Genomic DNA, 57,671 nt, shown 5'->3' with positions numbered 1-57,671 from the left:
AGATAGCCGATTTTCTCAATCAATATTTTGCAGAAAAAAAAATAAAAGACCGAGCAATACTAACTGGAAATACAGCAGGAATCATTCCGAGAAATAAAACAGGTGATATCATTTGTGAGGTAGACGGTAATCCCAATCTCAGAATCGCTATTGAATGTAAATTTGATAAGAGTGTCCGGTTAGGAGATATTGAAACCAAAGACTTGTTTACAAGAAAAACTGATACCGCCTGGAGCCAATTGCTCGAAGCACAAGCTAACAGGGATGCAAAAGTGGGTCTCATCGTATTTGATATTTCCTTGGTAGATAATTCTGTTCTTAGGGAATTTGAAAACGTAGGATATATTCCCAGTATCGGATTGGTTGCCATTATCAACTCTCAAAAAGGCGATTACTCCAACTTATCAATTGCCTATATGCTGGCGAGAGATATTGCGTTAAATGCCAAGCAGGTGGAACTGGATAAGGATTTGTTGGTGATATTGGTCAATCGGCTTATAAAAGATATCAACGAAATCACAACGATAAAAAGCCTGGTTCATAATAATATTGAGAATAATAAAGCCATTCTCAAACAGCTAGAAAAAAGTATTTTGCTAATGGAATTTAATCAACAATATCTCAGAAAATTTCTGGAGGACGGCACATTAACGAAAGAGGATTTACTCAATTATTATCAGGGCGAAGATGTAAAAGATAAATATCGTTTCATCGAAAATGAAATAAATGCGTTAAAATGACAGACTTTTCTCATATATTAAACACACTGAACACTTCACCAAGTGTTGAACTGTTGCGCTTGCGAAACAGGGAAATTGTCGTTGAGTTTCTTGTCAACACCTTTTTAAATAAGCAAGGTGCGATTTCTTCTGAAAATATACTTACACAATTAACGGATTTTTTGGAAGGACACGGAGTGGAGAATGACGAGGACAGCGAAATCAGTACGTTTGATACTTACGAAATAAAAGCAAAAAAGTATATCCTGAATTGGACGAACAAAGGTTTTTTAACTAATTATCCCGATGAACAAGGTGAGGTTTTCTATGAACTTTCCGCTCATTCAAGCAAAACTATAGATTGGTTAGCAAGTTTAAAAAAAGAAGAATTTGTCGGTACAGAATCAAAATTCAATAATATTCTAAATCAGTTAAAAGAACTGGTGGAGTTTACCAACGAGGATGCCGAAAAACGTATTCAATTATTGGAAGAAAAGAAACTGGAAATTGAACAACAAATTCAACGCATAAAAATCGGTGAAGATGTAAAGGTATTTGAAGAATTTGAAATCATTCCACGTTTCAACCAGCTCAATCAGTCAGCGAAAGAACTGTTATCCGATTTCAAGGAAGTAGAAGATAATTTTAAAGAAATAACAAAAGTTATTTACCAAAAACACGCAGAAGGTAGTTTAACGAAAAGCGATATTCTGTCTTTTACTTTCGATGCTCTTGATGAACTGAAAGACAGCCAGCAAGGCAAGAGCTTCTATGCTTTTTGGTCGTTCATTCTAAATCCTGACTTGCAAAACAAATGGGAAAGTTTGACTAAAGAATTGTATCAAACTTTGGAAGAAAAGTCTATTCCTGTCAATGATTCATTTCTCAAAGGAATGAAAAACCATTTGTACAATTCGGGAAGAAAGGTTTATAAAGCCAATGATAAAATGGCTGAAAAACTAAGTCGTATCATTCGGGAAACTGAAAGCACAAAGTCGGAAGCTACGAAAAAGTTGATTCAGGAAATCAAAAACCAATTGGTAGAAATCAGCAAAACAAAAAAGAAACCTGAGATTTCATTTGAACTGGAGACCGAAATTGAAATCAATATCCCCTTTGAACGTAAATTAACCGCCGAACAAACTGAAGAAATTACTTATACCAACAAACCAAAAATAGCAGACGAAGACATTACGACCTCCAATCATTTAGGAAAATTGTTTTCGCAATCCAACATTGACAAAGAGTTGCTAAAGAAAAGAATTAAAGACATTTTGAAAGAAAAAACACAAACTACACTTTTAGACGTGGTTGAAAGTTATGGCGGACTCGAAAAAGGTTTGCCCGAATTGTTCGGATATATTGGAATTGTAAAAGAGTTTAAACACGCTATCAATCCCGAAAAAACACAGAATATTATCTTCGATGTGGAAAGAAGGAAACACATAAAAATACCTGAAATAATTTTGACAAAATGAATAGTTTAGAACAGCATATTACTCCATATAGCAAAGCAATTGTTAGATTGCTTAAATCCACAGTTGAAAGTACTTCAAACGTCTGGGAAGACATTATTTATTATCAAAATGAAATTCAGGATTATATCAGCCAAATTGGTTTAGAACTTATTGTAAAGAAAGACGAAGGATTTGCTTTTGTAAAACAATTGGAAGACAGCGAAGGCAAAACGCTTGGCTTGGTAACAAGACGACAAATTGGTTTTGAAACATCCATAGTTTTGGTCGTTTTAAGACAAAGTTTAGAAGATTTTGATAGCAATCCAACACAATTTGCAAGCGAGAAATTCATTACTGATACAGAAATCAAAGATGAATTAGAACTTTTTCTGCAAGAGGGTTATAATAAATTGAAATTTCAAAAAGATTTAGATAAATATATTCGGAGTGTTGTAGAATTAGGTTTTTTAAAGGAAATCAGCAAAAAAGAGAACGAAACAAAATACCAAATACACCGCATTATCAAAGAAAAAATAACACTGGATATATTACAGGATTTTCAAACAAAACTGAAAGAATATGTTGAGTCTGTTTAGTACAAGTTCCGACAAAACAGGTTTCAGACTTCAATATATGGAAGTTTATAACTGGGGAACGTTTAACGAAAAGGTTTTCAGAATCAATCCGCAGGGAAATAATTCATTGTTGACCGGAGCAAACGCTTCGGGAAAAAGCACCTACATAGATGCCTTGTTGACGTTAATTGTTCCTGCAAAAAAAGACCGTTTTTACAATCAATCATCTGGTGTTGATAAGAAAGGCGACCGAACCGAAGAAACGTATGTATTAGGGCATTACGGAAATATTCAGGAAGAAGGAAAAACATCCTCTTCTACACAAAAACTGCGTGATACCAATACCTACTCGGTTATTCTTGCTCATTTTGAAAATACCGACCAAAAGAGAATTACATTGTTTCAAGTTCGTTGGTTTTCTAATAATGAATTGAGAAGGCAATTTGGAATTGCTCACATTCCACTTACAGTAGAAAAAGATTTTCGTGATTTTGATGCCAAAGGTTTGTGGAAAAGAAGATTGGATAAAGTTTACAATGCGAACGCAACTAAAAATAAAATTGAATTTAAAGAAACAATAACCGATTATGCTAATAGAGTGGTTGATTTATTCGGTATGCGTTCCGTTAAAGCATTGAGCTTGTTTAATCAAGTTGTGGGTGTGAAAGTTTTGGAAGATTTGGATGAATTTATCAGAACAAATATGCTGGAGGAACAAGATGCAGAAGCTGAATTTATCCAGCTTAAAGAAAGTTTTTTGACTTTAATGGATGCCAAAACCAATATTGAAAAAGCCAAAGAGCAAATCAAACAACTTACACCAATTAACGATATTGCAAACAAATTAAATGAAATTCAAAATGATTTACGTCAGTTAGAATTATCAAGAGAAATGGCTGTGTATTGGTTTGCTAATAGAGGCGTTGAATTAGGTGAAAAGGAATTGGAAAAATGTAAAAAAACGTTACAACTTTTAGAGGATAAATTAGCGGAGTTGCGAGCGAAAGAAACTGAATTAAAAGACCAAGAAACGGATTTGACAGTTCAGATAAAGTCGGATGAAGTGGGAAATCAAATTGAGAAACTTAAAGCAGAAATAGGTCGATTAGAAAAAAGTAAAAATTTAAGAAGCGACAAACTTGACGATTACAACAAAATTGCTCAAAACATAAATATAAACATCAATCCAAGTGAAGAAACTTTTATTGAAAACAGAGAAAAAGCAAAACAACTAAAGCAAAGTACACAACAGAATATTGATGAAGAAAATGAAAATCTTCGTGCCTTTAAAAACGAAGAAGATAAATTAAAACAGGACACGGAAGAGTTAGTAAACATTATTCAAACACTTCAAAAAAATAAAAATAATATTGCTGGTCGTGAGGCCGAAATAAGAGATGAAATTATTACACACATTGGAGCAAATAGAGAAGAAATTCCTTTTATTGGCGAATTGATTAAAGTAAAAGAAGACGAATTGCATTGGGAGTCTTCCATCGAAAAAGTGCTGCATAATTTTGCTTTGCGTTTTATTGTTCCACCAAAATACTATTCACAGGTAAATCAATATGTAAACAGCCACAATCTGAAAGGTAGAATCCGTTATGATAAATACGAAGAACAAGATTATCTCAAAAATTTTCAAAGTAAAAATATCGGAGAAAAATCCTTAGTTCATAAGATTGACATAAAACCCAAAACAGTTTATGCCGATTGGATTGAAAACTATTTGGAAGCACAATTTAATTTTACCTGTGTAGATAACATTTCGGAATTTGAACGTCATTCAGAAATGGCAATTACCCAAAACGGATTGATAAAATTCAAAAGAGGAAAACACGAAAAAGATGACCGTCCGCATATTTCCAAAAAAGAAAACTATGTGTTAGGTTGGGATAATAAAGAAAAGATTGCTGTTTTAAAAAAAGAATTAAATACTCTGCAAAATCAACAGTCCGAAAATAAAAAGGCAATTTCAAACAAAAATATTGAGATTAAAAACTTAGGATCTTTCAGAGATGAATGCCATAATCTGTTTTCAAAATTTGATAAATACGATGATATTAACTGGCAATTTTATGCCAATGAAATTCAGGAAAAAACAGAACAAAAAGAAGGATTAGAAAAAACAAACGACCGGGTAAAACAGTTGCAAGAGCAATTGAAGAAGGTGCAAACCAACTTAAAACAGCTTGTTGAAGTTGATATTTTCAATAAGGGACAAGAAATTTTCACCAAAAAAAATGAGATTAAAAACATAGAACAATCTGTAAAGAGCAACAAAGATATTATCGAACCATTTGGAGATATTGATGTAATTATATTTGAAGTTCAAAATTCGAATTTACTCAATATTGAATACGAAAACTTTGAAACAAGTCGCAGAAAATTTCAAGACGAAAATTTAAAACAAACTCAAGAACTTCAAGAGCAGAAAGGAAAAAAAGAAAGTGAAGTAAGAATTAAAATCAATGCTTTCAAACAACCGAATGAAACCATCATCAGCAGATTCAAAGATTGGCGTTCAGATGTTAATTCATTGCCAGATTCTACAAACCTGGATTTAATCAGTGAATATCAAACCTATTTAGAAAGATTAGAAAAAGACAATCTCCCAAAATTTGAGAAAAGATTCAACGACTATTTACAGGAAACCATTACTAACAAAGTGGGCGATTTCAGAATGTTTTTTCAAAACTGGTCGGATTTTATAAAAGATAATATTCAGCATCTGAATACATCCTTGAAAGAGATTGATTTCAAAAGCAATCCTAAGACCTACATTCAAATTGTTGCACCTAATAAGATCAGTGATGAAGTAAAAGAATTCAGAAGACTTTTGGATAATGCCGTTCCGAATGTGCATCAGATGAACGCTACGATTGATGGAAGAAAGCATCACTTTAACGAGAATATTCAACCTTTTATTGAAAAATTAGACAAAGAAGAATGGCGTAAAAAAGTAATGGATGTTCGTTCTTGGTTCATCTACAAAGCCGAAGAGTTTTTCAAAGAAACCCACCATAAATTCAAAACCTATGAAGCTATGGGACAACTTTCCGGTGGAGAAAAGGCACAACTTACTTACACGATTTTAGGTTCTGCCATTGCATATCAATTTGGCTTGACAAAAGAAGGGTTGCAAAGTAATTCGTTCCGCTTTATTGCTATTGATGAAGCGTTCAAGGCTCAGGACGAAGATAAAGCCAGATACCTGATTACACTTTGCAAACAGCTTCATTTGCAGTTGTTGGTAGTTACACCAAGCGACAATATTCACATTGTAGAAAATGACATTTCATTCGTTCATTTTGTAGAACGCAAAGAAGAGCGACATTCTTGGTTGTACGATATGCCGATTGAACAATTCAAAGAGGAAAAATCCAATTATTTGAACCAATGATTACAGCACAAGAAATAAGAAACAAAACCGATAAAAAGTATATTTCTTTTCTTCAATCATTAGTAGAACAGAGACCTTTTGAAAAATTGGTTATTCGTGGTGATAAATCATATGCCAAATCATCATTACCTGAATTTGAAAAGGAAATCCAACAAATCGTCAGTCAATCCAAAGAGAAAAAGGGGTTTGGTTACACATTGGAATTTCAATTAGTAAAAACAAAATTTTTAGCCTCACAAAACTTACCCATTTCAATTTATTTCGATACAGAAAAAGATTTTTTGAAATTTTTGGGCAAAGAGAAGGAAGTGGAATTATTCAAATCAGATGTTGAAAAAATTACTAATGCATTTCCTGAATTAAAAGAATGGACAATCAAAAATCCGTTGCGAGTAATTGCAAATCAAACAGAATGGGATAATATTTTGAAAGTATGCCAATATTTCAAACAAAATCCCAAGCCGAATTTGTACATAAGAGAATTGCCGATAAAAATACATACGAAATTTATTGAAAGGAATAAGGGTGTAATCCGGGAACTACTTGACATTCTGCTCACAGAACATATCAATAGTGATAGCAAAGAGTTTGAAAAAAGATTTCATCTTAAGTTTAGTGAACCACTTATCCGGTTTAAAATATTAGACAAAGAAATAAGCCAAAGATTCTTTTCAGGACTTGATGATATTGCTATTCCAGTCAGCCAATTTGAAGTTTTGAATTTGCCGATTAAAAGAGTTTTGGTAGTTGAAAACAAAACAACACTTTATACCACTTTGACTTTGCCCAAAATGGACGGGACAATTGCCATATTTGGTAGTGGATTTAGTGTTCATAATCTAAAAAATGTGCAATGGCTTTCTAATCTTGAATTGCTTTATTGGGGTGATATAGATGTTCAAGGGTTTGAAATTCTGTCCCAATTCCGATCTTACTTTCCGCAGACTCAAAGTATACTGATGGATAAAAAAACTTTTGAGAAATTCTTTGAAAATGATAGCGGTACTCCAACAAATGTGTCAACAAAGCTCAATTTGACAAATGGGGAAAAACAACTTTATGATATATTAAAGGTAAACAACTGGCGATTGGAGCAAGAAAAAATACCACTTTTCTGGATCAATGAAAATTTATTTATAAGATGATTTTGTTATTGAATACTACACTAAAATGTCAAAAGCGGTATTAAGTGTTCGACTATAATCTCTTTTATTGAAATAAAAAAGTTTTGGTTATTGTAATCAATAAAATTTGAAAAGCATTGGAAACAAGTGAACTTAGAGTTGCGAACATAAGGATAGTAATAAATACAAAATATATTAAATATCAACTATTTACATCCTTCAATAAAAATCAAAATCTTAATAAGGGGTTCGACAGGACTCCCTCCTAGCCCGCGAAAAGTCCTTACATTTATGTAAGGACTTTTCTATTATAGCAGTTTCCTGATCTGCTCGCTCTAACGCGAAAAATATTACCACTAAAAAATACTTAGTGTCCCTCCCCATCTCTCTGCCGTAATACATAAAACCATTGTAATAGATTTGATAAAAAATCAAAATGATTAAGGAACAAAGCTTTTCAAATTATAATCTTTCCTTAGTTATGAAAACATTCTCTTTCATTCTACTATAAAACACCTAAAAAAGAAACAAACACGAAGATTTTCTTATATATTTTTTTAACGGTTAGGGTTTAAATAGTAGAAAAACAATTGATTGTATAAAAAAATATTGTATAATTGGTTGCTTTTTCAATCATACATCTACAATAAACATGAAGCGCATTATATTAATTGAAGATCATCCAATAGTAGTGTTCAATTTAAAACTTGGGTTGCATGGCCAAGAAGAAGTTGAAATTGTTGAAACATACAATTCCGGAAAACTTTTGCTTTCATCACAAATTCTACAAGATATAAATCTAGCCCTATTAGATATTAATCTACCGGATATAAATGGATTCGATATATGTAGATTTTTGAAAACAAACCATCCTCACATTAAAATAATTGGAATATCTTCATTTGAAGATTATGAACATATTTCCCTACTGTTAGAAAATGGGGCTGACGGATATATTGTAAAAGGAGCTAAAAATTCAGAGATGTTAGAAGCTATCGATTCCGTGTTGAATGGAAATCAATATTTTTGTCAAATAGCAAAACAAGCAATCAAAGATGCACATAATGAAAATGAAAAATTTGTTCAACTGACAAAGAGAGAGCAAAAAATAATCGATCTTTTCAAAACTAATTCTGATTTGACATTCCTAAGCGAAGAAATTGGCGAAGACGCACAAACTACATCTATTTTCTTGAAACTTTTAAAAGAAAAAATTGAGTTTTATAATCTTGAAATAACATTACCAGACTTTAACAATAACTGTTAAAGCCCAGTAACACCATTTTCAATGATAGATACAATATATTAAGCAAAGTAGCAACAATACAGACTAAAGATTTTTAACACATCTTATGCTAAATCCATAAGTCTTAGGGTATGTTGTTACTATTTCATTACCAGCAGAATCTCCATTACCACCTCTTTCATCAATTTCAACACTCGTACCATTATTATTATTAGATCCCTGTGTACTTGACCAATACAATCCATCATTAACATTAGCTACAGTACAGTTTGAGCCAGTTATCCAACCTGCTTCGTGAAAATATACTTTTTCACCATTATTAGCATTAAAATACACATAACCACGACAATCATTTCTACATGTAGAGCCGACAGTCAAAGGGTCATTTTCATATCCGTAAGAGGTTTTACCTAGGCTTTCCAAATCGCTTAAGCTCGGAGTTCTCCATGTATTTTCAGGATATACCTTAGCGCAAGGATCTCCATTTATCAATGCTAAACTAGGATTTGTATTATTAATACCTTTAGGATACAACTTTCCAAATTCAAAATAATGATTACAAGAGTGTTGAACTCTGCTCATGTAAGGTTGATCAAACTTAAATGAACTAGAAGTTGCATCATAAAATAAATTACCAGTTGCCCATACATTGTTTCCAATTGGTTGCCCCTGCCAAATATATGCATATACTCTATAAACAGTACCTAAGCCACCAACAAACCCATTAACAGTGGCTGTTTTAAGACTTCCATTTGGAACTAATGTAATTGATTGATTATTTTTTAATACGGTTAAATTAGTAATTGAAAAGTCTATTTCAGATAACGCAGATGATGTATACAACTTATTGTCAGAAACTTTTTGCGCAGAAGCAGCACTACCCAAAGATTCGTTTAAATTACCAAAAGTTAATGAAGAATTGGATAGGATTGAAGACTTCGCATTACCTACTCTAGCTCCATTTTTCAAATTAAAATCATGTGTAGTTAATACAACATTATTTATTTTTGCAGATACATTCGTAATGGCACTTGCGAAGTATGATAATGCATCAATTGCAACTGATATACGTGAAGTCTTATGTTTAAAAGTCAACACCTCTCTATGCGGAGTTTGACCTAAATTAATAGTACCAGTGGCCAGCAAGAAGGGTGCATTATTTTTTGATTCGATTATAGGGTTATCAAAGTCCGCTGGTAAAGGTGGGATAGTCGTATTGTTATATGAATACGCATAATAAGTATACACCCTGTCTATATCTAACGAAATTTTAAAGAAGGCTTGCCCTACATTGACAGTAACATCATTTTTAAAAGTTTCTACACCATTTATATTTTCATAAATTAGCATTTTATAAACAGTACTTCCTTGCATAAAAGTTAAGGCGGATTTATTACTTTTTTTATCCCAAAGATTACTGCTCAGTGCATGTTTTACATGATTATTAGAAGGAGTTGAATTTGTGAATTCAATAAAAAAGTCTTCACCACTAATTATATTATTTGTATTAAATTCTTTTGAACTTTTTGAGTTATTAATAATATTAGTTGTATTTGACTGTACGTCATAAATTACAGGATCTTCTATCCCCCCTACTTCAAAAGACACGTCTACAATTTTGTCACTATTTTCATTGATTTCACTTTTTTCTGATTTACAGCTTATATTAACCACAAACAGAATCATAGTAAAAAATACTATTCTATTTAAGAAAGATAATTTTGTAATCGTCATGTGTAAAATTGTTTTAGAATGTAAATTATTAATTAAAAAATATATCAACATCTCTTTTCTCAACCGTAGGATCTTCTATAATTGGATGGCCATCATTACTATTACCAAACTCGACATCTACCTTGGAGCTACTTGCAATAGAATTTTCAATATTTATAACAAACAAGCTAATCACGGGTCTCTTATATTTAAGTATTCCGCTGTTTTTAATGCTTCTATTCATAATGAATTAGTTTAATGTGATTGTGAGATGTTTAATTTTTAATAGAAACATTAGTTTAGTTACTAATATTTTTTAAAAACCAACTTAATAAACTTAATCACAAGTAAGGTTTTGTTAAAATAATATATACATATTGTAGATACAAATCTACACTAGTTAACGAAAATACTTTTTTGATTAATAAATTTAAACATAAAGAATGCGATAACAACCGCCGTTTTATAAATAATTTATTTAAAACTTAATTAGTATTAAAAAATCTTACTAATTACATTATAAAACTAATAGGTAAAATAAAATCTAATTATAAAGATTACATATCAATAAATAATAAAAATATACAGCTGTTTTCTTTGATCATAGAGCGTTTGTCAATATGCCAAAGGACCATTAATTATAATCTTTCTTATATCTTTGCAACTACTTAATTTTTTTTATTGTGATTGATGTAAATAACGTCTCTGTAACATTTGGAGGCACCACTTTATTCTCAGATGTTTCTTTTTCTATTAATGAAAATGACAAAATAGCCCTAATGGGTAAAAACGGGGCAGGCAAATCTACACTACTAAAGATCATAGCAGGTGTCGGCAAGGCGACTACTGGTGGTGTTTCTGGACCTAAAGATGCTGTTATTGCGTACCTACCTCAACATTTATTGACTGAAGACAATCTAACTGTTTTTGAAGAAGCTTCTAAGGCTTTTGTTGAAGTCTACAACATGCGTGATGAATTAGAAGAGCTTAATGAACAGCTAACGATACGTACGGATTATGAGTCTGACGATTATATGAAATTAATCGAACGCGTATCAGAATTGAGCGAAAAATTTTATTCAATCGAGGAAACAAATTATGATGCAGAAGTAGAAAAGGTTCTTAAAGGGCTTGGTTTTGAACGTACGGACTTTGTGCGCCAAACTTCAGAATTCTCTGGTGGCTGGCGTATGAGGATTGAATTGGCTAAAATTCTACTTAAAAAGCCTGACTTAATTTTATTAGATGAACCAACAAATCATATGGATATTGAAAGTATCCAATGGTTAGAAGAATTTTTAGTCAACTCCGCTAAAGCTGTAATTGTAATTTCGCACGACCGCACATTCGTAGATAACATTACGAATCGTACAATAGAGGTTACGATGGGGCGTATTTACGATTACAAAGCTAAATATTCGCATTATCTTGAATTAAGGAAAGATCGTCGTATGCATCAATTGAAAGCCTATGAAGAACAACAAAGATTCATTGCTGACAACCAGGAGTTTATCGATCGTTTCAAAGGCACTTATTCTAAAACGCTACAAGTACAATCACGTGTTAAAATGCTGGAAAAGCTGGAAGTCATTGAAGTGGATGAAGTTGATAATTCTGCATTACGATTAAAATTTCCTCCATCTCCTCGCTCTGGCAACTATCCTGTCATCGTGGAGGATCTTTCTAAATCTTACGGTGATCATGTTGTTTTTGAAAAGGCTAATCTGGTGATTGAGCGTGGTCAAAAATTAGCTTTTGTTGGTAAAAATGGTGAGGGTAAATCAACGATGATAAAAGCTATCATGGGAGAAATTGATTTTGAAGGCACATTGAAAGTCGGCCACAATGCAAAAATTGGATATTTTGCACAAAATCAAGCCGCACTTTTGGATGGTGATTTAACTGTTTTTGACACTATCGATCAAATCGCTATTGGCGATGTTCGTGTAAAAATCAAAGATTTACTGGGTGCATTCATGTTTAGCGGTGACGATATGAATAAGAAAGTTAAAGTATTATCTGGGGGTGAAAAAACACGCTTAGCAATGATTAAATTACTCTTAGAACCAGTGAATGTTTTGATCCTAGATGAGCCAACGAATCATTTGGATATGAAAACCAAAGATATTATAAAGGATGCTTTACAGGACTTTGATGGCACATTAATTTTGGTTTCTCACGATCGTGATTTCTTAGATGGTTTAGCGACCAAAGTCTTCGAGTTTGGAAATAAACGTGTGCGTGAGCATTTTGAAGATATCAAAGGTTTCCTAGAGTATAAGAAAATGAGTAACCTTAAGGATATAGAAAAATAATAAAACTATAAAAAGTGAGGTTGTTTTAAATGACCTCACTTTTTATTTTGGAAATACTTATTTAATTATATTTACGAAATGGAACATCAAAAGAACAATCCTCTGCATGGAAAAAGATTGGATACAATATTAGAAGAATTATTAGCCTATTATGACGGTTGGGAAAAGCTTGGTCAAAAAATAGATATCCGCTGTTTCAATGAAAATCCATCCTTAAAGTCATCACTTACCTTTTTACGTAAAACACCTTGGGCTCGCACAAAAGTCGAACAATTATATTTGCGCGTAATAAAACCTTAATCATACCTAATCTATTTCAATGATTAAAACTAAAGCCCTAAAAGAAATTTTAGATTTTTGAATATTCCCAAAAACTTACAAGCTCATTTAAAAACAAACTACCTACTGCTGTGAGAGAACAATATAATTTTTGTTCATACAAACTCATGTAAAACAAGTAAACTGTAGAAAATAAAGCACTTACTCAAACTAATTAAATGAGAGCAAAAGGTTTAGTTAGATTGACGTACAGAAGATATAGTTAGCATTTATCGAATTTGATTGAATGTATTAAATCAGCGATTTCAAAAGTATTATTTAAGGAATTTTATTGCAGAATTCTTAAGAAAACAGCATAATTACATCTAAACACTCTTTTCCTTTTCAATCTTGAAAATACAGTGACATCTAAATGATGATTTAAAGGTAATTTAGTATAATATTTGTAACTTGAAAGTAAGTAATAATATGTTGAAAACATGTATTAGTTTGTTCGATCAAATTATAAATTTTTGAATAATTTATGATAATATATACCGAAATACTAGATAAGGTTAAAACACATATTCAGAGTTTTTATTCTAAAGATTCTGAATGCTATTGTTATCATGGTATAGAACATACCTCACAAGTGGTAAATGCAGTACAAGAAATGTCTCTACACTATGAATTATCTGAAGAAGATAATTTCATTGTGACCACTGCTGCATATTTTCATGATTTGGGGTATATAAATGGCGGGAGTCTTGGTCATGAAAAAAGAAGTGTAACCTTGGCAGAAAACTTCTTAGAACAAGAAAATGTTCCAAAACCCGAAATTCTAAAAATAGCAAACTGCATCTTGTCTACACAAATGCCGCAATCTCCATCGAATTTATTGGAATCCATACTGTGTGACGCTGATTTATTTCACCTCGGTGCTGATAATTTCAGAGAGAAAAGTAAATTAATCCATCAAGAGATTGAAACAACGCATCAGAAGAAAATTGGTAAGGGAATTTGGAGACGTATGACAATTTTACTTTTACAAGAACATACTTTTCATACAGACTATGCAAAGAATAAACTGGAAGAAAGAAAAAATGAAAATTTACAAGCTTTGATTAAAGAAGATAAAAAGGCAAAAGATAAAAGTATTGAAACAAAGAAGCCTGAGCGTGGTATAGAAACAATGTTTCGTATCACGTCATCTAACAATCAACGATTGAGTGATATGGCAGATAACAAAGCTAACATATTGTTGACCGTAAATTCAATTATACTTTCACTTGTTGTTACCGTTTTATTACGCCGTTTAGATAACGAAACACATTTATTAGTACCGACAATATTATTAATGGTAAGTGTAGTGCTCACTATGATTTTTGCAATTCTCGCTACTATTCCAAAAATACCCAATGGTCATTTTGAATTAGACAATGTTGAACGCAAAAAAGTAAATCTACTTTTCTTTGGTAATTTTTATAAATCCAGCTATTCTGACTATGAAGAAGGGATGAATAAAACCATGAAAAATAGCGAGTTACTGTACGGCATGTTAACTAAAGATGTCTATTCTCAAGGGGTATCTTTAGGAAGGAAATATGTGCTATTGCGTTATGCGTATGCTATTTTTATGTGTGGATTAATAGTTTCTGTTATTGCATTTAGCATAGCAGTGGTTTTAGGTAAATAAGAAAATTATGAAAAATAAAGCATTATTAATATTATCGACATTGTTGATGACAGTTATTTCTTCTTGTCAAACATCTAGCAGTGGACAACAGAAGACTAATGAAGCAACTTCATCAGCCGCACCATTTGAATTTGATTTATCTCAACCTATAAAACTTACCTTGAGCTCTATTTTAGATGAAATATCAGGTATTACATTTCATCCAGACAACGCGGGTATATTATATGCTATTCAAGATGAAGATGGTAAGGTATTTACTTATGATATAGCTTCAGAGAAAATAGTTGATGAATTTTCGTTTGGTAAAAATGGAGATTATGAAGATATAGCAACTGATGGTAAGTATATTTATGTGTTAAGAAGTGATGGTGATATCTATTATTTCCCCTTCGCACACAATAATGATAAAAGTTTAGTTAAAATTATTAAAAATGTACTTCCTAAAGGTGAATATGAATCATTAGCATATAATTCCAAAGAGAATACTTTAATTGCACTTTGTAAGGAATGTAAAGTAGATAAGTCTGCTTCTACACTAACAGGGTATACTTTTGAAATCCTTGGTGATGGTACATTAAATAAGCCTACGATGTTTGCAGTACAGATCTCAGATTTGAAAGCATTGGACAATACAATTTCTAAAACAATAAAACCATCAGCTATTACATTTAATCACAAAACAAACGAATGGTATATTATTTCATCTATTGATAAAATTTTAATAGCCACCGATATGAATTTTAAACCAAGATTTGTGATTCCTATCAAACGTGATCAGTTTGAACAACCTGAAGGAATGGCTGTTAACCAAAATGGAGATTTATATATCAGTAATGAAATTAGCAATGCTTTGTCTTCCACTTTATATAAGTTCCAATTAAAAAAATAATGAGGGCTTTACTCCTACCACTTTTGCTGCTATGGTTTAATGGCTTCGGTCAAGTAATCGAACATCGTCTAATTTTATTCGGTGATGCTGGAGAAATAAATAACGGTCAAAAGCAATCCATTAATAAGGCTATAGAACTACTGCTACCAAACAAAACATCAGTATATTTCCTCGGAGATAATATTTACCCTTATGGCATGTCTTTGGAGTCAAAGCAACGAAAAGAAACAATTGATATTTTAGAATCTCAATTTCTTCCATTTATTAAAAAAAACACTTCAGTTACCTTTATTCCAGGTAATCATGATTGGGATCATTCAAGGCAATTAGGTCTTGAGAAGATTAAAGCACAAGAAGCATACATTCTAAGTCAAAATATTACAAACTTACAGTTTGTACCAAAAGCAGGTACATCGGACATTTTTTCTAAAGAAATTACTAATTCAGCTAAAGTTATTTTATTTGATAGTGAGTACTGGCTATTTCCTTTCCATGCCAATCCTGACTCTGCACTTTCCATTGATGTTAGAAATAGATTTTTGGAGGACTTAAAGACTGAACTTGAGCTGAATACCGGTAAGACTATTTTCATACTTTCACATCACCCGATGCGATCATATGGTGAACACGGCAAAAATATAACATGGAAAGATCATGTTTTTCCCTTAACTAGAATATCGAAAAATCTGTATGTTCCATTGCCAATATTAGGCTCTTTGTATCCTTTAGTTCGAACTAAAATTTTTCATTCTGCCGAAGACATCAGTCATCCACTGTATAAGAACTTAGTCAAAGACATTACTGAAATAACTAATAAATATCCAAATGTAGTATTCGTCGCTGGGCATGATCACGGTTTGCAATTAATTGAAGACAATAATTTCATTCAAATCGTAACAGGTTCTGGTGCTAAAAGATCATTTATCGCTAGTCATAGCACACAAAAATTTGTTTCTAATAAACAAGGTTTTTGTATGGTAGATTTTCTAGATACTGGAGACTTTACTATTACATATTTTACAGTTTCAAATGATCAAATTAATAAAAGTTACGAATTTACCATCCCAAAATTAAAGTAATACTTTACATTAACTAGCGAAAAATTAATGAATTCAAAGTCATTCAAAAATTCACAAATTAACCTCAATTTTTATTCTACAGATGTGCCTCAAATAACATCTTTTAGACCAATTATTGATAAAATTTCAGCACTAAAGGACGATGCTCCTTATGGCGCAAGGTTATTGGCTAACGAATTGTTAAAATTAATAAACCCGAATCATAATTTTGAGAAAGAATATGATGCTCAAGAATTGAAACCAATTTTTGAAATTATAGCAAATTTGTCTGGTGATCTCAAACTTTCACATGAAGAATATGTAGCTTTTGCATCTCCCATTCCTGACACGATAATTTACAGCACTGCAGCTTTTCAAAAATTACTTGATGGAGGTCTTGAAATATACGAGATTGAAACTGGTGAGGAGTGTTTCAATATCAAGAACAAGGTACTATACTACCTCATTCTCGAGAGGTTTTATAATATCAATAAATTAGATGCAGAGCTTATATTTGAGTCCAAAAATGACGGATTTTGTAAATACTATGAATTAAAAATTGATTTTACTTTTGTAGATATTGAATACGAGGGTAAATTACCACGATTGGATTTGACTAAAATAAAAGACAACAGACACGATTCGTACGACTTACTTAATGAAGCATTGTCATCTATTGACCTCACAAAATTTAAGTTTGAAGGATTCAGTATTTTGCGTTTTATTAATAGAGATAAGGATTTTCTAATTAGACGCATCCAAGATGTTGTGAAAAATATTAATTTAAAAAATAAAGAATCATTATCTAATGAAATAGATAATATATTTAAATCTATATTACGAAAGGAAGGTCTTTCATACTTTTTTTTACCCATTTTAGAATTAAGTGGATTTCCAATTACTGAAAATGAATACACCAAACAATCCATATTATTAGGTCAATACCTAAATTTTTCAAAAGCCTGTAATAACTGTAGTATTTACTCCTATTTGAGTAAACCAATTATTTGGTCATATGGAATTGAGAATGATTTAAATATTGATGATGAAGTTTTCATAGAAATTCTTCAATCCAGAAATATTACTAACTATTTAGGAATTCCACTTTTTTATCGAGAACGTTTTGTTGGATTTATTGAAATTTATTCTAATAGTGATAATTTCAATAAGAATGATGCACTAAAACTTAAGTCTTTTTTGCCCCATTTTGCGCAATTATCAAACGATTTTGTGGAATACTTAAAGAATCAATTGGACAAAATCATTCTAGAAAATTACACCTCAATTCAGCCTGCATTACAGTGGCGATTTAATGAGGTGGCAGTGTCATATCTTTCAAAAATCAATATTCCCGATGAAAATGTAATGTTGGATGAAATTGTTTTCAAAGATATATACCCAATCTATGGAGCTGTAGACATTAAAGATTCTACACGCATCCGCAATGCTACATACAAGCAAGTTATTATTCAACATTTGAAATATATTGACGATTTTTTAAATGTGGTATCGCAACAAGATCGTCTACAAAATATTGACATCTTCAAAGAAAATATTAGAAAAGTATTTAAATATATTAATGATAAGGGAATAGAAAAAAACATCGTAAATATTCGTACATTTTTAGAAAAAGAGGTATCGAAATTACTTGATGAAGTCCGAAATTCACATTTTATTGATAAAGAGTTGAGCCAAATCATACTTCAAATTGAAGAACATAATGCTCAAATTATTGAAACAGGTAATGATCCTTTTGAAAAATCTTTATCAACACTTACGAAAGCTATTAAACATGAATATGATGTATTGAACAACGAAATTCAACATATATTTCCTTGTTATTTTGAAACGTTCAGAACAGATGGTATAGAATACGACGGCTATATCGGACAATCAATTACCCCTACACAAACATTTAATATTACTGTCTTGCATGATGTACGAAAAAAGCAAATTTTGTCTATGATTCGTATTATCAAAAAAGCTAGAGAATTATCAGCTCAATTACCTATCCCACTGCGCACTACACAATTACTATTTGTTCATCCTGACAAAATAAGTATAAGTTTTCGTGAAGACGAAAAACGTTTTGATGTCGAAGGAGGTTATAACATCAGATATCAAATTATTAAAAAACGAATTGATAAAGCGTTGATTGAAAATTCAAGAGAAAGATTGGTTCAACCTGAAACTATAGCTATTGTATTTAGCAACGAAACTGTTTCAACAGATATATTGGATAATCTGAAGGAAATAGCTTTAATGGGACTCATTCATTATGATTTTGAATTTCATACGTTAGAAGAATTACAAGGTGTAAGCGAGCTAAGAGCGATACGAGTAAAAGTAATTTAACATAATTAATCATGAAGAACTATTTTATAACATACCTGCTTCTTTTCCTTATAGGATGCCTTAATACAGAATCAGCTAGTGCACAAAGTGCAGATAGCATTACGGCAATTATCGATTCAGCGTACGATAAAGTAGGTTCATTTCATAGGTTTTGGTTAGGTGATAGTTATCGCAATCTGTACAATACACCCGTAAAAATGCGTGTAATTAATTTATCTACTGAAAAGGGAGGATTGGAAGTTGTAAAACTTGGTGGTGGCATGCAAACGCAATCTTTACGACTTAAAGACCCCAACGAAAGAGAATGGGTTTTACGTTCTATTCAAAAATTCCCTGAACGTAGTCTTCCCCCAGCCCTACGCAAAACCATTGCAAAAGATATAGTTCAAGATCAAATATCGATTGCGCATCCGTTTGGTGCTTTGACAGTTCCTACATTCAATAGAGCATTGCAAATTCCACATGCTGTACCAGAGTTAGTCTATGTTAGAAATGATGAAAAATTGGGGGAATACAGAGAAATATTCAAGAATAGAGCTTACATTTTCGAACCACGTACCCCGGATGAAGATGAGAAAACGGATAATACAGCGAAAGTAATACGTAAGACATTAGAAGATAATGACGATCAAGTAAACCAAAAATTAACGTTGAAAGCACGTTTGTTAGATTTTGTTCTAGGAGATTGGGATCGACATGAGGATAACTGGCGTTGGTCACCTTATAAACAAGATGGTCAAACATCATATTCTCCCGTGCCTAGAGACAGGGATAAGGTTTACTATAAGACTTCAGGTGTATTCCCTACTCTTCTATCCTACCAATGGTTGAAAGCACATTTGCAACCTTTTGGTTCAACAATAAGGAATGTATCACATTGGAATTTTAATCAGCGATATTTTGATCGTTATTTTCTGAATCAATTAAATAAATCCGATTGGAATAAAGAAATTGATGATTTCCAACGTGTATTGACAGACTCTCTTATACACCAAGCCATGCTAGCCATGCCTGATACAATTGCTGCATTAAGTGCAGTAGATATAGAGAATAATATTCAAGCAAGACGAAATGAACTCAGCAAATCAGCAATTACTTACTACAATACATTAGCAAAAGTAGTAGATGTACCTCTTTCTGAGAAAAACGAGTTCATTTACATTAATATCAACAGCGACATAGAGGTGGAAGTTCGCAACAAGAAAAAAGATGGATCAGAAGGACGAAAGCTATACAAAAGAACTTTTTCACCATCTGAAACTAATGAAATCCGCATTTATGGAATTTCTGGTGAAGATGAATATAAATTGTCGGGTGATAAAAAATCAACAATTACAATCCGAATTATAGGCGGAGATGAGTCTGATAAATATACACATGAAGCAGGTTTTCCTAAGCAAAATAATATTACCATTTATGACTCAAAGTTACCATCATCCAATGCTATTAATTTAGGAAATACTGTTAAATACAATTTGGGAACAGACAGCTCTGTTCACAATTATGATTATTATAATTTTAACTACAATCGCAAAGGAGCCTTTGTAAATCTAAATTACGGTGTTGACCGAGGATTAATATTAGGATTAGGGTACTTGATCGAAAATCAAGGTTTTCGTAAATCCCCATTCGCCCAACAACACAAAGTTTCTGGAAGTTATTTGACAAATCGTCGATCTTTTCTATTTAATTATGAAGGAAAATTTATAGATCTTATAAAAGATCATGATTTAATTTTAGAAGCTAACTCACAGGGACCTCGCAATCAAAGTAACTTCTTTGGGTATGGAAATAATACAGAATTTGAATACCGAGATATTAGAGGTATAAAATATTATCGTAATAGATATGATCTTGTAGATGTAAATATTTTACTAGAAAAAAGCATAAATCCTTCATTGAAGATTTACTATGGCAATACATCACAATTCTACCATAGCAGTCGTAAAAACAATGGTGGTCACTTTTTTGAAAATTTTGATAAATCAAATCCTACTGAAGAGATTTATGGAAACAAATTTTTCACAGGAGCGGTTGTTGGATTGCTGTACGATAGTAGAGATAAAATAGATTTTGCTAAAAAAGGAATTTATTTTAAAACTAACCTAAACTGGCAAACTCAATTAGGGAATTCGAATAGACAATTCAGTTCTTTTGAAACAAGCTTTACAGTATACCAGTCAATCTTAGATAGCATTATTACCATTGCAAACAGGACTGGCTTAAATTCTGTATGGGGAAATCCATATTTCTATCAGCATGCTCGTATAGGCGGTGAAAGCAGTTTAAGAGGATACAATTCAAACCGATTCACTGGTAGAACAGCTGTTTACAATAATTTTGACACTAGAATTAAGCTTTTTTCATTTAATTCGTATCTTTTCCCTGCAACATTTGGTGTATTAGGCTTTTATGATATCGGTCGTGTGTGGCATGATGATGAAAAATCAAATAAATGGCATATGGGATATGGTGGCGGAATATATTTTGTCCCAGCAGAATTATTTACAATCCAAGCTGCGTTAGGATTTAGTAAAGAGGCTACCTTACCTTATATACGTATCGGTATGTCATTTTAGTAATATAAACAAGCATTACAAAATGTAATGCTTGTTTATATGTTATCTACTATTTTATTCTATTTTGATTGGAATTTGGTTTTAATTCGTCCGGACTATCTTTGGTATAATCAATAATTTTCATTCTAGATTCCTTGGTTAAAAGATCTTTAATAATATTAAATTCAATATGATCTTTTGGCGTAAAATCCTCTGAATTCATATATTGTATTATAGAATGGTAAAGTTGCCTTGAAGCAGGTCTATTTTCTATATCTGCACGGAGATCTCCACTACTTACAACAATCCTTCCTTTGCCTACTCTAGCTTCAAAAAGTAATCCCAACCTTCTACTAAAAAACCATGTATCGATTGGTTGAATAATTGGTCTAAATTCAACAGGGAAATCTTCTAAATTCATTACTTGAGACTTATGTTGGATATCCCACCATTGTAAGTCCGAATGATAGCTCGTCGGGAAATTTTCAAATGCTTTATGCTGGTTCTTTATCAACATTCCGGTCACATGTGGAGGTCGCATTTTGAACCATGAAGTATTCCAAAAAACAGGCAAAAAGTGCATTTCAACTTCCTTTCCCTTCATTACTTTACCTGATACATTCAAAAAAACTTTTCCTCCTTCATTAAGGATTTTTTCAGTTTTCTCATCTAAGGCATTAGTATAATACACAGATTTGTTTTCAACCCGCTGTTGCTCTGGATAAACCCAAAAGTTCCAATCATTTTTGAATTGTTTTACTGATACTTCTAGATTAAATTGGCTAGCCTTATTTATATTAGTTAAATCAACTTGAATTTTCCCTACTGGTATACCATTTGCTATCTCATAGTCCTTCCCATCAAATGTTCCCTTCTGAAAAATATTTTCATCCTTATCCTTAATCACCCAATCTATTTGAGTGTTACGAAGGGGCTCTTTTCCCGAATGAAATAAAGCAACATCGACAGATAGTTTTTCATTGGTTGTAAAAACAAATTTTGGAAATTTGGCTAAGGGAACAGTTTCATTTGTAAATTTAGTATATTCTTCAGCTGAGGTGTAGCCCTTTTCTTGCCAAAATGCATTCAACACACCTACCAACGCTGATCCTTGTCCCGGAAAATCTTGCAAGCCTAACAATTGAAAACCACTATACCTCGGAGTTCTCAGAATTCTCTCCACATCATGCTTATAAGCTAACGTTTGTAGTTTACCTGAAGCGAATAAAAAGTCTTTTGCCAGGTCAGCCATATGATTATCAGCTAAAATTTGTTGGAACATTTCCATATTTTTTGCTCTATATGCTCCAGTGTATTGCGATATTTCTTCGAAATTTGGAAATACACAATATTGACCATTCTCATGTGCAATAAAAGGTACTTGAAATGCATCCAAAGCAGCCGTAAAATCAGAATACGTTTCAGGCATTTTATTCCAAAGCAAACCACGTAATCCTCCACGTACTTGAAATTCAGCGTTGGGCACCACTGGCCAACTTCCACCAACGGACATACCTGTATATACTCTCCGAGAGTCCTTTTCTTTCCAAGAATCAACAAATTTATTTAAATAAGCAACTTGATTACCAGCTGGTTCATTGCCTGCCGAAAACATTACAAAAGAGGCATAATTGCCATATTGCTTTGCTATACGATTACTTTCATCGTATAGATATTGATCTACAGGTTGTCCCAATCCAATCTTAGGTCCATGATTTGGCCAACTTGGAGCTTCTGGCTGTAAAAAAAGTCCAACTAGATCTGCTGCAATGAAAGCAGCTTCTGGTGGACACCATGAATGAAATCGTACATGATTTAATCCATAGGATTTTACCTTTCTAAATATCCTTTCCCATTCATCAGCACGCATTGAAGGATACCCTGTTAATGGAAATTCACAATTATGTAATGTCCCCCTTAAAAAGACAGGTCTATTATTAATTAAAAATTGTGATCCATTGATTTTGAATTCACGCATTCCAAATTGTATTTCTCTACTATCCGATTCCCCATTGGAAGAAAGCAAAACATTCAATTTATATAAAGCAGGATCAAATTCGTCCCAAATGAGCATATCATTGCCCAGTGGTAAATCAATTTGTAATTCATTGCTTTCTGCTACCGAAATACTATGATGAATAGTATTTGGTTTATGCGTTTTACTCGAATTAAAACTTTGTGCCGTTAGCTTTAATTGACCCTTTAGATTGGTTTTTGTGCTATTAACCAGGCGCAATTTGACTATTGCTTTTTTATTAAGTAAATCAGGATATACTTGGACTTCATCAATATACACTTTTGACTTAGCTTGTAATGAAATCTCACCTATGATACCATTCCAATTTCCCTGTGTGTGATCTGAAATACTATGTGAATCTGGACCCACATTTATTTCTTTAATTTCATTGTCTACACGCAATGTAATCTTATTTTTCCCAGTCAATAAGTAGGTACTGATATCATAAATATGTGGTGCTACCAATGAATTTTGTAATCCAACCTCACGATTATTAATCCACAATCTGGTTTCAATATGCGTACGCTCTAAGTAAAGCTCTACACGTTTTTTAGTCCAAGCTTTGGGAATTATTATTTCTCTTTGATACCAAGCAGCTCCTACATAGTGCTTTACTGGGGTCAACCAAAACGGTATATGGATATTCCCTGGTTGTCTAAATTTTTCCAACGCTGGATTAAAGTAAAAAGAACTGTCATAAATGGAACCTGTCCATTTTGTTTTTAATGTTACATCATCTCCCTTATGTTGTTCGGCCATAGATCCAGGCAACATAATTTCATCATTTAATTTTTTTTCAAACCATCTTTCACGAATTCCTACATTTTCACGGTCAATTTGAAATTGCCATTTGCCTTCCAGCGATTTTATTTCCTGAGCTAAAATAATATCAGACGTAAAAAAACATAAAAATAGAATAAGTACCCAAAATAAGTTCTTCATAAAGATTTAATAGATGTATTCATAATTGGTCTAACCATTGTAGATCAGCCAAATTTAAGTTGATTATAATTTGTAAATAAAAGTAGCCAAAAAATAATGGAATAGAAATTTTTGACCAAAACAAAAGCACTACATTTGGATGTAGTGCTTTTGTTTTATTTTATTTAGATATACTTAGTTCTGATGTAATGCGCCTCTAAACCTCATTAATCTTACATACCCCGGACATTTAGTGATGTCTCTTTGCCATTGATCTACTTCAATAAATTGTACTTTTAGAAATAATGCCACATCGACTACGATCTGATCATCGCTAATCTGCACCTGCTCCGGAAATGTTTTACCTAACAGTTCTTCTTTCAACTCTTCTATTGTCACTATAATATCCTCCTTAGTGTAATTTTAACCAATATATGCGTATGTAATACCATCTCCCCCACGATCTGCATGTTCATCTTCAAAACGACTTACATGATTATATTTACGTAGATAATCTCGTATAAATTTACGAAGTATCCCATCACCTTTACCATGAATAATCTTTAAGGACGGATATCCTATCATGACAGCGCGATCCAACACCAGCTCTATCTTTTGTAGGGCATCTTCGGTACGCATACCTCGTACATCCAACTCGGGATAAAAATCGGCTGCAGATTCCGTGGCTATGCTACTAATACGTTTTTTAGCAGCTGACTTTTCTTTACTTCTTAGTTTCGTAACCCTATTGCGTTTTAACACAGTACGTAATTCACCTAAAGCAACAATTAAGGTGTTACTTTTCGTGATTTCCAAAATTTCACCCTCTGAACCTGAATCCTCAATACGTACCCAATCTCCAACCTCTAACTCTGGAGTCACATTTGAAACAACAGGTTTATTATTTTTAGCATCCTTCTCTAAAGACTTACTATGCTTATCCAGAGATTGATTAAGTTTAGAACGAATCTCTTTAGTTTTATCCTTATCGGCCTTGACTGTTTTTATTTCAGAAATCGTATTTTCAATAAGCTTATTCGCATCTTTCAAAATCAGTTTAGCTTCCTCTTTTGCGTTACGTATAATCTCTCTCTTATTATTTTCCAAATCTGAATTAAGCTTTTCATATTTCGATTTAAGCTCCACCAATTCACGCTCGCGCTTGCCAATAACATACTTAGTGTCTACAATTTCCTTTTTATCTCGTTCCAAATCCACCAACATCGTATCCACTTTTTTCTGTTGAACACCAATTTTCAGCTTTGCATACTCTAAAATATCCTTTGACAACCCAATTTTTTGAGCAATCTCGAAAGCATAAGAACTACCTGGTTTGCCAATTTGTAATATGTATAAGGGCTGCATCTTTTGATTGTCAAACAACATCGATGCATTTTCAACACCAGCTGTATGATTAGCAAACAATTTCAAATTAGAATAATGAGTCGTAATCACACCTCTAACTTGCTTTGTATTCAATTGTTCAAGAACAGCTTCAGCTATAGGACCTCCAAATTGTGGGTCAGTACCTGTACCAAATTCATCAATAATAACCAAAGTGCGTGCATTGGCAAAGGTTGTAAAATGCTTCATTTTAGACAAATGAGCTGAATACGTACTTAAATCACTTTCAATTGACTGATCGTCACCTATATCTGCAAAAATCTGTTTAAAAATACCTACAGATGAACTTTCGTCTGCTGGAATTAAGACTCCAGATTGAACCATAAGTTGCAAAAGTCCTACCGTCTTCATACAAACGGATTTCCCTCCCGCATTTGGACCAGAAACTAAAATGATTCGATCAGTCGCATCAATCTTAATATTCAATGGAACTATTTCGTTCTTATCTCGTAAAGAATTCAAATACAAAATAGGGTGTCTTGCCTGAACTAAATTGACACTCGCTTCTTTATCCAAAATAGGCATATTAGCCTGCAAATCAATTGCAAATAAAGCTTTAGCACGTACGAAATCCAACTTAGTAATTAATCCATGATACGACAACAGAAGCGGCACATGCGGACGTATTTCGGAAGTCAATTCCGTAAGAATACGTACAACTTCTCTCCTACGGTCAAATTCTAAATCGCGAACTTTATTGTTGAGATGAAAAACTTCTTCTGGTTCTACATAAGCCGTTTGTCCTGTAGCAGATTCATCGTGAATTAATCCCTTAAGCTTTCTTTTATTTTCTGCCAAAATTGGGATACAAAAACGTCCATCACGTATCGTCAAGCCTCCGTCTGCAGTCCAGCCATTTGCTTGAGCTTGTTTGAACACTGAATCCAACCGTTTACGCGCTTCCTGTTCAGATTTAATAATTTCGTTAGTAATGGCTTCTAATAGACGTGATGCATTATTTTTTAATTTACCACGATCATCCAAAACCTTTTCAATTGAACGAATTATTGATTTTTCAATTGGCAAATGTTCAAATAATAGCTCGAGATGTGCATATTGACCTTCACGATCGTTAAAATACCTAATGATATTAAATACCGTTCGTAATGCTAATAGCATTCTATATAATTCATCCTCTGACAAAAATGAACCTTCTAATTTCGCTTTATCGGCTAGTGGCTTAATGGGATAAATATGATCAACAGGCAGAGGCTCATCATGCTGTAGCAGCTGTTTAAACTCATGTGTTTGACGTAAGAAGCGATCGATTTGATCCACTTTAATCTGAGGTTGTATTTTTTCAACCATCAAACGTCCAGCTTCACTTAAACATTTCTCTTTGATTAAATCTCTTATTTCCGTGAATCCTAGTTTATCTATTGCATTTTGAGGATATATCATCGAGGCAATTCTCTAGTTACTGGTTTAACCATTTGATTATTTCTTAACCTATTTTCTGGCTTCTGGATAACATTCTGAATACTATCTACAGTAGGTAAACTATCAGAAGTGGTATCTCTACCCAAAATTGTATCTTGAGAATCTACCGTTCTATCCAGTAAAATTGCTTTATTGATATTTTGCGGAGGCGTAGAATAGATATTATTATATGGTTGTATAATTCTGAGTTTATTTAAAAAACGTTCGCTATTAAATTTAAATTGATCAATTACAATTGATTTTTGCATTGCAGTATCAATATAAACAAATGGCGATTTAAAATTACGTGCAAAATTCGCAATACTATCTTTATCCAACATACGCAAATCAGGCATTGGAGACAAATTAAAATAATTATTCGCCAAGTCTAAATTCGTGTTATTCAAGACTCTCCTAGTATACTCATAATAGTTTTTATATCCCGTATCAGAAGAATTATAATACCTTAGATTTTCTATACGGCTATATAAGCGTTGTAAGTAATTTACACGATTAAGACTATCATTTTGTTTAACCATACGAATAGAGTCATCAATTTGAAATTCTCGATCGTAAATACCCAAATTGGCACCAACAACCGTATAAATTTTTTCAGTCAAATTGGGATCACCGAAATAGTAATCCAAATTTTTCACAAAAGATGCCGAATCCAGTCCAAAATCTTTAAAAATCTTGCCATACAAAACTGGCATGACACGCTTAGCACTATCCGAGGGTAATGTATTGAGATAACCATCCACAATTGCGACTTCAGTTAAGACCTTGGAAATCTTATCTTCAGACACTACGCCATTTGGTTTTGACTTGGCGCAAGAAAGAATCAAAAAAAACGATATAAATATGCTGTATATTAACCTTTGCATTGCTTAAATTTGTACAAATTTACGAAATGATACTCTTCTAAACAGTACATCTAGTAAAATAATATTTTATCTTCTAAATTAGATTTTATAATGAGTATTGCAATAAATATTGAAGAATTACAGAATGAGTTAAGACCTGTTGGGGTGACTCTAGTCGCTGTTTCAAAAACCAAACCCATAGAAGATATCCAAGAAGTATACAATGCTGGCCAACGTATTTTTGGAGAAAATATGGTTCAAGAATTAGTTGATAAATATGAGAAACTGCCAAATGATATTCAATGGCATTTAATTGGACATCTCCAGACTAATAAAGTAAAATATATTGCACCTTTCATTTCAATGATTGAATCTGTAGATTCTTTAAAAGTTTTGAAAGAAATTAATAAGCATGCAGTAAAGCACGATCGAGTTATAGACTGTTTATTACAGATTTTTATTGCAGATGAGGATACAAAATTTGGTTTAGATCACGTCGAACTGATCGAATTGCTAGAAAGTGAAGAGTTTGGACAGCTTAACAATATCCGTATTCGTGGATTGATGGGGATTGCAAGCAATACAGATAATGAAAGGGTAATTAAAGAAGAGTTTTACGAATTGAAAATGCTTTTTGATGGTATAAAAGTTAGTTACTTCCGTAAAGTGGACACCTTTGACACACTATCTATGGGAATGTCTTCTGACTATAAGGTTGCTATTGAACAAGGAAGTAATATGATCCGTTTAGGGAGTACCGTATTTGGTAAACGCGTAATTAAGCATTTCAAGGCAAAATAAAGCCCTCTTCATTAATCATGATTAAGCTATTATCTCTTTTTACAATTATTCTATTCAGTTCGTGTTATAATGAAGTAAAAAAAACTCATTATCCTGAACATAAGTCTGCCACAACAGTAGACACTATCCAATACACTTATAATGTACATAAGAATATTAGTTCATATGTAGTAGAGAATGAAGGTAAGTTAGACACAGCTTATTATCAGATTACTTACCCAATATTTGATGACATCAACTTTAATCAGCTAGTTAACCCTTATATATTAATTGATGGTGAAGAATCATTTGAGACCGCAGCAGAGTCTTTTATTTTGGGATATAACGAGTTCGTTGAAGAATCTAGTACTAATAATATCAGTTATCCGTGGTATAAAGATGTAAAATGTGAAATATTGACAAATACTTCATTATTTGTTACTTTGGCAACAGCAGTGGACGAATATACTGGTGGTGCACACGGAAATCATTATACTATACTATCTAATATTGATATAAAGAATAAAAAAAGGATAGCGATAAAAGATATTATTCAAGATAATAAACTTGATCAACTGACTAAGATTGCGGAAACACAATTCAGAGAAAATGAAAAAATACCTGATTCAATATCATTAGATAAGGATTTCTTTTTTGAAAATGGTATTTTTGCGATAAATGATAATTTTGGACTAACCAAAACTAGTTTAATAATATACTTTAACGAATACGAAATCAGACCTTATGCAGAAGGACCTACATTGTTAGAAATTCCTTATACCGATGTCAAGAATATCTTGAATCCACTAGGACAAGACTATGTAAATAGCATTATGTAATCTGATAATTAACACTAAATCTATACATGCAAGTATTTAAGTTTGGCGGTGCATCTGTAAAGAATGCTGAAAATATTAAGAATGTAGCATCTATCGTATCTACATATAATTCCACAGAATTACTAGTCGTTGTCTCGGCTGTCAATAAGTCCACCAACAAGCTTGAACAAGTTGTAGAATCTTTTTTTCACCAAAAGGGTGACTATTTTGGATATTTGAACGAGGTCAAAAATGAACATCATCAGATTTTAGAAATTCTTTTTGAAAATCATTCTCACCCAATTTTTGATGATATTACAAATTCTTTTGTTGAAGTTGAATGGATACTTGAAGAAGAACCTCAAGATGCTTTCGATTATTTATATGACCAAATTGTTTCTTTGGGTGAATTACTATCCTCAAAAATTATTGCAGCATATCTTAATCACATTGGAATAAAAACTAAATGGATTGATGCTAGAGACTACATTCACACAGATAATACCTATCGTGAAGCAAAAGTTGATTGGATATTGACAGAAAATAAAATCCGTCGTGATTTACCCGAAATATTAGACGAATATATAATAATAACACAAGGATTTATTGGTTCAACATCTGAAAATTTCACCACGACATTGGGTCGTGAAGGTTCTGATTACTCTGCAGCAATATTTGCATCATGCTTAAATGCTAATGACATTACAATTTGGAAGGATGTACCTGGTGTTCTTAATGCTGACCCTAAATGGTTTGCTGAAACAGAATTGATTCCGGAGCTCTCTTATACTGATGCTATTGAATTAACGTATTACGGAGCAACTGTCATCCACCCTAAAACGATAAAACCTCTTCAGAATAAAAAAATCACGTTGAATGTAAGATCATTCATTAATCCAGAAAAAGCTGGTACGGTAATACGAACTACAAACCAGACATTGCCTGTTCCATCATTTATATTTAAGGTTGACCAAGTATTTATCAATATTCAACCGCGTGACTTTTCATTTATTGTTGAAGATAATTTATCTTATATTTTTAACCTATTACATGAGCATCGTATAAAAATTAATATGATGCATAATAGTGCTATTAGTTTTGCTATTAGTATAGATAATACAGGGATGAATATTGACTCACTACTCAATGACTTGGAAAAGCGTTTTAAGGTCAATGTCGAAAAGGGTCTTGAACTGATCACAATAAGATACTATAATCAACAAACTATTGATCGTGTATTAGTAAATAAAGAAATTATTCGCGAACTTAAGGATCAATATACATGTCAAATATTGGTTAAAAATTTGAATGAATAAAAGTGTATTAAACAAAGAGGTTCAGGAGTTTATCTTAACTAACAGAAAGTTAGCACCGTCATCTATTGCATTCAAAAAAAGTCCATTTGAGGATGTATCATCCTCCGAATTAGCGGCTCAAATTGATGGATGGCAGCGTGCGTGTAAAAAACTACCAACCTGGGCCTTTTCTCCAAATATATATTACCCAGACAAAATTAATTTAGAACAATGTTCCTCTGAGCATACAGCTATCATCAAACAATCATTAATACGCAAAGGAAGTAAAGTCGTTGATGTCACAGGAGGTTTCAGCGTAGATAGTTGTTACATCGCCCAAGAGGCTCAAATTGTTATACATTGTGAATTGAACGAAAAACTATCAAAGATCGTCAAATATAATGCTGAGCAATTAGGTGTTCATAATCTTGTGACAATACATACAGACGGCGTCAAATATGTAGAAAAACAAGAGAATAATTCATTGGATTACATCTATATTGATCCTTCTCGACGAGTTAATCATGCAAAAGTTTTTTTGCTAGAAGATTGTGAGCCTAATATTGTTCGATTGCAGGACATGTTCTTTCAAAAGTCTAGGTATATTCTCTGCAAGCTCTCTCCACTTATGGACATCAATTCGGCTTTACAAAAGTTGAAACATGTTAAATTCTTATACGTGATAAGTGTGGATGGTGATTGCAAAGAACTATTGTTTTTACAGGATCGAACCTTCGAGGGCGAACTTAAAATTACAGCTATACGCCTATTTTCGGATCAAGTGCAAAATATATCCTTTACCCTTGATAATGAAAAATCAACACTGATCAAGACATCAGAACCATTAAAATATTTGTATGATCCCGACGTAGCTGTAACCAAAGCTGGTGCTTTTAAAAGTGTTGCCAAAGTCTTTGGTTTATTCAAATTACATACTCATACCCATCTATATACTTCCGAAAAATTAGTGGAAGATTTTCCTGGTCGAAATTTTTTGATCCAAAATGTATATTCATTGAGTGAATTTAAAAAGTTGAATACATTTACTAAAGCTAATGTAGCCACTAAAAATTTCCCAATTAAAGTAGATGATATCCGTAAAAAATTCAAAATCAAAGATGGAGGATCTGACTTTCTTTACTTCGTAACAGATTACGCAGATAATCATATTGTCATACATTGTTCAAAAATAGTATAAAAGACAATCACCTTACAATCTTCTATTCTATTCCTAGTATATTTAACTACGATGAATACACTTAAGATATCCGCTTTAGAATTAGCTACAGTTTGTAAAAACAGCAATCCTTCAGAAGCGATTAAACGTGCTGTAGAAGGAGCTCAACATATAGAAAAATTAGGTTACGAAAGATTGTGGTTTGCCGAACACCACAATATGCCTCACATTGCCAGTTCTGCTACCTCAGTCTTAATTGGTCATATCGCTGGTAAAACAAATACAATCCGTGTAGGATCAGGCGGAATAATGTTACCAAATCATACACCTTTGGTAATTGCTGAACAGTTTGGTACACTAGAAAGTATTTATCCAGGACGTATTGATTTGGGCTTGGGTCGTGCCCCTGGGACAGATCAAGTCACTGCTATGGCATTGCGCCGCAACAATCTAAATACCTCTTTTTACTTCAAGGATGACATTTTGGAATTACAAAAGTACCTTGATGAAAACAATGTAGATGCTAAAGTCCGGGCTTTTCCTGGTGAAGGTTTGGATATCCCTATTTATATATTGGGTTCAAGTACAGATAGCGCTTATTTAGCCGCTGAGTTAGGTTTACCTTATGCTTTTGCAGCTCACTTTGCACCTGCTATGCTTAAACAAGCTTCTGAAATTTATCACGAAAAATTTCAATCATCTCAGGCTTTATCACAGCCATATTTTATAATATGTGTAAATATTGTAGCTGGAGATACGATAGAGGAAGCACAATTCCTTTCGACAAGCCTATTTAATATGTTTGCTGGCATCTTAACAAATTTGCGTAAACCACTATCTCCTCCCACTGAAAAACCAATTTATGATGGTATTGTAGAAATTGAACAAGCTGTACAAAGTATGGTGAGCTGTACTTTCATTGGGACAGAAACGGAAATTCGCACTGATGTAATGGCTTTCGCAGAGGAATATAAGGCGGATGAAATTATGACAACAAATTATATCTTTGATAATCAAAAGCGCTTAAATTCTTTTGATATAATTGCGAATGCTTTGATTAATAAATAAAATATTATGAAGAACTTCATATCAACTTTTTTGTTCACTAGTTTAATTTTATTTGGCTGTAATAACAGTAAAAACAAAGTTAAAATAGACGAGAAGGATACCGTGTCAATTGAAAATGTTTCAATTATTCCTGATTCAATTATTCCTGATTCAATTATTACAATTGATACAATAGCAAAAATCGACATTATTGAAGATGCCTTGCTATTCCCATCTAGTTATAGAATGGTAGAGCATACAGAGCTAAAAACTATAGTTACATCTAAAAGTTGGAAGGAAATTTCACTTAACAATAGAAATTATCAAATTAATAAAGCTGACTTTATACTTTCTGAAATAGGTAAAGATGAATGTTCTGGAATGATGACTCAAGGTATTAAAAGTGCAAATAATGCCATTCTTTTCTTTTCAATACCTCAAATTACTGATGGAAAATTAGATACAGTTGCCTTATCCATTAACAGCATTACACCAGATAAACCATTCGAATTTGAGTTTAACGATAAAAAATTCAAATTAAAAGCTTCTGGAATAGATTTTAATAATGATAGTGGAGTATTAAATGCTAAAAATGAATATATTTTAAAACTCTATTCGGAACATTATCCCAAAGGTTTTACACTTATACATCAAAATGAGTACAACGATACGTCAACTAAGCTTGTGATGATTACTGATTTAGACAAGGATGGGTATCCTGATTTTATCTTCTCTAGCCCTCGGCACTATGAGGAAGAACGATATTTAATAATATTATCATCTAATAAGACCACTTATGAAGGAATTAGAGTATTTGATTGTTAATTCATTTCAAATACTGTGCTGTTGTATAAATATCTCTAATTAGGATCTTTTTCAATCAAATATTATTTTTACATCTTTGAATGCCTCGGAAAACAAGTAATGTAGATAGATGTTCCATTATTTTTCTCAGACTCTATTTTTATTGTTCCATTTAAGCTTTGTGCTCTTGAATATAGGCTTCTTAGTCCCAGTCCCCCCTTGTTTTTTGCTTCAGCGACATGCATCCCCTCACCATCATCTTCCATCGATATATATACCATTCCCTTTTCATGATCAGTTTGAATCTGCACTAATGCACGTCTTGCATTAGCATGCTTGACTATATTATGTAATACTTCTTGAATGATGCGATATAATGTGATTTCATCCTCGATGATAATATTTGTTGGAACACTTATTAATTGCAAATCAATTTTGAAATTGTCGGTTTGTATTTTTTTACAGTATTGTTTGATCGCTTCCAATAATCCGAATTTTTCAACAATCAAAGGAGTTAGGTTATACACAATACGATTGAGTTCTTGCTTTGTCTCATCGATGTACTCTAGCACCCTATCTATATGAATTTTATCATCAGATTTAAGATTAATTGATTCTTGGTAATTATACAATGCAATTTTTATGGAGGATAGAAATCCACCAACACTGTCGTGCAAATCTGTAGCTATCCTGTTGCGTTCTCTATCTTCTATTTCTTTAAGGAGCTTCATCTCGTCTATTACACGATTATTTTTCTCCTCTTCAAGTTTAGCTTCCAATAAAGCATATTCTTGGCTAGCAAGAATTTTATTTTTCTTTTGAGCTTTTATGACAAGTATTAGTACAAATAGCAATAGGGCAATAAGTACAGCTAATCCAATAATGAAAATTCTATTTCTATCCCTTGTAATTTCTGCTCTGTCATTGCTAATCTTCAATTTTTCTATTTCAGCGACCTTCTCATTATAATTCATATTATAACTGAGTTCTTCAGTATACAATTGCTGGTTTTTTGCTTTTTCTTCATTATAAAAATTCAGCAACTCATCATATGTTTCAAATACTTTTTGGGGTTGATTACTTAGCTTATATGCATTGATTAAATTTAAAAGTATATAGCTCCTAAAATTTTCATTATCATAAGATTTATACCGATCTAAAACGTCTCTAAATATAGTAATTGCAGGTGCGTAATTTTTTTGTAGTTCATAGATTCTTCCCTTAATGTATTGACTCATCATCAACTCAGAAGAATCCTTTACGGATAGTGCTATATTTGCCGACTCTTGCACTAGTTGAAAAGCTTTAACATAATTACGGCTATACCCCTCTGTTAAAGCTTTCAGACTCTTTATTCTAGCTTCATATAACTGATGTATTTCTTTTCTCTTGATTCTATCTGCCAAATTCACATATTTTGATATACTATCTATTTCGTTTTTTTTTAGATAAAGAGATGCAATAATAGTTTCTGAAACTCCAGCAAAATTAGGATGCCAATTAAAATCTGATTCTACAAAAATTCCCTTATACAAGTGGTTTAAAGCTTTATCCAAATTATTGAACTGATAATAGATCCCCCCTAACCTGAAGTTGTGGTGCCGTATTACCTGTTTATTTTTTGTTTTTAGAATGAGTGGATGTATATCTACATAGGCTTTTAGACTTGTATTATGATGCCCTAAAGAGGCATATGCGTTAGCTAAATTGCTACTCAATAATATAACTTTTTCTATTGCTTCGGGCTCATCATTATCCCCTATATACTCAATTGCACTTTTTGCTATACGGATGCATTTGTCAACATCTGTCTCTAAGAAACAAATAGCATAGGTATTCATTGTATTTGCGTAGAAGACGGTATCAACCATATGGATTGGATTATTTAATATATTTTTTTCAATATATTTTATAACATATGGCTTATTAGTAGTATAATTTTTATTTAATAAATCTGTAACATAGATTCTTGTTTTAGAATAATCTTTCTCATTTTTAATAACGAGTAAAATAGAATCATTAAAGTTTACTAAATCTTTAGAAATAGGATTACTATAGCAAATAAAAGAGAATACAAAAATTAAAAACGTTCCAAGAATCGTTTTTTTGAATTTCATAGATGGAATAGATTAAATAGAATTACTACTAATATAATACTTTTTATTACTGAAATAAATTAATGTTTGTAATTAAATAGTGTTATATAGCTTTATTCTCCCTATAAAATCTCCTTTTTATAGACTAGCCATTATACAACATGATTATAAAAATTATGCTGTAATTTAACTTTTTATTCCACCCCTAGATTGTTTCATCATTTACTAAAAGAAGAAAGCGAAAGCACAAAAGCTACTACTTTCTTGATAATCAAAAATCATCAAGAAAAAGTATGCATATATCCACTGCTATCATCATTTAATTAGTAAGTACGCTATTTAAACTATTCACAATTCATCCTAAGTCCTGTAGGTTTAGAGTTTAAATAATATCTTCAGAAGATTTCATCGGAATACACTTTGTCCAATTATTTATAGACAAAAGGAAAAGGCTTTACAATAATGCAAAGCCTTTTCCTTTTGTCTATTTAAGTAATATCTCTATACTGTTGCGATAGAGCTTAATTCGCCCATCCTTTTCCAACGCCTTTAACAATCGTGATACTACCACACGTGAAGTATTCAATTCTTTAGCAATATCATGATGTGTTTTATATATTATTGTACTATTTTCAATTTTGCTCTTTTCGAATAAATAATTTAAGACACGATCATTCATATTCATAAATGCTATTGTATCTACGGCATTCAGCAGTTCATTAAAGCGACTATTATAACTGTCAAATACAAATGTCATCCAGCTTTTATATTTCCCCATCCACTCTGACATTTTGTGGACAGGAATCATCAAAATAACACCTGAAATTTCTCCAATCGCACGTATTTCACTTTGTTTTCTACCCAAACAACACGTCATAGACATTGCACAAGTATCTCCCCGTTCAAGATAGTAAAGTAACAATTCTCCACCATCATAATCTTCTCTCATAACTTTAATCGCACCAGATAATAGCAATGGCATTGTTTTGATATATTGATTGTAATCAATCATTATATCACCATCCTTAAATTCAACAACTTTAGCTACCTGAATAATTTCAGCTAAAAGCTCTTCCTCAAATATTTCACCATATGTTTTAATCAATAATTCTTCCATAACATGAATAACTAGTGCTATACAAATATAACTTTAAATAAGTCGTTGCTATGTAACACTAGTTACATATGTTTATACCTTATAGTACTGTTCCCAGCCTTTAGTAGGTGGTGGCCCAATTAAAAGAGAATTAGCAAATTGGTTATTAGTAATTTCCTTTTTCTTGGAATCAAAATCAAACTGTGTATTAAGTCGTTGAGCGATCACACCTAAACAGAAAACTTGACTCAATGGCCCAGCAATAGAAAATGGTGATCTTGTTTTTTCTTGTCCTTTACAAGCTAATAAAAAGTTTTTGAAATGATTAGATGGTGTTGCTGATACTACAGGTAGTCGAGAAGCTAAAGCTATAGCTTTTTCCTCTGGAATAATTTGCAATGTACTCGCATGAGAACCTCCTTTGAAAATAAGATCTTTACTGTAGATAATTTTCCCTGGGTTTAATTTTACTGGTTGTAATTGTCCCGTACTAGGAGGTGGAATGTTTGGGTCTAATCCTGACACTCCGTAACCTTCTGGAATTGGGGGTAAATTATCCAAACCATCATACCAATTAATGTCCATCGCGGGATGACCTTTACGTTTAGCAAATTTAAATTTTAATGTAGATGACATTGGAAAGAAAAATGAGTTATGCCCATCTAACTTTATTGCTTCAACACGATGAGGTAAACCTAATTCCAAAAACTCATGTGCTGTATCTAAAATATGAGCTCCCCAATCACCTAAAGCACCCATACCGAAATCATACCAACAGCGCCATTGCCCATTTACAAAATCCTTATTATACATATGTCCATTGGTATGCATTTGCCAAAGATCCCAATCTATTGTTCCTGGGATATTCTCAGGATTAGGAAAATTTTTCATATTAATATCCCATGAATGCCACCTACGGGGCATATTCATATGGGCATCGATCCGAGTTACATCCTTTATGATTCCTTTTTCCTCCCATGCTTTAAATTGGAAATAATTAGCTTCCGAATGCCCCTGATTGCCCATTTGGGTTACTACTTTACTGAATTTTTCAGCCTTTTGCATTAATAATTCATTCTCGTAAAATGTATGTGCCATTGGTTTTTCAACATAAACATGTTTTCCTAAATCCATGGCCATCATGGTCATTGCAAAATGTGCAAAATCTGGAGTCCCAATAGATACAGCATCAATTTCATTAGCCATAGCATCAAACATTTTTCTGAAATCTTGAAAACGCTTCGCATTAGGAAACATTTTCAAGATTTCTTCAGTATGCTTTGCTCCCATATCAACATCACACAAGGCGACTATATTACATAGACCTGTTTTGTATAAGTCTTTTATAATATCTGCTCCTCTATACCCGATACCAATGCAAGCTAAATTCACCCTTTCGTTGGCTCCTGCAAAATTGATACTTCCTAATAAGCTATTTGATAAGAAGAGACCACCTCCTGCTAAAGCAGTTTTCGCAATAAAACTACGTCTTGAGATATAATGTTTCATTTTGATTTAGTTTAGTTTTTTAATTTTTATGCTACGAAAAGAAACCTCATCTCCATGATCTTGCAGTAAGATATGTCCCTTTGAAGCTAATCCAAAATTATCCCAATCTTTATATTTACTTATGGCTACTAAATCATTAAACTCTTTAGAACCTCTGACAAAAGTTAACATCTTTATTCCGTTCAAATAATATGTAACAGTATTGTCCTTTGTGACAACAATACGTCCTCTATTCCATTCTCCAATTGGTCTTCTAGCTCTATTGTCGCGATTTGAAGTCATTAAATCATATAAAGAGGCTAGCGTACGATTACCGTCTCTACCTGCCTTTGCGTCCGGGTGTTTGATATCATCTAGTAATTGATATTCTAAACCAATCGCAGAACCTTGAGTTTTCTCTTTTAATGTTACAAAATATTTTACACCACTATTTGCAGCTTCTGTAAGTTTAAATTCAAAAGAAAAGTCAAATGCATCATACTCATTTTTTGTAATAATATCACCCCCATTGGTAGATTCACCTCCATCTGATTTTAAAACTTTAATTATACCATCTTTAACCTGCCAACCCTTCGTTGGAAAATTACTGTGGTACACGCTTCTCCAATTTGCATTAGTTTTACCATCAAATAATAATTCTAATCCTGAACTCTTTTCTTGAGAGTTTAATTGATTAGGCGTAAGGTTTACCACGTATACATCAGTAGGAAAAGATTTAGGCGTTAAATTAGTGGTTTGTATTTTTATGTTTTTAAAATATACTTTCTTCCCATCCAAATCAGCAGGAATACTATGAACTTGCAAGCCTATAAACCCTTTTAAATCTACAGTATCAACCAAATAAGAGACAGGTACATTGTTAATCCAAGTTTTTAGTTCATGACCTATAGATTCAATCCTAACGTGATTGTATGCCTCGGATTTGTATGCACTTTTTGCTTTTTCATTCAAGTCTAAAGGATAGAGCCAATTACGGCGTGCCTCATCATAAATTCCACCAGTCCAAGCTCGCGAAGTTGGGTCTACCTCCACTTGACGCCCATACACTCTGCCCTTTCCATTATTTGCACTCTGATCAAACTGGCTACGTACTTGAATACCCGAATTCGTTCTATCTCCTTCTAATTTGATGTCCAATTCCAAGATGAAATCACCATAATCTTTTTCTGTTACCAAAAAAGAATTGGGTGTCCCTTTCGTCATCGTACCTACTATAGCACCATTCTCCACTATATATGGTGCCTTCCCTCCCAATGTCTTCCATCCTTTAAGTGTCTTGCCATCAAATAAATTTATCCAATCTTTCGATGTTTTTTTTTGTGCTATAGCATTATTCATATTGAACAAACAAGTACTTGCAATTAATATGGAGCTACATAATGATTTTATTGGCATAGAATATTCTTTCATTTTATATTATTGTATTAATTTCTATAAATCTTATTAAATTTTACACTTGTGGAATACTATATCCATTATGATAAGCAGCAGCGAGGTATTTGTTAGACGCTTCGTCTTTAAATCTTTTCGTTGTTTGATCCCAATATATTTTTTGACCTGTTCGATACGCTATATTCCCCATTTGAGATACGATAGCGACATGACTACCAGCTTCAATAGGAGTTGCAACTAAAGATTTGTCTTTTTTCAATATAGCCTGAACAAAATTTTGCATGTGCCTTTCAAGTCCATTATCAACTGATTTTTGGAATGAAACAGCTTCCATTTTTTTGCCATCAGGAATGACTTCCCATCCTCCTCTATTTACTACTAATGTTCCATTATTGCCTATGAAAGCAACACCGTGATCTCTATTATATGGGCCTGAAGCTATACCTAATGCATGTTCCCATTGAATATTAAAATCATCAAATTCATACATCGCTGTTAAGGTATCTGGTGTTTCTGCCGCAGTATTTGGATCTGCAAATACACCTCCTGAAGCTACTATCGATTTCGGAAATTTTGCTTTCATACCAATTAATGCAAAATCAAGGAGATGAACCCCCCAATCTGTCATTAATCCCCCTGCATAATCCCAAAACCATCTAAACTCAAAATGAAATCTATTTGGATTAAAATTCCTTTTTTGTGCTGGACCTAACCATTTATCATAATTAACTCCCGCTGGTACAGGTGCGTCAGCGACTTTTATAATAGGATCTTTCCAGCCAACATAGGACCATGCTTTAGCTAATCTAATTTTACCCAATTTGCCAGAGTGAACAAAATCCATAGCATCTTTAAAATGCTGTTGACTACGCTGCCATTGTCCGACCTGTACAATACTATTAGATTTTGCTGCTGCTGACACCATTACCTCACATTCACGTATTGAATTACCTATAGGTTTTTCAATATAAACATGTTTACCTGCTTTTACAGCATCGACAAACTGAATACAATGCCAATGATCTGGCGTGGCAATGATGACCACATCAACTATATCATCGCTTAATAATTTTCTATGATCATCGTATATTTTAACATTAATATTTCTTTTTTCTAATTCAGATTTTCTCCTATTCAAAACATTCGAATCCACATCACATAGTGCTGTACAAACGACATTCTCAACCTTTAACAAATCATTCAAATTAGCCCACCCCATTCCATTAACACCTATCAATCCCACTCTAATTTTTCGCTGAACAAAAGTTGATGCTATTATAGGATTATATAACGCAGTAGATGCGGCAAGTATGGCACTTGCCTTAAAAAAGTTTTTCCGGTTCATAACAAAAGTTTATATCAAGCAATTTAATTAAACCTGATGAATTATGCTAAAATATATAATATTAGCAACCAATATGTTACAGACTGCTTCCTTTTAGGCTTTACAATGTGTTTTATTAAAAACTTTTTTATAGCTCCTATGTTATATTTCTAGACTTGATAACGAAAACTGTGGCACTAACTAAAAAAAAAGAGCATAAATTAGATAAAACAGCAATAATTACCTCAAACTCATACTTAAGTACTCTTCCTTCAAAAACTATTGACAATTGATATAAGTACAATTAAATTATTTAAAACAACTTACAATTATTATGAAAAAACAAAATTCAAATAAGAAAATTGACATCATAAATAATCATCTAATAGATAATACAGATAAACCTTTGACGACAAATGATGGAGTCCACATACATGACAACAACAATACATTAAAAGCAGGTGAAAGAGGGCCATCTCTTTTAGAAGACTTTATTTATCAAGACAAGCTAGCTCACTTTGATCGCGAACGCATACCAGAACGTGTAGTACATGCTAGAGGCTCGGGTGCTCATGGGATATTTGAAGCGACAGCTGACATATCTACGTACACCAAAGCCAAATTTCTTAAGAAAGGTACTAAAACGCCTTTATTTTTACGATTTTCAACAGTTGCAGGGTTTAAGGGCTCTACAGATTTGGCACGTGACGTACGTGGATTTTCCGTGAAATTTTATACCGAAGAAGGTAATTATGATTTGGTAGGAAATAATATTCCAGTATTTTTCATACAAGATGCTATGAATTTTCCTGACCTAGTACATGCTGTTAAGCCTGAGCCGAACAATGAAATGCCTCAAGCCGCATCTGCGCATGATACATTTTGGGATTTTGTTTCTTTAATGCCTGAATCTGCGCATATGGTCATGTGGGCCATGTCTGATCGTGCTCTTCCCCGCTCACTGCGCATGATGGAAGGATTTGGTGTACATACTTTCAAATTCGTTAATGAAAAAGGTAAAGGTACATTTGTAAAGTTTCATTGGAAGCCAAAATTAGGAGTCCATCAAGTCGCCTGGCAAGAAGCACAAAAAATATCAGGATATGACGCTGATTTTCATCGCCGTGACTTATGGGAAGCCATAGAAAAAGGAAATTTTCCACAGTGGGATTTGGGTGTCCAATTGATCCCTGAAGAGGACGAACTTAGATATTCATTTGACATTTTAGATCCAACTAAATTAATTCCAGAGGAGATTGTCCCTGTTCAAATCATTGGAACAATGACATTAAATCGAAATCCAGAAAATTTCTTTGCCGAGACAGAACAAATCGCGTTTGATCCTGGACGACTAGTTCCAGGTATAGATTTCAGTAATGATCCATTATTACAGGGACGCGTATTTTCCTACGCGGACACACAAAATTATAGATTGGGGGGACCTAATTTTCATGAGCTCCCAATAAATAGGCCAATAAATGGTAAATACAACAATCAAAAAGATGGTTTCGGAAGACAAGATATTCTTAAAGGAAATGTCTCATATTTTCCAAATAGTCTGGGTGGAGGTTGCCCCTATCATGCGATGCTAAAGGGAGAATCTGGTTTTGAATCTCATGCTGAAAAAATTGACGCAAAGAAAGTCAGAGGAAGAAGCAAATCATTTGCGGATCATTTCACACAGGCAAGATTATTTTTTGAATCTCAATCACCTGCAGAAAAGGATCATATAATATCCGCTTTCAGTTTTGAGCTGTCGAAAATTAAAAGTATAGATATAAGAAAAAGAGAATTAGCAATACTTAATCAAATAAATGAAAATTTGGCTAAAAGTGTAGGTGAAAACTTAGGTCTTGAACCTCCTAAAGAATTAGATAAACTAACGATTCAATTTGCTAAAAATAACCATCCAGACTATCCTATTCAAGCATCCAAGCCAGAGGTGACTACATCTAAGGCTTTAAGTATGGAGGTTAAGGCTGGTGAAGGTAGTATCGAAACCCGAAAAGTAGCGTTTCTTGTTGATAATGGTGTTAGTAAAGTAAGTATAGATAAAATGAAATCAGCACTTGAGGCTGAAGGAGCTGAAGCGGTATTAATAAGTACTAAAGTTGGTAAACTCACGTTTAAAGAAGGCGGAACAGAAAACATACAATTTACTTACCTCACTGAAGCATCTGTGTGTTATGATGCATTTTATACCCCTGATGGTGATTCTGTAAAAACACTAGCTCACGAACCTGATTATTTACAATTCATTAATGAAGCATATCGGCATTGCAAATCCATTTCTTTTGCGAAAGGTGCAGAAGAACTTATTAAATTAACTATGATAAAAGATCAAGACGAAGGAATAATATTAGAATCAAAAGGCGACCTAAGTAAAGATTTTATTCATGTGATGAAAGGTCATCGAGTTTGGACAAGAGAGAATGCTAGAAAAGTAGCTGTTTAAATAAATTTAACTAAAAATCTAAATAGCTCTTCAATAATGAAGAGCTATTAGTATTGAAATAGATAGTGTTAGAATATGCTAATGTCCAATGTAATTTTCTTAAACTTAATACGAAGGTCGTTTACTTTTGTTTTATTTATTTTAAATATTATATAATTAGTTATCACTTGTAGTCGTAACGCCACAATGTGTTACACATTCAGTATTAATGCTGAATGTGTTTTCTTAATAGTAAAATTAAATAATCAATAAGTATATAGAAAAGCTCTGAATTTTGATTGCTGAATGTTGTTTTCAGCTATAATATTAAATTTAACAGCTTTCTTCGCTGATAAATATTTATTCCAAGTATTGAGATCTACTTGGTTATCATCAATATGCAAACTGTAAAAATTAGTATCAATATTTTGGAGTTTACGAAGAATTTCTGTAGAGTGTTTTTCCTCGGTATTTATTATTATTGTTGAATACTTCTCATTTGAACCCAATAATGCTTTGCTATACTTAGCATTAATAATACAAAGCTGATCTAAGTAAATATAATCAGCCATATACCAAATTTTATTTTGGGGTAACAAATCTCCATTGTAGAAGACCTTGGCTTGTCTCAAATTACTATCTTCATGTAAAGGAGAATTGAACTCAACGGTCAAATTACATTTTACATTTACATTTTTTGAGTCCCATGTCCCTGGAGTCCATTTTCCCGTAGAATTCAATAACCTAAATACTTCTTTGCTATATGATTTATCAGAGCTATAAATCACTTTTGCATTTTTTATATCTCCATCAGCAGAAATAGTATAACTAACTATAACCTTTCCTTTATTTTTACCATAAAGCAATGGCTTAAGAGGATATCTGATGTTATTTTTTATAAAATTTGCAAGGTTATCATTCTCCTCAGATTGTAAAGACGGCATTACCGCTCTGTGCATATTAGACATCATTTTTTCTTCTGATATTGATTTTTGAGCCATTACTTGAAATGGTACAAAACATATCACAAAAAATAAGAATATAAATATTTTGCTGTTCACTAATTTTTTTGTGGCTAGCATATGTTTTTTAATAGGTAAATATTGGTTACAAAAGTAAACTATTTTGCATAATCAGTTTAATACCTAAAATTAGGTATTTTTAGTCTACATAAAGCAATAATTTAGCACAAAAAAAACTGTTTTATTGCTTATCAATAAAACAGTTTTTTTATACTATAGTATATAGAATGTTAAAATTACAAGTTTAACCAAATAGGCAATGCAAACTCTTTCAGTAAATGTGCCAAATTAAACTGTTGGTATTCGAGCTTATTTATAAAACGAACTTCAGCAAGTTCAGCATGTGCTATTGGCTGTAAATCGAGGTCTCCTTTATGTAAAAATATATTCCCCTGAACTATAGTGTTTTTTTCATTCACTGCATTTGTTTCATGCTGTCCGAGAAAAGTAAAATTAGATTCTTGAAAATTCAAATGTAACTCTTCACTGAGTTCACGAATTAAAGTTTCAATATGAGATTCACTTCTTTCAACTTTTCCACCTGGTAACATATAAAATTTGGAATTATGCTTGCGTACGACCAATAATTCCTTATCAGCATTTAATAATAATGCTGAAGCAATAATAATTTTCTGATTCGACATGCCTCTTTACTATTTTAGGTTTAAGGCATATTTAACGCCACCTATAATATGTTTTTGGAATGATTCGGAATCATAAGATTCATCTGTATGACCTAAACCTGTATAAAAAGATCTTCCACCATCAAATTCCTGGAACCAGGCGATAGGATGAAATTTCCCCATTTTACCCCCCTTATAACTCGTTTCATCCAGATTCATCAAAATATTCAGTCCTGGTTTTACATCTTTAAAATCATACCATTCATCACGATGTATCCACGTTTTTTGAAGATGCGAAGTCGATGGATGTGTTCTATTTATGACATTAATCGTAGCATCTTGAACAGCAGGATGGCTATTAAAATATCCGCCTACTAAAGCACCATACCAAGGCCAGTTATGTTCCGTGTCAGAAGCAGCATGAATACCCACATAGCCCTTACCAGATTGTATAAATTTTTGGAAGTTTTTCTTTTGAGTCTCATCCAATATATCACCTGTAGTATTCAAAAATATAATTCCATCAAATTTTTTCAAACTATCGACATGAAAATATTTTGCATCTTCTGTATGTTGAAATTGAATTTGATTATCTTTCAATAGTTTTGAAACAACTGATACTCCTTTTGGTATACTTTTATGTCTAAATCCCGTTGTTTTAGAAAAAATTAATACAGATTTAGTTTTTTTTGCAAATACTAAACTTATTGACATTACCAATAACAATATTAAGGAGCATGATTTTCTCATAGTTTATTTATTTAGATACTTTTAAATAATAATTTAAAGCTTCCCTTATATCCTCTTCTTCTACAAAAATATTGTATGAACAATCACCTATTTCCTTTAATAACGCAAAACCAATTTTATTATCTTCGTTCTTTTTATCATTTTTCATGAGATCTATGAATAAATCATATTGCTCTTCAGAATAATTGTATACAGGATATCTTTTCAAGAATGTGTCAGTGATATCCTTTAATTCCTCTATAGACATACCTGAAAATTTATTCGACAACCACGCCTCACAAATCATCCCTATAGCAATAGCTTCACCATGCAATAATGGATTGCTATCATTATATAAAGAATAACCTTCAATAGCATGACCAATGGTGTGTCCAAAATTTAGGATTTTACGCAATCCTTTTTCAGTTGGATCTTGCGTAATGACGTTGTTTTTAATTTGTACAGATTGGTAAATTAATTCTGGTGTAATCGTGTTCATATCTAAACTTTTACAAGTTTCATAAAGAGATTTATCTTGAATCAAACCATGTTTAATAATTTCAGCAAAACCTGAAACCATCTGACGATCGTCTAGCGTATGTAAAAACTGCGTGCTAATAAAAACAGCTTGTGGCTGCGTAAAAGTTCCAATGATATTTTTTACATTATCCAAATCGATACCTGTTTTACCTCCGACAGAAGCGTCCACTTGTGATAATAATGTAGTAGGAATCTGAATAAAGTCAATCCCCCTTTTGTATGTAGACGCAGCAAAACCTCCCATATCAGTCACCACGCCTCCACCAAGGTTAATTAATAAAGCTTTGCGATCTGCCCCAAAATCCAACATCGTTTTCCAGACTCCAATACAGAAATCGATATTCTTGTTTTCTTCACCAGGATCGACCTCTATAATATCATAATGAATTAAATCTGGAATTGCATTTTGCAATACGGGTAAACAATTATCGTTCGTATTTCTATCTACCAAAACCAAAACTTGCGAATATCCGCGTTCTTCAATAAATGGTAAAAGTGATTCTAAATTCTCTTCAAAATATACGTTGTATCCTAAACTTTGGATTGGTTGCATGATCTATTTCTGATTATTATAATAGGGTAAAGATAGAAATAATATTAAATGATTTGGACTTTCATTCCATCAAATTCGACGACATCTCCCTTACGAACTTTAAGTCTTTTACGATAATCAACCTCACCATTATATTTTACTAGACCCTCGTCCACCATACGTTGAGCCATTCCACCGTGCTCTACCCAGTTCAATGCTTTAAGCAATTGAATCATTGGAATAAATTCTCCTTCTAAATTGAATGTTTGCATAAACAAAAATAAACCAAAAATATACCAATTCTATCCATATCAACTAAAAAAGTTCAAAATATATTAATTATAGAGTACTTTTGTTTAGATAAGATATATAGATGATGGCTTTGCAAAATACCCCATTAAGTTTTGAAAATACTGAAATAGCGTTTAAAAATAAAAGCAATAAGGATCTTGAAAGAGCGTATTGGCTCTTCAAAATGGTCGCTTCAAATACACTTATAAAAATTGGAACACCAATAACTAATTTCTCACTTAATATTGGATTGCCAATACAAGGCATTATAAGAAATACCATTTACAAGCAATTCTGTGGAGGTGAAACAATTGAAGGCTGTGCTCATGCAATTGCAGAATTGGGAAAAGGTAATGTAACGACAATTTTAGATTATTCTGTAGAAGGCGAAGAATCCGAAGAAAGCTTTGATGCATGTTGCCAAGAAGTTTTAGCAAGTGTTGCGTATGCAAATACAAATAAATTAATTTCTTTTTGTGTTTTCAAACCAACTGGAGTTGGAAGGTTTGACCTTTTAGCAAAAATTGATGCTAAAGAGACTTTAAGTGAAGATGAAAAGGATGAATTTGCACGCCTATTAAAGCGATGTGATGCTATTTGCAAAGCATGCTATGAAGCAGGTATACCAGTCTTAGTCGATGCAGAACATTCATGGATTCAAGATACAATTGATGATATTGCACGTGAACTAATGGAGCGTTACAATGTTGAAAAGCCTATTGTATGTAATACCTATCAATTGTATAGACACGATAAATTAGCTTCATTAAAAGCTGATTTGGCATATGCTGAGAAACAAGGGTTTTACTTAGGTGCTAAAATTGTACGTGGTGCTTATATGGAAATAGAGCGTGAACGTGCAGCTGAAAAGGGTTATAACTCTCCTATTCAGCCAACTAAAAGTGCCTCTGATGTTGATTATAACGAAGCTATTTTGTTTTGTTTGGATCATATAGATCGTATTGGATTTATGGCAGGCACACATAATGATGCAAGCTCTATGTTATTGGCTACCGAAATGGATAAGCGCAATATTTCCCATAATCATTCGCACGTATTCTTTGCTCAGCTATTAGGGATGTCAGATAATTTATCTTTTAATCTTGGTGCTGCAGGTTACAATGTAGCTAAATATATGCCTTATGGACCAGTAAAAGCAGTTATGCCATATCTATTTCGTCGAGCACAAGAAAATACTTCTGCAGCAGGACAAACAGGCCGAGAGCTGAGTTTAATTATTAAAGAAAAACAACGACGTAAATCACAAAAAAAATAAAATAATGGCTGTATCTTTACAGCCATTATTTGTTTAATAGAGACCCCTAAACCATATGAGTACAGAAGAAAAATTTGCAAAGCTATTAAGAATTGCTCAACCTTATGAAGCGTTATTATTTGACGTTGATGGTACACTAGCTGATAATATTCATGCACACAAAGCAGCATATGTAGCTGTATCGAAAGAATATGGTATTGAATTAGATCCCGATTTGATTGATGAGACTGCGGGCTGGCCTACTGTAGCTGTAGCACGTGAAGTCTGTAATAGATACGACACCGAATTTGATATTGAGGCTTATTCAAAACGCAAATCCCAAATTTTTATCGAAAAGTTTATACAACAAACACAGCCAATTGACTATGTAAGACAAGTGCTTTTTGAAAATGTTGGTAAGAAGAAAATAGGCATCGTATCTGGAGGCAGCAGATCAACATTAAATATCACTTTAGATGTAATTGATGTTAATGGAAAATATGACACAATGGTTTGTGCGGGCGATACTAAAAATGGTAAACCATCACCTGAACCATTTTTGCTTTGTGCTGAACAGTTAGCTGTTAATCCACAGCATTGTTTAGTTTTTGAAGATGGAGACCCTGGAGTTCAGGGCGCTATTGCTGCTGGTATGGGCTGGGTCAGAATCGACCAATTATAGATTATCACAACTCTTAGAAAGTTGTGATAATTCGAATACCGCTGTTGGTATAATTTAAGTCAGATTTTCGAAACTCTCCTAATGGTATTTTGACAAATGGCTCCAATGACATAGACATCTTATTTTTAATATTTACTTTCTTACCTATTGAGAAGTTAGCAAAACCATTAAAACCGTTTGGATTCACATTATCCTGATTAGACTGTACAGTCTTTGTCTTTACTTTATTCATTCCTTCTACAGCACTAGGGATTAACGAAGCATCATCTTTCAATGACATCATGCCTACATTCTCTACATATTGTGCTTCTCTTTGTTGATTAATGATGACTGAATAAGAAACACCTGCTGAAGTATAAAAACCTTTATTCAATGCATAACTTATTTCTAGTGGAATTTCTAAGGCTTCAACCTTTCCCATCACCGCATTAATGTTTGGCAGTATCATTTCTTGACGAAATGCAGATGTCTGGTCAACTGCAATTAATGAATTATTATACGACTGTTGCATATCAACTACTTCAGCACTCGCCATTTGCATTGGATCCTTGACTACCCCCACAGTATACGAATTATATGACGTCCCAGTACGAAGACTAATTTTATTAGTTAAAGCATATGACACCATAAATCCTGCTCCAATATCAAATTTTTCAGAAGTACGACTAGGAGAAACATACAAACCAAGTTGTAATTTATCACCTAGTGACATCTTACTACTTTTATTCAATTTTACCTCTGAATTATTATAATTATCATTTACTGTTTGATGTGCTAGCGTTTGAATGTTTGGATTAACCTGTGCAGCTAACCTATGTTCCTGACTTGTATGGATAATAGGTTTAACAATAGAGACCACAGGCTTCAAATTAGCCACTATCAATGATGATTCATTTTTGATTACAATATCAGAAGGGTGTACGCTATTAATGTCTATTGTTGATAATTGTATATTTTCTTGATCTTGTCTAGCAATTAAAGTGCCTTTCGATATAGTTTTCCCATTCCATCCAGTTTCATCAAACTTATCGGGTGAATTGAATGGATTTTCGCTTTTATTTTCAATAACCGAATTGCTCGGAGAATTTTTTCCAACCTTTACTATCGTACCTTGATTTGGTAAAGAAGAATTTTGTGCAGTATAAAAATATAAAGATACTCCTAAAACAGCTATACCGACTGCCGCTATTGAAGCCAAACGTTTAAACAGTAATACTTTTGTATTAGAGCCCTCCCCCTGTTGTACTCCAAACCTCTCCCAAGCTCCCTCTCGATACGGAAGTTCATCAGCAGCCTTTAATTTAGCCTTAATATCTTCTATAAAATCTTTGTTATCCATATTGTAGATATTAACCAACCTTAATATTATTCAATACCTCAAATTGTTCTTGATACAAAACTCTTAATCTAGCTTTAGCTCTGGTCAAGTAAGTTCTGCTTGTACTATCTGGAATATTCAATTGTTTACTTATTTCATCGTGTGAATAACCTTCAATTTCATACAAAACGAAAATCATTCGTTGAATTTCAGGTAGCTTATTCATTAATTTCAATATATCATTTACCTCAAGATTTGTAGAAATTGAGATAGAGTTATTTACAATTTCCATCTCATTAATATCATCTATATCTAAGGTGACTTTTTGAGCTCGTAATTTATCTATAGATGTATTGACCGTTATTCGTGCTATCCAACCTTTAAAAGACTTTTCTAAAGCTACCTCATCTTCTAAAATCTCAAAATTAGAGAGCTTTCTAAAGATCTTAACAAAGCTTTCATTTACGATATCCTCGGCCTCCATTTCATTTTTCACATAGCGTAATGAAACAGCCATCATATAACCGTAGAAACGTTTATACAAAAAAGATTGACTCCGTTCAGTTTGTTGCGCAAGACAATCTTCCAACGCTGATTTTAATGTCAGTGGACTATTTCTTTTGAAATATCTGGAAACAATACTCACTCTACTGGATGAACTGGGTCTATTGTCAATGTCTAAAATTAAAGAATTATTATTGATAACCACTTATGCTATGTCATTATATACATATAACGTTTGTATAAAAACATATGCTACATCAGCTTATTAAAAATAATATATTTTGTGCTATTAATTATTGATTGTAGCCCTAAAAAATCGTATATTTAAGTGAAAAGGATATCACTATGAAACATATATTATTACCTACAGACTATTCAGATCACGCAAATAATGCTTTTTTTTATGCCCTTAATTTGGCAAACAAATTTGATGTTAAATTATATGTGTTGTTTTCGTATGTTCCACCTGTACTTTCGGCAGCCCATGCAGGCCAACCAGATATGGTATCTTCTGTTTATCAAGAAATAGAAAACTCACGAAGCCAATATGCAACACGCAAAAACAATGAATTAGTTGAATTAGCTAAAACAGCTAATATCAAAGCAGATAATATTCATTTTATATTCGAAATCGGCACTGTATTATCTAGTGTCAAAAAAGTAATTGATAATGAAGATATTAGCCTAGTAGTAATGGGTGTATATGGAGACTCTACATTTCAAGGAGATATAATGGGAAGTAATACAACATCTGTAATACGAAATATAAAATTACCAGTATTAGCCATACCATTAAATGCCAAATATAAACCAATTGAAAAAATTGGATTCACGACACTATTTAAAGAAAAAGATTTCCCCGCTTTAGAACAAATAGTAGAAATAAGTTCTTTGGTAAATGCTAAGGTATATTGTGTCAATGTGAAAACAAATACGAATAACACCTCTGATGTATTACTACAATCTGAAAAATGGACTAAAACATTTAAAGAAAAAGACTTGAATTTTGTTTTCCTAGAAAAGGGCGATTCTGTTGAAGAAACAGTAAATCACTATATTTTGGATAACAATATTGATGTACTTGCTATAGTGCGACGTAATCGAAATTTTTTTGAACGATTAATTAGCTCAAGTTTATCCACTAAACTAACCATTCATGCAGAAATTCCTATCTTCGTTTTTCACGAAGCATAATATGATTGCGTATGAATATTCAGACCATACAAGAAAAATTAAAATCGCAGCAGTTATTTGATTCAATTATTCAAAAGTATACTCTTTTAATAGATGAAAAAATGATTGAGCAAGGTGCATTATTTTTTGTTCCTCTTGGCGGAAAAGAAATAAAAATTGTTTTACCGGCACCACTACATAAAGATTTTTTAGCAGATGAATCTCAAATAACTTACAAAAAGCTATTGCTTCAAAAAGAAATAATTATTCTTAAATAGTATGAAAATCACTAGTGCTAGGCTATTATGTAATCGTTATTTGGATTTTCTTGATCTACATATCCAAAATGTTATAGACCAAATAGATGAAGAGTTTTTAGAAATTAATCAAATAGCAAAGAAACTAAATATTTCACATGTACATTTAACCGATACTATTCAAAAAGAAACAGGTCATCACCCCTGCTATTTTTATGATTTGAAAATAATAGAGGTTGCGAAACAATTACTCCATAATAAAAACAATTCTATCGCCGATGTAGCTCGCATACTCACTTACGATCCTTCAAATTTTTCTAAATTTTTCAAGAAATTCACACAAACAACTCCAGGCCAATACAGAAAGATTTCTTTGAAATAAAAAACCTAAAAGTTCACCATACTATTAGTTAAAATAATTAAGATATTTGATTTGTTGAATTATAAAATCAAATAGAAAATTATGTTAAGAAACGATTTAGAAGGAAAAGTTGTACTAATCGCAGGAGGTGCTAAAAATTTGGGTGGTTTATTAAGCAGAAACTTCGCTGCTAAAGGTGCAAAAGTAGCCATTCATTATAATAGTGATGCTACAAAAGGTGATGCCGAACAAACCTTAATTGACATTCAATCGCAAGGTGGTGAAGGGTTTATCTTTCAGGCCGACTTAACCAAAGTAGAAAACATCTCGAAATTATTTACAGAAACTAAGAACCAATTTGGTGGTATTGATATTGCTATCAATACGGTAGGCATGGTTTTGAAAAAGCCTTTTTTGGAAACTACAGAAGCGGAATATGATACAATGTTTGATATCAATTCCAAAGTGGCGTATTTCTTTATCCAAGAAGCCGGCAAAACATTAAATGATAATGGTAAAATCTGTACAATTGTAACTTCTTTATTAGCAGCTTACACAGGTTTGTACTCTACCTATGCAGGAGCTAAAGCGCCAGTAGAACATTTCACGCGCATGGCATCTAAAGAATTTGGGGGAAGAGGTATTTCGGTTACAGGTGTTGCCCCGGGACCAATGGACACCCCTTTTTTCTATGGGCAAGAAGCTCCAGAAGCCGTTGCATATCATAAATCGGCGTCTGCTTTGGGTGGCTTAACTGATATTAAAGATATCGCTCCGTTAGTTGAATTTCTAGTAACTGACGGTTGGTGGGTAACTGGGCAGACGATTTTTGCCAACGGCGGATACACTACTCGATAATTTATTAACTATTTTAACAATGGGTAAATTTATTTATTAAATTTACCCATTATTTATTTAACCAATTAATGACATGATACTTAAAATAATTAACACTTTGTTAATACTCATTGCGGTATTTCTGGGGTTAAAACACGGCTGGGCTATGCTTACAGCGAAACCCGATATGTTAACCATGTTTGGAAAGTGGAACTTTTCTAAAAACGCGGTTATGATAAATGGAGCTGTAACAATTCTAGCTTCTCTTTTAATTCTTTACCCTAAAACATTTGTGTGGGGAAATTTTCTAATGGCTGCAGGGATATTGATGATTACTTGCCTTCAATTATTGAATAAAGACTTAAAAGGTGCAAGTATTGAAGTACCCTTTCTTTTGTTGAATTTAATAATAATTTATCTGCAACATCCTTTAAAAAATATTTAAAGGCCAAGTTATTCTAATCAATGAGTAGGTAGGTTAGAAATTAATTAGTTCTTAAATTAAGAATTCACAATAAAAAATATGCATCACGATTTATTGCTTGTTTTGGGGTTGTTGTTTGCGGCAATTATGTTGGTTTTATTAGCACAACGTATTAAGGTGGCCTACCCTATTTTTTTGGTTATAGCTGGATTGGTCATAAGTTTAATTCCGAGTATGCCAATTATACAATTGGATCCAGATTTGATATTTCTCATTTTTCTACCACCGTTGCTGTATGAAGCGGCATGGTATACATCTTGGAAAGATTTTTGGAAATGGAAGCGCCCGATTTCATTACTTGCTTTTGGTTTAGTGTTTTTCACTTCTATGGTGGTCGCTTATACGTCCAATGCACTAATTCCAGGTTTTACATTAGCATTAGGCTTTCTACTTGGAGGCATTGTCTCCCCTCCTGACGCTGTTGCAGCTGCAACAGTATTGAAAGGCATACATGTCCCTAAACGATTGTTGACTATTTTAGAAGGTGAAAGCTTGGTTAATGATGCTTCATCACTTATAGTTTTCAAATTTGCAGTATTAGCAGTTATATCGGGGTCATTCTCTCTTCAAGAAGCTACGGGGCAATTTTTTATTGTAGCAGGAATGGGTATTGTTGTTGGATTACTAGGCGCTAATATAATGTATGTCATTCATCGCTACTTACCTACGACACCAGCTATTGATGCCGCATTAACGGTTATGACTCCCTATATACTATTTTTAGCTGCTGAACATTCTCATTATTCTGGAGTCATGGCTGTAGTCAGTGGTGGGCTTTTTATGTCCTATCGAGCGCATGAAGTTTTCAATACTGGAAGTACACGGTTGAATATGTTAGGCGTTTGGACCACCATGATTTTTTTAATGAATGCTTTGGTATTTATACTTATTGGATTAGAATTACCCGTAATTGTTGCTGGCTTAGGAGAATATTCCATTGAAGATGGAATAAAATATGGCTTAATCATTAGTGTAGTCGTTATTTTACTTCGGTATTTATGGGTCTATCCTGCAGCTCATATTCCTCGTTTGCTAAGTAACAAAATCCGTAAAGATCCTTCACCTGGATGGAAAGGACCATTAATCATCAGTTGGGCAGGTATGCGCGGTGTAGTATCTTTAGCTACTGCCTTATCTATCCCTTTGATGTTAAATAAAACGGAAGCATTTCCACAACGTAATTTAATCATCTTTATCACATTTGTAGTCATTTTCGTAACACTAGTTTTCCAAGGATTAACCCTTCCATTTGTTATTAAACTGATCAAATTAAAAGAAATTGATTCTATAGCTGATGAAGAAGAACAACGCGCTAATATTCAATTGCGATTAAGCAAAGTTGCAATAGCATTAATTAATAATAAGTACAGTAGCTACGTTACTTCGAATGAATTGATTCAGATTTACAAAGAAAATCTAGAAAATGAATTGGAAAATACAGCAGAGCGCCTTAATTCATTAGAATGTGCACATACTAAAAATGAAGGTATCATTTTATATCAACAGATGATTTTGGATGTAATCTTAAATCAACGGAAAGAGCTATTCTTACTAAAAAAAGATCCTTATTACGCCGATGAAGAAATTAGACATGCTGAATTTCAACTGGATTTGGAAGAATTGAAAATAACAGGAATGAGCCATTAAAACGTAATAAATGAATATATCAAGCCATTATAAACTACAACATTTTATCCCTTGGACCAGACACAGCATCATCAAAATGCTCATATTAAGCCTGGTTCCAACATTGCTTTTTTATTACTTAGGCTGGCATTGGTTGGCTATCCCTTGGGTTCCTGTTGCATTGATTGGTACAGCTACCGCTTTTATTTCGGGATTTAAAAATACCCAAACCTACAACCGTACTTGGGAAGCGCGGCAAATATATGGTGCAATTATCAACAGTAGCCGCACCTTTGGCATCATGACAAAAGATTTTGTACGTACAGAAAATTACGATCAAGATAAACAATTGCAACAAGAAATAATCTATCGTCACTTTGCATGGCTAACGGCTTTACGCTTCCAACTTCGTGAACCTAAATCGTGGGAAAATGTTAAAACAAAAAACTACAATTTAAATTACTTAAAATATTACAAAGTGCCGGAATGGGAAACCAAGTTAGAAGATGAACTCAAACCTTTTCTTTCGGAAAAAGAGCTACATTACATTCTATCCACCAAAAATAGAGCCACACAAATATTAGCGCAGCAATCGGATCAACTTAAAAAATTGAACCAACAAGGAGCAATTGCTGACTATAATTATGTAGCTTTTGAGAATCAAATTAAAGACCTATACGACCAACAAGGAAAATGTGAACGTATTAAAAATTTTCCATACCCTCGTCAATTCTCTAGCATTAACCTATATTTCACTAACCTTTTATGCTTTTTGATTCCATTGGGATTCATTGGAGAATTATCAAAAAATATAGAAAAATTTGGAGAGTGGTATATCTGGTTGACGATTCCCCTGAGTGTGTTGGTTGGCTGGATTTTCTTGGTGTTAGAGCAGATTGGTGAAAGTACGGAGAATCCTTTTGAAGGTAATGCCAATGATATTCCAATTACACAGATTTCACGCAATATCGAAATTGATTTAAGAGAAATGTTGGGTGAAACTGATCTTCCGTCCGCGATGCAACCTCAAAATAATATTTTACTTTAATACGGTTGATGAGGTCTGATAAATTACACCTCATTATTTAAAGAATTAACCATTTACAACTAGAAATATGAGTTTAGAAATAGTAAGAACATGGTATCCAAAAGCATTAACTTCTATAGATACCGTCAATCGGTTGTTAGATACAATTGAAAAAGAAATAGGATTAAAACCTAAACAACTTATGCATGCAGATAGTATGTGTTGCGACGATGTAAACGCTATTCAATATCCTCCAAGAGCGTTGGAAATGCTTGGGCCTTTTCATTTGGGTGGCTTAAACGGATTTCCATTTGTAGGTATCACGGGTATGAATGCATTTGCGCACCACGTACCCGAGGATGGTGCGGTGATCATCTTTTACGCACCGCATATTGGCATTACCAAAGAAGGAACAATTGGCGAAATCTATAGAATTGGTCAAAGTGCTAATTCCGCATGTTGTGGTGCAGCTAAAGGTGCTTTAGGTAAATTAATTGATGGAAAAATTATCGAAGGAAATGTTACTTCATTGGATTTTCAGATGAATACAATTGAGCAAATTTTCTTACATCAAAAAGAAAGGATTTTGAAAGCTGAAAATCAAATTTTTGAAGCTACTGAAGTAATGTACGAAGCAATTGATGAGCG

Annotated in this window: 48 protein-coding genes (2 of these 48 cut by a window edge); 30 read left to right on the top strand and 18 right to left on the bottom strand. The window is 32.8% G+C overall.

The window, feature by feature from the left end:
• From IPZ78_RS07285 to IPZ78_RS07260, 6 genes are all read left to right on the top strand, one after another.
• Window positions 1–740, top strand: partial view of a hypothetical protein gene (locus IPZ78_RS07285; RefSeq protein ID WP_225552343.1) — the 3' portion only. The gene continues 289 nt to the left of window position 1, outside the view; the window shows 740 of its 1,029 coding nt (coding positions 290–1,029); the start codon falls outside the window, past its left edge; it ends in the stop codon at window positions 738–740.
• Complete coding sequence (locus IPZ78_RS07280; RefSeq protein ID WP_225552342.1) at window positions 737–2,197, top strand: DUF3375 domain-containing protein; 1,461 nt, start codon at window positions 737–739, stop codon at window positions 2,195–2,197. The genes IPZ78_RS07285 and IPZ78_RS07280 overlap by 4 nt, the downstream gene beginning before the upstream one ends.
• The gene (locus tag IPZ78_RS07275) at window positions 2,194–2,772 is read left to right on the top strand and encodes a DUF4194 domain-containing protein (protein ID WP_225552341.1); all 579 of its coding nucleotides are present in this window, start codon (window positions 2,194–2,196) and stop codon (window positions 2,770–2,772) included. The genes IPZ78_RS07280 and IPZ78_RS07275 overlap by 4 nt, the downstream gene beginning before the upstream one ends.
• Window positions 2,756–6,154, top strand: a complete 3,399-nt coding sequence (locus IPZ78_RS07270; protein WP_225552340.1) for an ATP-binding protein — start codon at window positions 2,756–2,758, stop codon at window positions 6,152–6,154. The genes IPZ78_RS07275 and IPZ78_RS07270 overlap by 17 nt, the downstream gene beginning before the upstream one ends.
• Window positions 6,151–7,299 carry a Wadjet anti-phage system protein JetD domain-containing protein gene (locus IPZ78_RS07265; RefSeq protein ID WP_225552339.1) on the top strand — a complete coding sequence of 383 codons (1,149 nt, stop codon included), beginning with the start codon at window positions 6,151–6,153 and terminating at the stop codon, window positions 7,297–7,299. Before IPZ78_RS07270 ends, IPZ78_RS07265 begins: the two co-directional genes overlap by 4 nt.
• A 631-nt stretch (window positions 7,300–7,930) precedes the next feature.
• Window positions 7,931–8,545, top strand: a complete 615-nt coding sequence (locus tag IPZ78_RS07260) for a response regulator (protein ID WP_225552338.1) — start codon at window positions 7,931–7,933, stop codon at window positions 8,543–8,545.
• Between the two features lie 63 nt (window positions 8,546–8,608).
• Here the strand turns inward: IPZ78_RS07260 and IPZ78_RS07255 are convergent, their stop codons facing one another.
• Entirely contained in the window at window positions 8,609–10,258 is a 1,650-nt protein-coding gene (locus IPZ78_RS07255) for a fibrobacter succinogenes major paralogous domain-containing protein (protein WP_225552337.1), read from the bottom strand.
• A 28-nt stretch (window positions 10,259–10,286) separates the two neighbouring features.
• Complete coding sequence (locus tag IPZ78_RS07250) at window positions 10,287–10,481, bottom strand: hypothetical protein (protein WP_225552336.1); 195 nt, start codon at window positions 10,479–10,481, stop codon at window positions 10,287–10,289.
• Window positions 10,482–10,920: 439 nt separating this feature from the next.
• Here IPZ78_RS07250 and IPZ78_RS07245 point away from each other — a divergent pair, with 439 nt between their 5' ends.
• From IPZ78_RS07245 to IPZ78_RS07215, 7 genes are all read left to right on the top strand, one after another.
• A complete protein-coding gene (locus IPZ78_RS07245; RefSeq protein WP_225552335.1) occupies window positions 10,921–12,552 on the top strand; it encodes an ABC-F family ATP-binding cassette domain-containing protein in 1,632 nt (543 codons plus the stop codon).
• A gap of 78 nt (window positions 12,553–12,630) precedes the next feature.
• Window positions 12,631–12,852, top strand: coding sequence for a VF530 family protein (locus IPZ78_RS07240; RefSeq protein WP_225552334.1), 222 nt, complete (start codon window positions 12,631–12,633; stop codon window positions 12,850–12,852).
• A gap of 502 nt (window positions 12,853–13,354) precedes the next feature.
• Window positions 13,355–14,506 carry a Pycsar system effector family protein gene (locus tag IPZ78_RS07235; RefSeq protein WP_225552333.1) on the top strand — a complete coding sequence of 384 codons (1,152 nt, stop codon included), beginning with the start codon at window positions 13,355–13,357 and terminating at the stop codon, window positions 14,504–14,506.
• A gap of 7 nt (window positions 14,507–14,513) precedes the next feature.
• A complete protein-coding gene (locus IPZ78_RS07230; RefSeq protein WP_225552332.1) occupies window positions 14,514–15,395 on the top strand; it encodes an SdiA-regulated domain-containing protein in 882 nt (293 codons plus the stop codon).
• Window positions 15,395–16,474 (top strand): metallophosphoesterase, encoded by a 1,080-nt coding sequence (locus tag IPZ78_RS07225; RefSeq protein WP_225552331.1) that lies wholly within the window; start codon window positions 15,395–15,397, stop codon window positions 16,472–16,474. Before IPZ78_RS07230 ends, IPZ78_RS07225 begins: the two co-directional genes overlap by 1 nt.
• A gap of 27 nt (window positions 16,475–16,501) precedes the next feature.
• Complete coding sequence (locus IPZ78_RS07220; protein ID WP_225552330.1) at window positions 16,502–18,808, top strand: hypothetical protein; 2,307 nt, start codon at window positions 16,502–16,504, stop codon at window positions 18,806–18,808.
• 11 nt (window positions 18,809–18,819) lie between these two features.
• Complete coding sequence (locus IPZ78_RS07215; protein WP_225552329.1) at window positions 18,820–21,387, top strand: BamA/TamA family outer membrane protein; 2,568 nt, start codon at window positions 18,820–18,822, stop codon at window positions 21,385–21,387.
• A gap of 49 nt (window positions 21,388–21,436) precedes the next feature.
• On the opposite strand, the gene IPZ78_RS07210 is transcribed toward IPZ78_RS07215, so the two are convergent.
• From IPZ78_RS07210 to IPZ78_RS07195, 4 genes are all read right to left on the bottom strand, one after another.
• Window positions 21,437–24,325 (bottom strand): exo-beta-1,4-galactosidase, encoded by a 2,889-nt coding sequence (locus tag IPZ78_RS07210; RefSeq protein WP_225552328.1) that lies wholly within the window; start codon window positions 24,323–24,325, stop codon window positions 21,437–21,439.
• A gap of 174 nt (window positions 24,326–24,499) precedes the next feature.
• Window positions 24,500–24,703: a DUF6965 family protein gene (locus IPZ78_RS07205; RefSeq protein WP_225552327.1), complete on the bottom strand. Its 204-nt coding sequence runs from the start codon at window positions 24,701–24,703 to the stop codon at window positions 24,500–24,502.
• A gap of 24 nt (window positions 24,704–24,727) precedes the next feature.
• Complete coding sequence (locus tag IPZ78_RS07200) at window positions 24,728–27,109, bottom strand: endonuclease MutS2 (RefSeq protein ID WP_225552326.1); 2,382 nt, start codon at window positions 27,107–27,109, stop codon at window positions 24,728–24,730.
• Window positions 27,106–28,011 (bottom strand): DUF4296 domain-containing protein, encoded by a 906-nt coding sequence (locus IPZ78_RS07195; protein ID WP_225552325.1) that lies wholly within the window; start codon window positions 28,009–28,011, stop codon window positions 27,106–27,108. Before IPZ78_RS07195 ends, IPZ78_RS07200 begins: the two co-directional genes overlap by 4 nt.
• A 90-nt stretch (window positions 28,012–28,101) precedes the next feature.
• Here IPZ78_RS07195 and IPZ78_RS07190 point away from each other — a divergent pair, with 90 nt between their 5' ends.
• The 6 genes from IPZ78_RS07190 to IPZ78_RS07165 are packed head-to-tail and all read left to right on the top strand — an operon-like array spanning window position 28,102 to window position 33,932.
• Window positions 28,102–28,791 carry a YggS family pyridoxal phosphate-dependent enzyme gene (locus IPZ78_RS07190; RefSeq protein ID WP_225552324.1) on the top strand — a complete coding sequence of 230 codons (690 nt, stop codon included), beginning with the start codon at window positions 28,102–28,104 and terminating at the stop codon, window positions 28,789–28,791.
• A gap of 17 nt (window positions 28,792–28,808) precedes the next feature.
• Window positions 28,809–29,609, top strand: coding sequence for a DUF3298 and DUF4163 domain-containing protein (locus tag IPZ78_RS07185; RefSeq protein WP_225552323.1), 801 nt, complete (start codon window positions 28,809–28,811; stop codon window positions 29,607–29,609).
• A gap of 26 nt (window positions 29,610–29,635) precedes the next feature.
• Window positions 29,636–30,904 carry an aspartate kinase gene (locus IPZ78_RS07180; protein ID WP_225552322.1) on the top strand — a complete coding sequence of 423 codons (1,269 nt, stop codon included), beginning with the start codon at window positions 29,636–29,638 and terminating at the stop codon, window positions 30,902–30,904.
• Window positions 30,897–32,081: a THUMP-like domain-containing protein gene (locus IPZ78_RS07175; RefSeq protein ID WP_225552321.1), complete on the top strand. Its 1,185-nt coding sequence runs from the start codon at window positions 30,897–30,899 to the stop codon at window positions 32,079–32,081. Before IPZ78_RS07180 ends, IPZ78_RS07175 begins: the two co-directional genes overlap by 8 nt.
• A 51-nt stretch (window positions 32,082–32,132) precedes the next feature.
• A complete protein-coding gene (locus IPZ78_RS07170) occupies window positions 32,133–33,128 on the top strand; it encodes an LLM class flavin-dependent oxidoreductase (RefSeq protein WP_225552320.1) in 996 nt (331 codons plus the stop codon).
• Window positions 33,129–33,134: 6 nt separating this feature from the next.
• A complete protein-coding gene (locus tag IPZ78_RS07165) occupies window positions 33,135–33,932 on the top strand; it encodes a hypothetical protein (protein WP_225552319.1) in 798 nt (265 codons plus the stop codon).
• Between the two features lie 68 nt (window positions 33,933–34,000).
• Here IPZ78_RS07165 and IPZ78_RS07160 read toward each other — a convergent pair whose 3' ends face one another.
• The 5 genes from IPZ78_RS07160 to IPZ78_RS07140 all read right to left on the bottom strand — a co-directional run bounded on the left by IPZ78_RS07160 (window position 34,001) and on the right by IPZ78_RS07140 (window position 41,349).
• Complete coding sequence (locus IPZ78_RS07160; protein WP_225552318.1) at window positions 34,001–36,028, bottom strand: tetratricopeptide repeat-containing sensor histidine kinase; 2,028 nt, start codon at window positions 36,026–36,028, stop codon at window positions 34,001–34,003.
• 463 nt (window positions 36,029–36,491) lie between these two features.
• Window positions 36,492–37,124, bottom strand: coding sequence for a Crp/Fnr family transcriptional regulator (locus tag IPZ78_RS07155; protein WP_225552317.1), 633 nt, complete (start codon window positions 37,122–37,124; stop codon window positions 36,492–36,494).
• A gap of 72 nt (window positions 37,125–37,196) precedes the next feature.
• A complete protein-coding gene (locus IPZ78_RS07150; RefSeq protein WP_225552316.1) occupies window positions 37,197–38,612 on the bottom strand; it encodes a Gfo/Idh/MocA family oxidoreductase in 1,416 nt (471 codons plus the stop codon).
• A gap of 6 nt (window positions 38,613–38,618) precedes the next feature.
• A complete protein-coding gene (locus IPZ78_RS07145) occupies window positions 38,619–40,022 on the bottom strand; it encodes a 3-keto-disaccharide hydrolase (RefSeq protein ID WP_317197571.1) in 1,404 nt (467 codons plus the stop codon).
• A gap of 40 nt (window positions 40,023–40,062) precedes the next feature.
• Window positions 40,063–41,349 (bottom strand): Gfo/Idh/MocA family protein, encoded by a 1,287-nt coding sequence (locus IPZ78_RS07140; RefSeq protein ID WP_225552315.1) that lies wholly within the window; start codon window positions 41,347–41,349, stop codon window positions 40,063–40,065.
• A 313-nt stretch (window positions 41,350–41,662) separates the two neighbouring features.
• Between IPZ78_RS07140 and IPZ78_RS07135 the strand changes: the two genes are divergently transcribed.
• A complete protein-coding gene (locus IPZ78_RS07135; protein WP_225552314.1) occupies window positions 41,663–43,783 on the top strand; it encodes a catalase in 2,121 nt (706 codons plus the stop codon).
• 245 nt (window positions 43,784–44,028) lie between these two features.
• On the opposite strand, the gene IPZ78_RS07130 is transcribed toward IPZ78_RS07135, so the two are convergent.
• The 5 genes from IPZ78_RS07130 to IPZ78_RS07110 all read right to left on the bottom strand — a co-directional run bounded on the left by IPZ78_RS07130 (window position 44,029) and on the right by IPZ78_RS07110 (window position 47,480).
• Entirely contained in the window at window positions 44,029–44,763 is a 735-nt protein-coding gene (locus tag IPZ78_RS07130) for an energy transducer TonB (RefSeq protein WP_225552313.1), read from the bottom strand.
• Between the two features lie 257 nt (window positions 44,764–45,020).
• Window positions 45,021–45,428, bottom strand: coding sequence for an NUDIX hydrolase (locus tag IPZ78_RS07125; protein WP_225552312.1), 408 nt, complete (start codon window positions 45,426–45,428; stop codon window positions 45,021–45,023).
• Window positions 45,429–45,437: 9 nt separating this feature from the next.
• Window positions 45,438–46,157, bottom strand: coding sequence for a ThuA domain-containing protein (locus tag IPZ78_RS07120; RefSeq protein WP_225552311.1), 720 nt, complete (start codon window positions 46,155–46,157; stop codon window positions 45,438–45,440).
• Between the two features lie 7 nt (window positions 46,158–46,164).
• Complete coding sequence (gene aroB, locus IPZ78_RS07115; RefSeq protein WP_225552310.1) at window positions 46,165–47,229, bottom strand: 3-dehydroquinate synthase; 1,065 nt, start codon at window positions 47,227–47,229, stop codon at window positions 46,165–46,167.
• Between the two features lie 44 nt (window positions 47,230–47,273).
• Window positions 47,274–47,480, bottom strand: a complete 207-nt coding sequence (locus IPZ78_RS07110) for an RNA-binding S4 domain-containing protein (RefSeq protein ID WP_225552309.1) — start codon at window positions 47,478–47,480, stop codon at window positions 47,274–47,276.
• Between the two features lie 101 nt (window positions 47,481–47,581).
• Between IPZ78_RS07110 and IPZ78_RS07105 the strand changes: the two genes are divergently transcribed.
• Together IPZ78_RS07105 and IPZ78_RS07100 are read left to right on the top strand one after the other, a co-directional pair.
• A complete protein-coding gene (locus IPZ78_RS07105) occupies window positions 47,582–48,775 on the top strand; it encodes a proline dehydrogenase family protein (RefSeq protein WP_225552308.1) in 1,194 nt (397 codons plus the stop codon).
• 55 nt (window positions 48,776–48,830) lie between these two features.
• Window positions 48,831–49,436: an HAD family hydrolase gene (locus IPZ78_RS07100; protein WP_225552307.1), complete on the top strand. Its 606-nt coding sequence runs from the start codon at window positions 48,831–48,833 to the stop codon at window positions 49,434–49,436.
• Window positions 49,437–49,449: 13 nt separating this feature from the next.
• Here IPZ78_RS07100 and IPZ78_RS07095 read toward each other — a convergent pair whose 3' ends face one another.
• Together IPZ78_RS07095 and IPZ78_RS07090 are read right to left on the bottom strand one after the other, a co-directional pair.
• Complete coding sequence (locus IPZ78_RS07095; RefSeq protein ID WP_225552306.1) at window positions 49,450–50,775, bottom strand: hypothetical protein; 1,326 nt, start codon at window positions 50,773–50,775, stop codon at window positions 49,450–49,452.
• Between the two features lie 10 nt (window positions 50,776–50,785).
• Window positions 50,786–51,400: an RNA polymerase sigma factor gene (locus IPZ78_RS07090; protein ID WP_225552305.1), complete on the bottom strand. Its 615-nt coding sequence runs from the start codon at window positions 51,398–51,400 to the stop codon at window positions 50,786–50,788.
• A 203-nt stretch (window positions 51,401–51,603) separates the two neighbouring features.
• Here IPZ78_RS07090 and IPZ78_RS07085 point away from each other — a divergent pair, with 203 nt between their 5' ends.
• The 8 genes from IPZ78_RS07085 to IPZ78_RS07050 form a co-directional block, all read left to right on the top strand.
• Window positions 51,604–52,452, top strand: coding sequence for a universal stress protein (locus IPZ78_RS07085; protein WP_225552304.1), 849 nt, complete (start codon window positions 51,604–51,606; stop codon window positions 52,450–52,452).
• Window positions 52,453–52,463: 11 nt separating this feature from the next.
• Window positions 52,464–52,709 (top strand): hypothetical protein, encoded by a 246-nt coding sequence (locus IPZ78_RS07080; RefSeq protein WP_225552303.1) that lies wholly within the window; start codon window positions 52,464–52,466, stop codon window positions 52,707–52,709.
• 1 nt (window position 52,710) lies between these two features.
• Window positions 52,711–53,070: a helix-turn-helix domain-containing protein gene (locus tag IPZ78_RS07075; protein ID WP_225552302.1), complete on the top strand. Its 360-nt coding sequence runs from the start codon at window positions 52,711–52,713 to the stop codon at window positions 53,068–53,070.
• An 81-nt stretch (window positions 53,071–53,151) separates the two neighbouring features.
• On the top strand, window positions 53,152–53,907 hold the full coding sequence (locus tag IPZ78_RS07070) for an SDR family oxidoreductase (protein WP_225552301.1): 756 nt from the start codon (window positions 53,152–53,154) through the stop codon (window positions 53,905–53,907).
• Between the two features lie 73 nt (window positions 53,908–53,980).
• Window positions 53,981–54,331 carry a hypothetical protein gene (locus IPZ78_RS07065; RefSeq protein WP_225552300.1) on the top strand — a complete coding sequence of 117 codons (351 nt, stop codon included), beginning with the start codon at window positions 53,981–53,983 and terminating at the stop codon, window positions 54,329–54,331.
• Window positions 54,332–54,409: 78 nt separating this feature from the next.
• Window positions 54,410–56,017: a Na+/H+ antiporter gene (locus IPZ78_RS07060; RefSeq protein ID WP_225552299.1), complete on the top strand. Its 1,608-nt coding sequence runs from the start codon at window positions 54,410–54,412 to the stop codon at window positions 56,015–56,017.
• A 10-nt stretch (window positions 56,018–56,027) separates the two neighbouring features.
• Complete coding sequence (locus IPZ78_RS07055) at window positions 56,028–57,044, top strand: bestrophin family protein (RefSeq protein ID WP_225552298.1); 1,017 nt, start codon at window positions 56,028–56,030, stop codon at window positions 57,042–57,044.
• Between the two features lie 67 nt (window positions 57,045–57,111).
• Window positions 57,112–57,671, top strand: partial view of a hypothetical protein gene (locus IPZ78_RS07050; protein WP_225552297.1) — the 5' portion only. Its footprint extends 178 nt past the window's final position; only the first 560 of its 738 coding nucleotides appear in the window; the start codon lies at window positions 57,112–57,114; its stop codon lies off the right edge, out of view.

This window comes from Sphingobacterium bovistauri (genome assembly GCF_020295405.1).
GTDB lineage: Bacteria > Bacteroidota > Bacteroidia > Sphingobacteriales > Sphingobacteriaceae > Sphingobacterium > Sphingobacterium bovistauri.
Note: the sequence above shows the minus strand (reverse complement) of the source record. Positions and strands in the feature narration are given on the sequence as shown.

Coding starts and splice junctions, on each gene's coding strand:
- IPZ78_RS07280 (WP_225552342.1), top strand. CDS start 737: ATGACAGACTTTTCTCATATATTAAACACACTGAACACTTCACCAAGT.
- IPZ78_RS07275 (WP_225552341.1), top strand. CDS start 2,194: ATGAATAGTTTAGAACAGCATATTACTCCATATAGCAAAGCAATTGTT.
- IPZ78_RS07270 (WP_225552340.1), top strand. CDS start 2,756: ATGTTGAGTCTGTTTAGTACAAGTTCCGACAAAACAGGTTTCAGACTT.
- IPZ78_RS07265 (WP_225552339.1), top strand. CDS start 6,151: ATGATTACAGCACAAGAAATAAGAAACAAAACCGATAAAAAGTATATT.
- IPZ78_RS07260 (WP_225552338.1), top strand. CDS start 7,931: ATGAAGCGCATTATATTAATTGAAGATCATCCAATAGTAGTGTTCAAT.
- IPZ78_RS07255 (WP_225552337.1), bottom strand. CDS start 10,258: ATGACGATTACAAAATTATCTTTCTTAAATAGAATAGTATTTTTTACT.
- IPZ78_RS07250 (WP_225552336.1), bottom strand. CDS start 10,481: ATGAATAGAAGCATTAAAAACAGCGGAATACTTAAATATAAGAGACCC.
- IPZ78_RS07240 (WP_225552334.1), top strand. CDS start 12,631: ATGGAACATCAAAAGAACAATCCTCTGCATGGAAAAAGATTGGATACA.
- IPZ78_RS07235 (WP_225552333.1), top strand. CDS start 13,355: ATGATAATATATACCGAAATACTAGATAAGGTTAAAACACATATTCAG.
- IPZ78_RS07230 (WP_225552332.1), top strand. CDS start 14,514: ATGAAAAATAAAGCATTATTAATATTATCGACATTGTTGATGACAGTT.
- IPZ78_RS07225 (WP_225552331.1), top strand. CDS start 15,395: ATGAGGGCTTTACTCCTACCACTTTTGCTGCTATGGTTTAATGGCTTC.
- IPZ78_RS07220 (WP_225552330.1), top strand. CDS start 16,502: ATGAATTCAAAGTCATTCAAAAATTCACAAATTAACCTCAATTTTTAT.
- IPZ78_RS07215 (WP_225552329.1), top strand. CDS start 18,820: ATGAAGAACTATTTTATAACATACCTGCTTCTTTTCCTTATAGGATGC.
- IPZ78_RS07210 (WP_225552328.1), bottom strand. CDS start 24,325: ATGAAGAACTTATTTTGGGTACTTATTCTATTTTTATGTTTTTTTACG.
- IPZ78_RS07200 (WP_225552326.1), bottom strand. CDS start 27,109: ATGATATATCCTCAAAATGCAATAGATAAACTAGGATTCACGGAAATA.
- IPZ78_RS07195 (WP_225552325.1), bottom strand. CDS start 28,011: ATGCAAAGGTTAATATACAGCATATTTATATCGTTTTTTTTGATTCTT.
- IPZ78_RS07190 (WP_225552324.1), top strand. CDS start 28,102: ATGAGTATTGCAATAAATATTGAAGAATTACAGAATGAGTTAAGACCT.
- IPZ78_RS07185 (WP_225552323.1), top strand. CDS start 28,809: ATGATTAAGCTATTATCTCTTTTTACAATTATTCTATTCAGTTCGTGT.
- IPZ78_RS07180 (WP_225552322.1), top strand. CDS start 29,636: ATGCAAGTATTTAAGTTTGGCGGTGCATCTGTAAAGAATGCTGAAAAT.
- IPZ78_RS07175 (WP_225552321.1), top strand. CDS start 30,897: ATGAATAAAAGTGTATTAAACAAAGAGGTTCAGGAGTTTATCTTAACT.
- IPZ78_RS07170 (WP_225552320.1), top strand. CDS start 32,133: ATGAATACACTTAAGATATCCGCTTTAGAATTAGCTACAGTTTGTAAA.
- IPZ78_RS07165 (WP_225552319.1), top strand. CDS start 33,135: ATGAAGAACTTCATATCAACTTTTTTGTTCACTAGTTTAATTTTATTT.
- IPZ78_RS07160 (WP_225552318.1), bottom strand. CDS start 36,028: ATGAAATTCAAAAAAACGATTCTTGGAACGTTTTTAATTTTTGTATTC.
- IPZ78_RS07155 (WP_225552317.1), bottom strand. CDS start 37,124: ATGGAAGAATTATTGATTAAAACATATGGTGAAATATTTGAGGAAGAG.
- IPZ78_RS07150 (WP_225552316.1), bottom strand. CDS start 38,612: ATGAAACATTATATCTCAAGACGTAGTTTTATTGCGAAAACTGCTTTA.
- IPZ78_RS07145 (WP_317197571.1), bottom strand. CDS start 40,022: ATGAAAGAATATTCTATGCCAATAAAATCATTATGTAGCTCCATATTA.
- IPZ78_RS07140 (WP_225552315.1), bottom strand. CDS start 41,349: ATGAACCGGAAAAACTTTTTTAAGGCAAGTGCCATACTTGCCGCATCT.
- IPZ78_RS07135 (WP_225552314.1), top strand. CDS start 41,663: ATGAAAAAACAAAATTCAAATAAGAAAATTGACATCATAAATAATCAT.
- IPZ78_RS07130 (WP_225552313.1), bottom strand. CDS start 44,763: ATGGCTCAAAAATCAATATCAGAAGAAAAAATGATGTCTAATATGCAC.
- IPZ78_RS07125 (WP_225552312.1), bottom strand. CDS start 45,428: ATGTCGAATCAGAAAATTATTATTGCTTCAGCATTATTATTAAATGCT.
- IPZ78_RS07120 (WP_225552311.1), bottom strand. CDS start 46,157: ATGAGAAAATCATGCTCCTTAATATTGTTATTGGTAATGTCAATAAGT.
- aroB (WP_225552310.1), bottom strand. CDS start 47,229: ATGCAACCAATCCAAAGTTTAGGATACAACGTATATTTTGAAGAGAAT.
- IPZ78_RS07110 (WP_225552309.1), bottom strand. CDS start 47,480: ATGCAAACATTCAATTTAGAAGGAGAATTTATTCCAATGATTCAATTG.
- IPZ78_RS07105 (WP_225552308.1), top strand. CDS start 47,582: ATGATGGCTTTGCAAAATACCCCATTAAGTTTTGAAAATACTGAAATA.
- IPZ78_RS07100 (WP_225552307.1), top strand. CDS start 48,831: ATGAGTACAGAAGAAAAATTTGCAAAGCTATTAAGAATTGCTCAACCT.
- IPZ78_RS07095 (WP_225552306.1), bottom strand. CDS start 50,775: ATGGATAACAAAGATTTTATAGAAGATATTAAGGCTAAATTAAAGGCT.
- IPZ78_RS07085 (WP_225552304.1), top strand. CDS start 51,604: ATGAAACATATATTATTACCTACAGACTATTCAGATCACGCAAATAAT.
- IPZ78_RS07080 (WP_225552303.1), top strand. CDS start 52,464: ATGAATATTCAGACCATACAAGAAAAATTAAAATCGCAGCAGTTATTT.
- IPZ78_RS07075 (WP_225552302.1), top strand. CDS start 52,711: ATGAAAATCACTAGTGCTAGGCTATTATGTAATCGTTATTTGGATTTT.
- IPZ78_RS07070 (WP_225552301.1), top strand. CDS start 53,152: ATGTTAAGAAACGATTTAGAAGGAAAAGTTGTACTAATCGCAGGAGGT.
- IPZ78_RS07065 (WP_225552300.1), top strand. CDS start 53,981: ATGATACTTAAAATAATTAACACTTTGTTAATACTCATTGCGGTATTT.
- IPZ78_RS07060 (WP_225552299.1), top strand. CDS start 54,410: ATGCATCACGATTTATTGCTTGTTTTGGGGTTGTTGTTTGCGGCAATT.
- IPZ78_RS07055 (WP_225552298.1), top strand. CDS start 56,028: ATGAATATATCAAGCCATTATAAACTACAACATTTTATCCCTTGGACC.